Source organism: Amycolatopsis sp. CA-211722 (genome assembly GCF_056828465.1).
Genome location: NZ_CP184752.1, coordinates 8,448,584 through 8,501,290, shown reverse-complemented (window position 1 = coordinate 8,501,290; position 52,707 = coordinate 8,448,584). Strand labels below are relative to the sequence as shown.

General features: G+C 68.8%; 63 protein-coding genes, 1 tRNA gene and 1 pseudogene (2 of these 65 only partly in view). 29 read left to right on the top strand and 36 right to left on the bottom strand.

Annotation, left to right across the window (positions count from 1 at the left end):
• Both ACOCEP_RS38975 and ACOCEP_RS38970 read left to right on the top strand, forming a co-directional pair.
• Positions 1–86, top strand: partial view of an AAA family ATPase gene (locus ACOCEP_RS38975; protein WP_005155088.1) — the 3' portion only. The gene continues 796 nt to the left of window position 1, outside the view; only the last 86 of its 882 coding nucleotides appear in the window; its start codon lies beyond the left edge, outside the window; its stop codon occupies positions 84–86.
• A complete protein-coding gene (locus ACOCEP_RS38970; RefSeq protein WP_482334954.1) occupies positions 83–1,432 on the top strand; it encodes a vWA domain-containing protein in 1,350 nt (449 codons plus the stop codon). The genes ACOCEP_RS38975 and ACOCEP_RS38970 overlap by 4 nt, the downstream gene beginning before the upstream one ends.
• Here ACOCEP_RS38970 and ACOCEP_RS38965 read toward each other — a convergent pair.
• Complete coding sequence (locus tag ACOCEP_RS38965) at positions 1,429–2,250, bottom strand: lytic transglycosylase domain-containing protein (protein ID WP_482334953.1); 822 nt, start codon at positions 2,248–2,250, stop codon at positions 1,429–1,431. The two genes, ACOCEP_RS38970 and ACOCEP_RS38965, sit on opposite strands and share 4 nt — an antisense overlap.
• 273 nt (positions 2,251–2,523) lie before the next feature.
• Here ACOCEP_RS38965 and ACOCEP_RS38960 point away from each other — a divergent pair, with 273 nt between their 5' ends.
• Positions 2,524–3,948, top strand: a complete 1,425-nt coding sequence (locus tag ACOCEP_RS38960) for a cellulase family glycosylhydrolase (protein ID WP_482334952.1) — start codon at positions 2,524–2,526, stop codon at positions 3,946–3,948.
• 70 nt (positions 3,949–4,018) lie between these two features.
• Here the strand turns inward: ACOCEP_RS38960 and add are convergent, their stop codons facing one another.
• Positions 4,019–4,993, bottom strand: a complete 975-nt coding sequence (gene add, locus ACOCEP_RS38955; protein ID WP_482334951.1) for an adenosine deaminase — start codon at positions 4,991–4,993, stop codon at positions 4,019–4,021.
• Positions 4,994–5,145: 152 nt separating this feature from the next.
• Between add and ACOCEP_RS38950 the strand changes: the two genes are divergently transcribed.
• Positions 5,146–5,361 (top strand): antitoxin, encoded by a 216-nt coding sequence (locus ACOCEP_RS38950; protein ID WP_340687748.1) that lies wholly within the window; start codon positions 5,146–5,148, stop codon positions 5,359–5,361.
• On the opposite strand, the gene recQ is transcribed toward ACOCEP_RS38950, so the two are convergent.
• The 3 genes from recQ to ACOCEP_RS38935 are packed head-to-tail and all read right to left on the bottom strand — an operon-like array spanning position 5,358 to position 8,414.
• On the bottom strand, positions 5,358–7,190 hold the full coding sequence (gene recQ / locus ACOCEP_RS38945) for a DNA helicase RecQ (RefSeq protein WP_482334950.1): 1,833 nt from the start codon (positions 7,188–7,190) through the stop codon (positions 5,358–5,360). The genes ACOCEP_RS38950 and recQ overlap by 4 nt on opposite strands.
• A gap of 48 nt (positions 7,191–7,238) precedes the next feature.
• Positions 7,239–8,063, bottom strand: coding sequence for an SMI1/KNR4 family protein (locus ACOCEP_RS38940; RefSeq protein ID WP_482334949.1), 825 nt, complete (start codon positions 8,061–8,063; stop codon positions 7,239–7,241).
• 9 nt (positions 8,064–8,072) lie between these two features.
• Positions 8,073–8,414 (bottom strand): ArsR/SmtB family transcription factor, encoded by a 342-nt coding sequence (locus ACOCEP_RS38935; protein WP_034324421.1) that lies wholly within the window; start codon positions 8,412–8,414, stop codon positions 8,073–8,075.
• A gap of 100 nt (positions 8,415–8,514) precedes the next feature.
• On the opposite strand from ACOCEP_RS38935, the gene ACOCEP_RS38930 reads away from it, so the two are divergent.
• A complete protein-coding gene (locus ACOCEP_RS38930; RefSeq protein WP_482334948.1) occupies positions 8,515–9,027 on the top strand; it encodes a mycothiol transferase in 513 nt (170 codons plus the stop codon).
• 57 nt (positions 9,028–9,084) lie between these two features.
• A complete protein-coding gene (locus ACOCEP_RS38925) occupies positions 9,085–9,648 on the top strand; it encodes a hypothetical protein (RefSeq protein WP_482334947.1) in 564 nt (187 codons plus the stop codon).
• Here ACOCEP_RS38925 and ACOCEP_RS38920 read toward each other — a convergent pair.
• Positions 9,645–10,532, bottom strand: coding sequence for a hypothetical protein (locus tag ACOCEP_RS38920; RefSeq protein ID WP_482339902.1), 888 nt, complete (start codon positions 10,530–10,532; stop codon positions 9,645–9,647). The two genes, ACOCEP_RS38925 and ACOCEP_RS38920, sit on opposite strands and share 4 nt — an antisense overlap.
• A gap of 282 nt (positions 10,533–10,814) precedes the next feature.
• Between ACOCEP_RS38920 and ACOCEP_RS38915 the strand changes: the two genes are divergently transcribed.
• Positions 10,815–11,765: a hypothetical protein gene (locus ACOCEP_RS38915; RefSeq protein ID WP_482334946.1), complete on the top strand. Its 951-nt coding sequence runs from the start codon at positions 10,815–10,817 to the stop codon at positions 11,763–11,765.
• Here the strand turns inward: ACOCEP_RS38915 and ACOCEP_RS38910 are convergent.
• The 5 genes from ACOCEP_RS38910 to ACOCEP_RS38890 all read right to left on the bottom strand — a co-directional run bounded on the left by ACOCEP_RS38910 (position 11,755) and on the right by ACOCEP_RS38890 (position 15,019).
• The gene (locus ACOCEP_RS38910) at positions 11,755–12,381 is read right to left on the bottom strand and encodes a TetR/AcrR family transcriptional regulator (protein WP_482339901.1); all 627 of its coding nucleotides are present in this window, start codon (positions 12,379–12,381) and stop codon (positions 11,755–11,757) included. The genes ACOCEP_RS38915 and ACOCEP_RS38910 overlap by 11 nt on opposite strands.
• A gap of 93 nt (positions 12,382–12,474) precedes the next feature.
• Complete coding sequence (locus ACOCEP_RS38905) at positions 12,475–12,783, bottom strand: cupin domain-containing protein (RefSeq protein WP_482334945.1); 309 nt, start codon at positions 12,781–12,783, stop codon at positions 12,475–12,477.
• A 36-nt stretch (positions 12,784–12,819) separates the two neighbouring features.
• Positions 12,820–13,848: a polyprenyl synthetase family protein gene (locus tag ACOCEP_RS38900; protein ID WP_482334944.1), complete on the bottom strand. Its 1,029-nt coding sequence runs from the start codon at positions 13,846–13,848 to the stop codon at positions 12,820–12,822.
• Positions 13,849–13,932: 84 nt separating this feature from the next.
• The gene (locus tag ACOCEP_RS38895) at positions 13,933–14,376 is read right to left on the bottom strand and encodes a single-stranded DNA-binding protein (RefSeq protein WP_482334943.1); all 444 of its coding nucleotides are present in this window, start codon (positions 14,374–14,376) and stop codon (positions 13,933–13,935) included.
• Positions 14,377–14,626: 250 nt separating this feature from the next.
• Positions 14,627–15,019, bottom strand: coding sequence for an NUDIX hydrolase (locus tag ACOCEP_RS38890; protein WP_482334942.1), 393 nt, complete (start codon positions 15,017–15,019; stop codon positions 14,627–14,629).
• A 79-nt stretch (positions 15,020–15,098) separates the two neighbouring features.
• Between ACOCEP_RS38890 and ACOCEP_RS38885 the strand changes: the two genes are divergently transcribed.
• Positions 15,099–16,256, top strand: a complete 1,158-nt coding sequence (locus tag ACOCEP_RS38885; protein WP_482334941.1) for an epoxide hydrolase family protein — start codon at positions 15,099–15,101, stop codon at positions 16,254–16,256.
• Here the strand turns inward: ACOCEP_RS38885 and ACOCEP_RS38880 are convergent.
• Positions 16,249–17,295, bottom strand: coding sequence for a winged helix DNA-binding domain-containing protein (locus ACOCEP_RS38880; protein ID WP_482334940.1), 1,047 nt, complete (start codon positions 17,293–17,295; stop codon positions 16,249–16,251). The two genes, ACOCEP_RS38885 and ACOCEP_RS38880, sit on opposite strands and share 8 nt — an antisense overlap.
• Complete coding sequence (locus ACOCEP_RS38875) at positions 17,292–18,278, bottom strand: cation diffusion facilitator family transporter (protein WP_482334939.1); 987 nt, start codon at positions 18,276–18,278, stop codon at positions 17,292–17,294. Before ACOCEP_RS38875 ends, ACOCEP_RS38880 begins: the two co-directional genes overlap by 4 nt.
• A 76-nt stretch (positions 18,279–18,354) precedes the next feature.
• On the opposite strand from ACOCEP_RS38875, the gene ACOCEP_RS38870 reads away from it, so the two are divergent.
• The 3 genes from ACOCEP_RS38870 to ACOCEP_RS38860 are packed head-to-tail and all read left to right on the top strand — an operon-like array spanning position 18,355 to position 19,753.
• On the top strand, positions 18,355–18,726 hold the full coding sequence (locus ACOCEP_RS38870; protein WP_192741235.1) for an ArsR/SmtB family transcription factor: 372 nt from the start codon (positions 18,355–18,357) through the stop codon (positions 18,724–18,726).
• A gap of 19 nt (positions 18,727–18,745) precedes the next feature.
• Entirely contained in the window at positions 18,746–19,117 is a 372-nt protein-coding gene (locus ACOCEP_RS38865) for a DUF6153 family protein (RefSeq protein WP_482334938.1), read from the top strand.
• A 48-nt stretch (positions 19,118–19,165) separates the two neighbouring features.
• A complete protein-coding gene (locus ACOCEP_RS38860) occupies positions 19,166–19,753 on the top strand; it encodes a DUF305 domain-containing protein (RefSeq protein WP_482334937.1) in 588 nt (195 codons plus the stop codon).
• On the opposite strand, the gene ACOCEP_RS38855 is transcribed toward ACOCEP_RS38860, so the two are convergent.
• Positions 19,725–20,150 (bottom strand): helix-turn-helix domain-containing protein, encoded by a 426-nt coding sequence (locus ACOCEP_RS38855; RefSeq protein ID WP_482334936.1) that lies wholly within the window; start codon positions 20,148–20,150, stop codon positions 19,725–19,727. The two genes, ACOCEP_RS38860 and ACOCEP_RS38855, sit on opposite strands and share 29 nt — an antisense overlap.
• A 28-nt stretch (positions 20,151–20,178) precedes the next feature.
• Here ACOCEP_RS38855 and ACOCEP_RS38850 point away from each other — a divergent pair, with 28 nt between their 5' ends.
• Both ACOCEP_RS38850 and ACOCEP_RS38845 read left to right on the top strand, forming a co-directional pair.
• Positions 20,179–20,874: a methyltransferase domain-containing protein gene (locus ACOCEP_RS38850; RefSeq protein WP_482334935.1), complete on the top strand. Its 696-nt coding sequence runs from the start codon at positions 20,179–20,181 to the stop codon at positions 20,872–20,874.
• A gap of 312 nt (positions 20,875–21,186) precedes the next feature.
• Positions 21,187–22,398: an HNH endonuclease signature motif containing protein gene (locus ACOCEP_RS38845; RefSeq protein ID WP_482334934.1), complete on the top strand. Its 1,212-nt coding sequence runs from the start codon at positions 21,187–21,189 to the stop codon at positions 22,396–22,398.
• A gap of 671 nt (positions 22,399–23,069) precedes the next feature.
• On the opposite strand, the gene ACOCEP_RS38840 is transcribed toward ACOCEP_RS38845, so the two are convergent.
• The 4 genes from ACOCEP_RS38840 to ACOCEP_RS38825 form a co-directional block, all read right to left on the bottom strand.
• The gene (locus ACOCEP_RS38840; protein WP_482334933.1) at positions 23,070–23,270 is read right to left on the bottom strand and encodes a hypothetical protein; all 201 of its coding nucleotides are present in this window, start codon (positions 23,268–23,270) and stop codon (positions 23,070–23,072) included.
• 97 nt (positions 23,271–23,367) lie between these two features.
• The gene (locus ACOCEP_RS38835) at positions 23,368–24,441 is read right to left on the bottom strand and encodes a SagB/ThcOx family dehydrogenase (protein WP_482334932.1); all 1,074 of its coding nucleotides are present in this window, start codon (positions 24,439–24,441) and stop codon (positions 23,368–23,370) included.
• A 53-nt stretch (positions 24,442–24,494) separates the two neighbouring features.
• Positions 24,495–24,617 (bottom strand): hypothetical protein, encoded by a 123-nt coding sequence (locus ACOCEP_RS38830; protein WP_482334931.1) that lies wholly within the window; start codon positions 24,615–24,617, stop codon positions 24,495–24,497.
• Between the two features lie 81 nt (positions 24,618–24,698).
• Positions 24,699–27,605, bottom strand: coding sequence for an AfsR/SARP family transcriptional regulator (locus ACOCEP_RS38825; protein WP_482334929.1), 2,907 nt, complete (start codon positions 27,603–27,605; stop codon positions 24,699–24,701).
• A 430-nt stretch (positions 27,606–28,035) separates the two neighbouring features.
• Between ACOCEP_RS38825 and ACOCEP_RS38820 the strand changes: the two genes are divergently transcribed.
• The gene (locus tag ACOCEP_RS38820) at positions 28,036–28,314 is read left to right on the top strand and encodes a YggT family protein (protein ID WP_482334927.1); all 279 of its coding nucleotides are present in this window, start codon (positions 28,036–28,038) and stop codon (positions 28,312–28,314) included.
• Positions 28,315–28,370: 56 nt separating this feature from the next.
• On the top strand, positions 28,371–29,300 hold the full coding sequence (gene ku / locus ACOCEP_RS38815; RefSeq protein WP_482334925.1) for a non-homologous end joining protein Ku: 930 nt from the start codon (positions 28,371–28,373) through the stop codon (positions 29,298–29,300).
• Here ku and ACOCEP_RS38810 read toward each other — a convergent pair.
• Positions 29,287–29,934, bottom strand: coding sequence for a B3/B4 domain-containing protein (locus tag ACOCEP_RS38810; protein WP_482334923.1), 648 nt, complete (start codon positions 29,932–29,934; stop codon positions 29,287–29,289). The genes ku and ACOCEP_RS38810 overlap by 14 nt on opposite strands.
• Before the next feature lie 11 nt (positions 29,935–29,945).
• Entirely contained in the window at positions 29,946–30,557 is a 612-nt protein-coding gene (locus ACOCEP_RS38805) for a LysE family translocator (protein WP_482334921.1), read from the bottom strand.
• Between the two features lie 139 nt (positions 30,558–30,696).
• Between ACOCEP_RS38805 and ACOCEP_RS38800 the strand changes: the two genes are divergently transcribed.
• The 3 genes from ACOCEP_RS38800 to ACOCEP_RS38790 all read left to right on the top strand — a co-directional run bounded on the left by ACOCEP_RS38800 (position 30,697) and on the right by ACOCEP_RS38790 (position 32,373).
• Complete coding sequence (locus ACOCEP_RS38800; RefSeq protein ID WP_482339900.1) at positions 30,697–31,197, top strand: ATP-binding protein; 501 nt, start codon at positions 30,697–30,699, stop codon at positions 31,195–31,197.
• Positions 31,197–32,081 carry an alpha/beta fold hydrolase gene (locus ACOCEP_RS38795; protein ID WP_482334919.1) on the top strand — a complete coding sequence of 295 codons (885 nt, stop codon included), beginning with the start codon at positions 31,197–31,199 and terminating at the stop codon, positions 32,079–32,081. The genes ACOCEP_RS38800 and ACOCEP_RS38795 overlap by 1 nt, the downstream gene beginning before the upstream one ends.
• Positions 32,082–32,166: 85 nt before the next feature.
• Positions 32,167–32,373, top strand: coding sequence for a CsbD family protein (locus ACOCEP_RS38790; protein WP_482334917.1), 207 nt, complete (start codon positions 32,167–32,169; stop codon positions 32,371–32,373).
• Positions 32,374–32,420: 47 nt separating this feature from the next.
• Here the strand turns inward: ACOCEP_RS38790 and ACOCEP_RS38785 are convergent, their stop codons facing one another.
• On the bottom strand, positions 32,421–33,527 hold the full coding sequence (locus ACOCEP_RS38785) for a cytochrome P450 (RefSeq protein WP_482334915.1): 1,107 nt from the start codon (positions 33,525–33,527) through the stop codon (positions 32,421–32,423).
• An 86-nt stretch (positions 33,528–33,613) separates the two neighbouring features.
• Here ACOCEP_RS38785 and ACOCEP_RS38780 point away from each other — a divergent pair, with 86 nt between their 5' ends.
• The 3 genes from ACOCEP_RS38780 to ACOCEP_RS38770 all read left to right on the top strand — a co-directional run bounded on the left by ACOCEP_RS38780 (position 33,614) and on the right by ACOCEP_RS38770 (position 35,481).
• On the top strand, positions 33,614–34,081 hold the full coding sequence (locus ACOCEP_RS38780) for a MarR family winged helix-turn-helix transcriptional regulator (RefSeq protein ID WP_482334913.1): 468 nt from the start codon (positions 33,614–33,616) through the stop codon (positions 34,079–34,081).
• Positions 34,082–34,174: 93 nt separating this feature from the next.
• Positions 34,175–34,771 carry an ECF RNA polymerase sigma factor SigK gene (gene sigK / locus ACOCEP_RS38775; protein ID WP_482334911.1) on the top strand — a complete coding sequence of 199 codons (597 nt, stop codon included), beginning with the start codon at positions 34,175–34,177 and terminating at the stop codon, positions 34,769–34,771.
• Entirely contained in the window at positions 34,768–35,481 is a 714-nt protein-coding gene (locus ACOCEP_RS38770; protein ID WP_482334909.1) for an anti-sigma factor, read from the top strand. The genes sigK and ACOCEP_RS38770 overlap by 4 nt, the downstream gene beginning before the upstream one ends.
• Here ACOCEP_RS38770 and ACOCEP_RS38765 read toward each other — a convergent pair.
• From ACOCEP_RS38765 to ACOCEP_RS38735, 7 genes are all read right to left on the bottom strand, one after another.
• Positions 35,478–36,410, bottom strand: a complete 933-nt coding sequence (locus ACOCEP_RS38765) for an SDR family NAD(P)-dependent oxidoreductase (RefSeq protein ID WP_482334907.1) — start codon at positions 36,408–36,410, stop codon at positions 35,478–35,480. The genes ACOCEP_RS38770 and ACOCEP_RS38765 overlap by 4 nt on opposite strands.
• A 13-nt stretch (positions 36,411–36,423) precedes the next feature.
• A complete protein-coding gene (locus ACOCEP_RS38760; protein WP_482334905.1) occupies positions 36,424–36,855 on the bottom strand; it encodes an ATP-binding protein in 432 nt (143 codons plus the stop codon).
• 68 nt (positions 36,856–36,923) lie between these two features.
• Positions 36,924–37,490 (bottom strand): alkaline shock response membrane anchor protein AmaP, encoded by a 567-nt coding sequence (locus ACOCEP_RS38755; RefSeq protein ID WP_482334903.1) that lies wholly within the window; start codon positions 37,488–37,490, stop codon positions 36,924–36,926.
• A complete protein-coding gene (locus tag ACOCEP_RS38750) occupies positions 37,487–38,014 on the bottom strand; it encodes a DUF6286 domain-containing protein (RefSeq protein ID WP_482334901.1) in 528 nt (175 codons plus the stop codon). Before ACOCEP_RS38750 ends, ACOCEP_RS38755 begins: the two co-directional genes overlap by 4 nt.
• Positions 38,011–38,397 carry an Asp23/Gls24 family envelope stress response protein gene (locus tag ACOCEP_RS38745; protein ID WP_482334899.1) on the bottom strand — a complete coding sequence of 129 codons (387 nt, stop codon included), beginning with the start codon at positions 38,395–38,397 and terminating at the stop codon, positions 38,011–38,013. The genes ACOCEP_RS38750 and ACOCEP_RS38745 overlap by 4 nt, the downstream gene beginning before the upstream one ends.
• Positions 38,398–38,402: 5 nt before the next feature.
• The gene (locus ACOCEP_RS38740; protein WP_005154991.1) at positions 38,403–38,579 is read right to left on the bottom strand and encodes a hypothetical protein; all 177 of its coding nucleotides are present in this window, start codon (positions 38,577–38,579) and stop codon (positions 38,403–38,405) included.
• Between the two features lie 41 nt (positions 38,580–38,620).
• Positions 38,621–39,085 (bottom strand): Asp23/Gls24 family envelope stress response protein, encoded by a 465-nt coding sequence (locus tag ACOCEP_RS38735; protein ID WP_482334896.1) that lies wholly within the window; start codon positions 39,083–39,085, stop codon positions 38,621–38,623.
• 444 nt (positions 39,086–39,529) lie between these two features.
• Between ACOCEP_RS38735 and ACOCEP_RS38730 the strand changes: the two genes are divergently transcribed.
• A complete protein-coding gene (locus tag ACOCEP_RS38730) occupies positions 39,530–40,735 on the top strand; it encodes an alkaline phosphatase (RefSeq protein WP_482334894.1) in 1,206 nt (401 codons plus the stop codon).
• Positions 40,736–40,786: 51 nt separating this feature from the next.
• Here the strand turns inward: ACOCEP_RS38730 and ACOCEP_RS38725 are convergent, their stop codons facing one another.
• The gene (locus ACOCEP_RS38725; protein ID WP_005157321.1) at positions 40,787–41,398 is read right to left on the bottom strand and encodes an ANTAR domain-containing response regulator; all 612 of its coding nucleotides are present in this window, start codon (positions 41,396–41,398) and stop codon (positions 40,787–40,789) included.
• Between the two features lie 172 nt (positions 41,399–41,570).
• Between ACOCEP_RS38725 and ACOCEP_RS38720 the strand changes: the two genes are divergently transcribed.
• Positions 41,571–41,644: transfer RNA gene (locus tag ACOCEP_RS38720), tRNA-Leu, on the top strand.
• Positions 41,645–41,920: 276 nt separating this feature from the next.
• Here ACOCEP_RS38720 and eccCb read toward each other — a convergent pair.
• Together eccCb and ACOCEP_RS38710 are read right to left on the bottom strand one after the other, a co-directional pair.
• Complete coding sequence (gene eccCb, locus ACOCEP_RS38715; protein ID WP_482339899.1) at positions 41,921–43,165, bottom strand: type VII secretion protein EccCb; 1,245 nt, start codon at positions 43,163–43,165, stop codon at positions 41,921–41,923.
• A gap of 93 nt (positions 43,166–43,258) precedes the next feature.
• On the bottom strand, positions 43,259–44,218 hold the full coding sequence (locus ACOCEP_RS38710; RefSeq protein WP_482334891.1) for a helix-turn-helix transcriptional regulator: 960 nt from the start codon (positions 44,216–44,218) through the stop codon (positions 43,259–43,261).
• A gap of 63 nt (positions 44,219–44,281) precedes the next feature.
• Between ACOCEP_RS38710 and ACOCEP_RS38705 the strand changes: the two genes are divergently transcribed.
• The 3 genes and pseudogenes from ACOCEP_RS38705 to ACOCEP_RS38695 all read left to right on the top strand — a co-directional run.
• Positions 44,282–45,442 (top strand): epoxide hydrolase family protein, encoded by a 1,161-nt coding sequence (locus tag ACOCEP_RS38705; RefSeq protein WP_482334889.1) that lies wholly within the window; start codon positions 44,282–44,284, stop codon positions 45,440–45,442.
• A gap of 1 nt (position 45,443) precedes the next feature.
• Positions 45,444–46,532, top strand: coding sequence for a winged helix DNA-binding domain-containing protein (locus ACOCEP_RS38700; RefSeq protein WP_482334887.1), 1,089 nt, complete (start codon positions 45,444–45,446; stop codon positions 46,530–46,532).
• A 51-nt stretch (positions 46,533–46,583) separates the two neighbouring features.
• A pseudogene (locus ACOCEP_RS38695) lies at positions 46,584–46,841 on the top strand (ferritin-like domain-containing protein); the annotation flags it as partial.
• A gap of 60 nt (positions 46,842–46,901) precedes the next feature.
• Here the strand turns inward: ACOCEP_RS38695 and ACOCEP_RS38690 are convergent.
• From ACOCEP_RS38690 to ACOCEP_RS38675, 4 genes are read right to left on the bottom strand one after another with little or no spacing between them, the layout of a single operon-like run.
• Positions 46,902–47,912, bottom strand: a complete 1,011-nt coding sequence (locus ACOCEP_RS38690; RefSeq protein ID WP_482334886.1) for an SPFH domain-containing protein — start codon at positions 47,910–47,912, stop codon at positions 46,902–46,904.
• Positions 47,891–48,346: an NfeD family protein gene (locus ACOCEP_RS38685; protein ID WP_482334884.1), complete on the bottom strand. Its 456-nt coding sequence runs from the start codon at positions 48,344–48,346 to the stop codon at positions 47,891–47,893. The genes ACOCEP_RS38690 and ACOCEP_RS38685 overlap by 22 nt, the downstream gene beginning before the upstream one ends.
• A 13-nt stretch (positions 48,347–48,359) precedes the next feature.
• Complete coding sequence (locus ACOCEP_RS38680; RefSeq protein WP_482334882.1) at positions 48,360–49,010, bottom strand: response regulator; 651 nt, start codon at positions 49,008–49,010, stop codon at positions 48,360–48,362.
• Positions 49,011–49,012: 2 nt separating this feature from the next.
• Positions 49,013–49,960, bottom strand: coding sequence for a HAMP domain-containing sensor histidine kinase (locus ACOCEP_RS38675; RefSeq protein WP_482334880.1), 948 nt, complete (start codon positions 49,958–49,960; stop codon positions 49,013–49,015).
• 194 nt (positions 49,961–50,154) lie between these two features.
• On the opposite strand from ACOCEP_RS38675, the gene ACOCEP_RS38670 reads away from it, so the two are divergent.
• Both ACOCEP_RS38670 and ACOCEP_RS38665 read left to right on the top strand, forming a co-directional pair.
• Positions 50,155–50,688, top strand: a complete 534-nt coding sequence (locus ACOCEP_RS38670; protein WP_482334878.1) for a CBS domain-containing protein — start codon at positions 50,155–50,157, stop codon at positions 50,686–50,688.
• Positions 50,689–50,799: 111 nt separating this feature from the next.
• Positions 50,800–52,086, top strand: coding sequence for an ArsB/NhaD family transporter (locus tag ACOCEP_RS38665; RefSeq protein WP_482334876.1), 1,287 nt, complete (start codon positions 50,800–50,802; stop codon positions 52,084–52,086).
• Positions 52,087–52,157: 71 nt separating this feature from the next.
• Here the strand turns inward: ACOCEP_RS38665 and ACOCEP_RS38660 are convergent, their stop codons facing one another.
• The gene (locus tag ACOCEP_RS38660) at positions 52,158–52,559 is read right to left on the bottom strand and encodes a Dabb family protein (protein ID WP_482334874.1); all 402 of its coding nucleotides are present in this window, start codon (positions 52,557–52,559) and stop codon (positions 52,158–52,160) included.
• Between the two features lie 54 nt (positions 52,560–52,613).
• On the opposite strand from ACOCEP_RS38660, the gene ACOCEP_RS38655 reads away from it, so the two are divergent.
• On the top strand, positions 52,614–52,707 hold the beginning of the coding sequence (locus ACOCEP_RS38655; RefSeq protein ID WP_482334872.1) for a TetR/AcrR family transcriptional regulator. 512 nt of this gene lie beyond the right edge of the window; only the first 94 of its 606 coding nucleotides appear in the window; its start codon is at positions 52,614–52,616; the stop codon falls past the right edge of the window.

Below are 52,707 nucleotides of genomic sequence, written 5' to 3'. Positions count from 1 at the left end.
CGAGTCTCGGCGTCATCCTCAAACACCAGGACGACGTCGTGAAGGCGGACGCGCGGCTGGAACTCGGCAAGGTCCTCGACTCGTGAGCGGCGTGCCGGGCAGGCTCGTCGAATTCGTGGAAGCGTTGCGGGAACACGGAATCCCGGCGGGTCCCAGTGAGACGGTCGACGCCGCCGCGGCACTCGAAGTGCTGGGTCTCGACTCCCGCGAGCAGATGCGGGAAGGGCTCGCGGCGGCGCTCGTCCGGCGCGGCGGCCAGCGCTCGGTGTTCGACGCGACCTTCGACATCTACTTCCCGCTCGGCGTCGGCGCGCCGTCGCAGGACCCCGTCGACGATCTGGCCGCGCTGCGGGACCGGCTCGCCTCCGCGCTCGCCGCCAACGACCAGACGGAACTGACGCAACTGGCCGGGCTCGCGGTCGACATGCTGGGGGAGTACGGCGCCACGGCGGGCAGTGGCGGCTGGTCGGCACACCAGACGTTGGAACGGCTTCAGCCGCAGACCCTCGTGGTCCGCGTGCTCGAAGCGATCCGCGCGGGCGGCCAGGAGGATTTCACCGACCGGCTGGACCGCGACGACGTCCGGCGCCGCGTCGAGGGCTTTCGCGGTCTCGTGCGGACCGAGGCACGGCGGCGCGTAGCGGAAGTCCGTGGCAGGGAACGGGTTTCGCGGCACGCCGTGCCACCCGCCGCCGACCGCGTCGACTTCCTGCTCGCCAGCCGGGCGCAACTCGCCGAACTCCGCCGGGTCGTGCAGCCGTTGTCACGCAAACTCGCCACCCGGCTGGCCGCGCGGCGACGGCGGCACGCGCGCGGACAGATCGACCTGCGCCGGACGCTGCGGCGCTCGCTGTCCACCGGTGGCGTCCCGATGCGGCCGTCGTACCGGCGGCACCGGCCGGGAAGGCCGGAAATCGTGCTGCTGTGCGACATGTCGGGCTCGGTGGCCGGTTTCGCGAACTTCACCATGCTGCTGGTGCAGGCTCTGCGTGACCAGTTCAGCAAGGTGCGGGTGTTCGCGTTCATCGACGCGTGCGACGAGATCACCCACCTCGTCGACACCGGCGCCGCCGATCCGGAGGACCTCGGCGCGCGCATCCTCGCCGACGCGGAACTCACCCGCTGGGACGGGCACAGCGACTACGGGCACGCGCTCGGCGAGTTCGCCGAGCGGTACCCGGATGCCGTGGGGCCCAAGACATCCCTGCTCATCCTCGGGGACGCCAGGACCAACGGCGGCGACCCGAACCTGGAGGCGGTACGCGGGATCGCCGCCGCCGCGAGGCATACGTACTGGCTCAACCCCGAGCGGACCGCGCTGTGGTCCACCGGAGACTCCGAGGCGCACGCGTACGCCCAGGTCGTCGAGATGCACGAATGCCGGAACGTGCACCAGCTGACCAAGCTGGTCACGCGGCTGTTGCCCGCCTAGGGCTTCAGCGCTGCTTTTCCGTACGCGTCGGCGTTGCTGAACACTTCCTGCCCGTACGCGGTGGAGTTGTTGTAGGTCAGCACCGCGGTCCACCAGCCGGAGGGATCGCCGAGGTCGCCGCCCCGCGCGCACATGTACCGCGCGGTCGTCAGCGCCGCGTCGTCGATGTTCTGCGGGTCCGGCGCGGCGCCGTCACCGCTCGCGCGGACGCCGTACCGCTTCCAGGTGGCGGGCAGGAACTGCATCGGCCCGACCGCACGGTCCCATTTCGGGTCGCCGTCGAGCGCGCCCTTGTCGGTGTCGACGACCGCCAGCACACCGGGGGAGCCGTCGAGCGGGATGCCGATGATCGGCGGCGTCACGATGCCGTCCTCACCGGCGCGGGAGCCGTCGTGCCGGGCGTGCTGGGACTCGGTGCGCCCGATTCCGGCGATGGTCGCCCAGGTGATCTCGCAACGCGGAGTGGTCTTCGCGGTCTTCTCGGCCGCGTTCACGTACGCCCGCAGTGCGCGTGAGGGGATGTCCGTGTTCTCCGACACCTTCGCGATCCAGGCGTCCTTAGCGGCCTCCGCGGGCAGCGGTCCGGCGTCGCCGGGGATCGCCGAACGCGGGGCGGGTTTGAGCGCGGGGACCTCGAATTCCGGTTTGACCGGCACCGGCTCGCGGTCGTTGAGGCTGACCACGACCCAGACGACACCGGCGACCAAAGCGCCCACGACCAGGAGCGCGAGCATCACGCAGCCACGCGGGCCGCGTTTCCTGGGCGGCTGTTCCCACTGGTCCATGAGGTCCAGTGTCGAAGGGGACGAAGCGGTCACCGGTTCCACGGTACGTGACGAATGTGGAGAACCTGTGTGGCCCGCCGTCCGGGTGACCCGGCCCACCCCCGCGTTTCGTCCTCTACTTGCGGTCCTTGCGCGTGCAACTACCGCAAGTAGAGGACTGAACGCGGGGTGCGATCGCCCCCTTTGCCCGGTTGACAGTGCTTCGGCCGGATGGTGAGACTGGTCCGCGTTAGGAAGGTTTCTTAACGAGGGCTCGCCGCGCCCCTGCTTCACGGAACGCAACGACGCTTCTGAAGGAGGCACAAAGTGGTACGCCCAAGATGGCGGGTGGCACTGGTCACGGTGCTCACGGCCGCCTCAGTCCCGATCTCCGCCCAGGCCGCTTCCGCGGCTCCCGTCCGCTACGAATCCGAGAACGCGACGATCTCGCGCGGCGTGGTCGAAGCCAATCACACCGGCTTCACCGGATCCGGCTTCGTCAACTACGACAACGTCACCGGTGGCTACGTCGAGTACACCGTCAACGCGGCGCAAGCGGGGCCGCACACGCTGACCTTCCGCTACGCCAACGGCACCACCGCCAACCGCCCGCTCGACATCACCGTCAACGGCTCCATCGCCGTCGACGATCTCGGGTTCGCCGGCACGGGCGCGTGGACGAACTGGAGTACCGTCACCACCACGGTGAACCTCGCCGCGGGCAGCAACAAGATCCGCACCACCGCCGTCACGTCGAACGGCGGTCCCAACGCGGACTCGCTGTCGGTCGAAGGCGGCGGCGGTTCGGGCACCGGGACACCGGTGTCCATCAACGGAAAGCTCCACGTCTGCGGCGTCAAACTGTGCAACCAGTACGGCAAGCCCATCCAGCTTCGGGGGATGAGCACGCACGGGATCCAGTGGTACAGCCAATGCGTGAAGACCGCTTCGCTGGACGCGCTGGCCAACGACTGGAAGGCCGACATCCTGCGCGTCGCCATGTACATCCAGGACGACGGCTACGAGAGCAACCCGCGCAAGTTCACCGACATGATGCACAACTACATCGAAGAGGCGACGAAACGCGGGATGTACGTCCTCGTCGACTGGCACCAGCTCGACCCGGGCGATCCGAACGCGAACACCCACCTCGCGAAGACCTTCTTCACCGAGATCGCCCAGCGGCACAAGGACAAGGTCAACATCATCTACGACGTCGCGAACGAGCCGAACGGCGTCAGCTGGGCGGACGTGAAGCGATACGCCGAAGAGGTCATCCCGGTGATCCGTGCCCAGGACCCGGACAGCGTCGTCTTCCTCGGCACGCACGGCTGGTCGACCTTCGGCGTCTCCGACCAGCGCGACGAGACCGACATCCTGAACGACCCGGTCAACGCCACCAACATCATGTACACGTTCCACTTCTACGCGGCGTCGCACCAGGACGAGCACTACGACGCACTGGCGCGGACGGCCGACAAGCTCCCGGTGTTCGTCACGGAATTCGGCACCCAGACCTACACGGGTGACGGCGGGAACGACTTCGCCTATTCGCAGAAGTACCTGGATCTGCTGGCCGCCAAGAAGATCGGCTGGACGAACTGGAACTTCTCCGACGACTTCCGCACCGGGGCCGTATTCAAGACCGGGACCTGCGCCGGGAACTCCTTCACCGGCACTTCGATGCTGAAGCCCTCCGGTGTCTGGGTGCGGGACCGCATCCGCACTCCGGACGACTTCCCGACCGGCTGATTCGCCCGCGTTTCGTCCTCTGGATGCGGTACTTGCACGCGCAAGGACCGCATCCAGAGGACTAATTGCGTCACGCGAGCCAGGCGTCGATCTCTTGGTGGATCGAGCGCTTGAGTTCGGCGGGGGCGAACGACGCGTCGACGGACGCCCGGGCGAGGCCCGCGAGCGCCAGGTCGTCGTAGGCGAACGCCTCACGAGTGCGCAGGAACTCGTCGGTCAGCGTCGTCCCGGTGACCGACGGGACGTCCGTGCTGAGCGTGACGACGAGCCCGGCGTCGACCAGCCGGGGGAGCGGGTGCTCCTCGAACGAGGGCACGAGCCCGAGCGTCACGTTCGACGACGGGCAGACCTCCAGCGCGATACCCCGTTCGCGCACCTCGGCGACCAGCGCGACGTCCTCCAGGATCCGGATGCCGTGGCCGATCCGTTCGCTGTGCCCGACCTCGAGCGCCTCGCGGATGCTGGCCGGGCCGGCGTCCTCACCCGCGTGGTGGATCAGGTGCAGCCCGGCCTCCTCGGCCTCGTCGCAGATCCCGGCGAACGGCGCGAGCGGGTACTTCTCCTCGCCCGCTAGCCCGATCGCGAACACCCCGTCCGGGGCGTACCGGCGGGCGAGATCGAGGGTGAGCCGGGCACGTTCGACCGGACGGCGGCGCGAATGGTCCAGGATCACCCGCCAGTGGAGCCCGTGTTCGGCCGCCCCCACCGAGAGTCCTTTGAGGACGGACGCCAGCGGCATGTCCGGCTCGCCCAGCCGTTCGCCGTGCGAAGCCGCCGTGAAGGTGACTTCGGCGTAGCGGACGCCGTCCGCGACCTGGTCTTCGCAGAACTCGCGCGCCACCCGTTCGAAGTCCTCCGGCCTCCGCAGGCAGGACCGCAGCAGCCCGTTGTAGTCACCGAACGCGCGGAAGCCGTCGAACACGGGCTGTTCCGCGGGTACGGCGATACCGTTCGCCTCCCCGATGTCACGGAGCGTGTCCGGCCGGACGGTGCTTTCGAGGTGGACGTGCAGATGGGCCTTGGGCAGCAGAGCAAGATCCCGCATGAACCCGAATTTAGTGGCCCCCGCCCGCCTCGCGCGCCCGGTTTTCCGGCGGCCGGTATCCGAAATGAGTGATTCGCCTCGCCGCGGGGAACCCTGGGGGCGTCACCGGTCGTTGAGCAGGACACCAGACGACCCCGAGGAAAGGGACCACAGTGCCTCTACTGCGGAAGTTGACCGCCCTGGCCGGCACCGCCGGGGCCGTGCGCGCCTACGTGCGGAAGAACCCCGAAAAGGTCTCCAAGGTCGTGAACAAGGCCGCGACCTTCGTCGACCACAAGACCAAGGGCAAGTACCACAGCCAGATCGACGGCGCGGTGCGCAAGGTCGACGGGATGACCGGGCGGCCGCGACGCCCCTACCAGCCCTAAGCCTCCGCGAGCGTCTCGAGGATCTGCTCGCCGTACTTCGCGAGCTTGTTCTCGCCGACGCCGCTGACGGTACCCAGCTCCTGCAGCGTGGTGGGCCGTTTGGTGGCGATCTGGCGCAGGGTCGCGTCGTGGAAGATCACGTACGCGGGCACCCCCTGCTCCTTCGCCGCCGCGGCCCGCCACGAGCGCAGCAGCTCGAACACCGGCGCCGCCTCGGCGGGCATGTCGGCTGCCGCGGCCTTCTTCGCGCTGGAGCGGGCCGCGGCCTTCGCCGCCCGCTCCGGCTCGCGCCGCAGCTGGACCTTCCGCTCCCCGTTCAGCACCTCGGCACTGCCTTCGGTCAGCACCAGCGAGCCGTAATCGCCCTCGACCGCCGCGAGCCCCTGCGCCAGCAACTGCCGCACCACGGCCCGCCACTCGGGCTCCTTCAGTTCCGTGCCGATCCCGAAGACCTTCAGTGAGTCGTGCCGATGCTGGGTCACCTTGGGCGTCGACTTGCCGAGCAGGATGTCGATGATCTGCCCCGCGCCGAACTTCTGGCGTCGCTCGTTCTGCAGCCGGACGATGGTCGAGAGGATCTTCTGCGCCGGGATCGTGCCGTCCCAGGTCTCCGGCGGCGCCAGGCAGGTGTCGCAGTTGCCGCAGGGCTCGCTCCGCTGCCCGAAGTAGTTCAGCACCTGCACACGACGGCATTCGACCGTCTCGCACAGCGCCAGCATCGCGTTGAGGTGGGCGCTCAGCTGCCGCTTGTGCGCCTCGGACCCCTCCGACATGTCGATCATCTTGCGCTGCTGCACGACGTCCTGGAGCCCGTACGCCAGCCACGCCGTCGACGGCAGCCCGTCCCGGCCCGCGCGACCGGTCTCCTGGTAGTAACCCTCGACGGACTTCGGCAGGTCCAGGTGCGCGACGAACCGTACGTCGGGCTTGTCGATACCCATGCCGAACGCGATCGTCGCGACGACGATCAGCCCGTCCTCGCGCAGGAACCGCGACTGGTGCTTCGCGCGGGTCCGCGCGTCCAGCCCGGCGTGATACGGCACCGCCGGAATCCCGTTCTCCACCAGGAAATCCGCGGTCTTTTCGACCGAGTTCCGCGACAGGCAGTAGACGATTCCCGCGTCGCCCTTGTGCTCGGTGCGCAGCAGCTCCAAAAGCTGCCGCTGCGGCGAGTTCTTGCCGACGATCCGGTACTGGATGTTCGGCCGGTCGAAGCTCGCGACGAAATGCCGCGCGTCCTCGAGGTTGAGCCGGGAGGCGATCTCGGCGTGCGTCGCCTTGGTGGCGGTGGCCGTGAGCGCGATCCTCGGCACGTCCGGCCAGCGCTCGTGCACCGCGGACAGCATCAGGTAGTCGGGCCGGAAGTCGTGGCCCCATTGGGAGACACAGTGCGCCTCGTCGATCGCGAACAGCGAGATCTTGCCGCGGTCGAGCAGCCGCACAGTCGACTCCACCGAGAGCCGCTCGGGGGCCAGGTACAGCAGGTCCAGCTCGCCGGCGACGAACGCGGCCTCGACCCTGTTCCGCTCGGCGTAATCCTGTGTCGAGTTCAGGAAACCCGCGCGGACGCCGAGGTTGCGTAGCGCGTCGACCTGGTCCTGCATGAGCGCGATCAGCGGGGAGATCACCACGCCGACGCCGGGCCGTACCAGCGCCGGGATCTGGTAACACAGCGACTTGCCGCCGCCGGTGGGCATGAGGACGAGCGCGTCACCGCCTGCGATGACGTGTTCGACGATGGCGTGCTGGTCGCCGCGGAAGTCGTCGTAGCCGAAGACGCGATTCAGCGTTTCGAGAGCTTCCGAGGTACCGATGTCGGGGGCTGCCACCCGGACGATTCTAGGGGCGGGGTCCGACAGTCGACGCGCCCGCGCGCCTCAGCGCGGGAACTCCCAGTCCAGCGCCCGGTTTCCGGTGACGACCGGCCGGTAGCCGCCGTCGGCCGGCCCGCCGGTCTCGAGCGCGGACGCGGTCCGCTCCAGCAGCTCGGTCAGGGTCGCGGGCCGGTGATCGAAGCTCACCGAACCCTCGTGGTTCCAGTCGCCGAGCCGTCCGGTGCCGGTGCGCTGGTCGAGGAAGAGGCCGTCGCCACCGCCGTCGACGGCGACGGGTACGAACCGCCCGTGCCACCACGAGCCGACGCTGTCGTCCCACCCGCCCGAAATCAGCACGTCGCACATGACCTTCGCCTGGCTCGCGATGGTTTCGGTGGAGGCGAGGTGGTGGAACGGGGGCAGGGCGAAGCTGTCGCCGATGCCCGAAACACCGTCGTGCCGCAGCAGGAAGGCGATGAGTTCGGCGGGGAAGACGACGCCCGTCTCGCGTTGCGCCTGAGCGATCTTCGCGAGCGTCGCGGGCGGACGGAGGCTCCCCGCCGTCGTCGGCGCGTTGGCCTTGAGCCAGCGCTCGACGCGATCCCAGGCGGCGTTCACCCGGCGGCTGGTCGCCGCCGGGACGGGATCGAGCGCGGCCGGGCCCTGTCCCAGACGGCAGCCGCTGTCGACCGTGAGTGTCGGCCGGGTCGTGGGCGCGGGTGCCGCGGTCGAGTAGACCGGCGTGCGTGGGGTCGGCGGGGCCGCCGCGGAGTGCCACTGCGCTCCCTCGCCCCGCCCGCCACGCACCGTGACCGCGAAGACGAGACCCAGCACGATGACGACACTCGCGACGGCGATCACCACTGCGCGCCCCCAGCCTTTGCGCATGGGGGGAGACTAGTCCTCGGCCGCCTTCCGGCGTTCACGGCGGCCGCGGGCGATCTCGGTGGCGAGCGCGTCGAGCGGGCCGGTCCAGAACCGCCGGTACTGGTCCAGCCAGCCGTCGATCTCCTTGAGCGGGCCAGGGTCGACCGAGTACAGCCGTCGCGCGCCCTCGGCACGGACGGTGGTGAAGCCGTTTTCGCGCAGGACGCGCAGGTGCTGGGAGACCGCGGGCTGCGAGATCCCGAATTCGGCGCGGACGACCGCGGTCACGTCGCCGGAACTCTGTTCCCCGCCCGCCAGCAGTTCCAGGATCCGGCGGCGCACCGGATCACCGAGGACGTCGAACGCGTGCATCCGGCAACTATCAAGGCCTGGGCTTATATAAGTCAAGCATGTAAGGCCGGGGTCACCTCGCGGTGGCATCGTGGGCGGGGAGACGCCGGAAGGGGAATCGATGAACTTGGCCGAAGTGGTGGCCGACGGGTTCGGCCGCGTCCAAGAGGTCGTGCACGACGCCGTCGAGGGGTTGAGCGCCGACCAGCTGACCGCGAGCCCGGCGCCGGGCGCGAACACGATCGCCTGGCTGGTCTGGCATCTGGCCCGGGTGCAGGACGATCACGTCGCCGACCTGATGGGCACCGAGCAGATCTGGACCGCGCGGGACTGGGTGGGCCGCTTTTCGCTGCCCTTCCCGGCGTCGGACATCGGATACGGGCATCGCCCCGAGGACGTCGAGGCGGTCCGCGTCGACTCCGCCGACCTGCTGACCGGGTACTACGACGCGGTGCACGAGGCGACGGCGGCGTGGGCGGCCGGACTGGCCGAAGCCGACCTCGACCGTATCGTCGACGAGGGCTGGGATCCGCCCGTCACCCTCGGGGTTCGCCTGGTCAGCGTGCTTTCCGACGATCTTCAGCACGCGGGGCAGGCGGCGTACGTCCGGGGGCTCGTACTCCGGGATACGTAGGCGAGGTGCCGCTCCACGACGGACGACGGGCACGCTGCCCGCGGAAACACTGGTCGCATGAGTACTTCCACAGTGCGGCGACCGCCGATGACGCTCACCCCGCGGTGGCGGAAACTCGTCCTCGTCGTCCATGTCGTCTCCTCACTCGGCTGGCTCGGGATCACCATGGTGAACGCGGTCCTGACCTTCACCTCCGTGTTCACCGACGATCCGCGCCGCCAGCACGCGGCCATCCTGATGATGGACCAGATCGGCGGCTATCTGTTGCTGCCGGTCAGCATGACCGCGCTGGTCAGCGGGATCGTGCTCAGCCTCGGCACGAAATGGGGCCTGGTCCGGTACAAGTGGGTCGCGATCAAACTGGTCCTGACCCTGATCGCCGCCGGGCTGACGCTGTTCTCGCTGCTGCCGGGCATCCGGGAGCTGGCCGTCGCGGCCGAGTCCACTATGGACGGTCTCTTCGTGGAGGCGGGGCGTCGCGTGGACGGGTTCTATCCGATCATCGTGTCCACGACGATGTACGTGACCATGACCGTGCTGTCGGTGTACAAACCGGGCGGCAAGACGCCGTACGGGCGCCGGGTGACCACCACCCGGGTTCGTGACCGGCAACCGGCCTAGAACTGTTCGAGGGCTTCGTCGATTCGCTGGGCTTCGGCGCGCAGATCGTCCAAGACGGTCTGCGCGGCCGTGGTCTCACCGTTCGCCGCCTCTTCCTCGAGTTCGGCGTCGGCGAGCCGCCGCCGGAGCTCGTTCGCCTTCTCCGTGGCCTTCTCGGCCCGGCGTTCGGCGCGGGCCACGTCGATCTCGGCCTGTTTGCGGGCCTTCGCGAGCTCGGCGGCCTCACGCCGGAGCCGGTTGAACTCCGCCACCCGCTTCTGCTCGCGTTCGGCCTCTTCGCGGGCCTTGTCGATCCGCTCCTGTTCGGCCTTCTCGGCTGCTTTCCGCTTCGCTTCACGCCGGTCGTCCAAATGCGACACGGTGGCGGGCTTTTCGCGCTCCGGCGCGGGTTTCCGCTCAGGTGCGGGTTTCCGCTTCGGTAGCGGGGTGAACCCGCTGGTCAGCCATTGGCCGCCGGTGCTGTCCGCCCGGCTGCTCAGCCGCCCGGCCAGGGCGAGCGCCGCGACCTCGGGGTCGGCCACGACGGCTTCGAGGGTCGCTTCGACTTCGCGGGCGACCGGCTCGCTCATCGAAGGTTCGTCCCGCAGGATCCGGTTCACCAGCTCCTGCCGCCGCCGGGCGAGGTCGCGCAGGTCGGCACCGGCCAGCGCCGTATGCGCCTTGCGCAGATCGTCACCGAGCCGGGCCAGCTCCGCCAGCTCGGGGGAGCCGGCCCGGTGGTTGACGATGGAGGCCGCGAGCGTGGGTTTGCGCAGGGCGCGGATACGCTCGGCCAAGGCGGGGTCCCCCGCGGCCTTGGCCTCTTTCGCCCGCTGGTTGCGCACCGAGACGAACTCGGCCGGATCGCCGGCGTAGAGCTCGTCCGCGACCTCGTCGAAGTCCATCGCCCTCCGCAGGGTCAGGGGCCGGTCAAGGCCTGCTCGGGTGGCCATGCTGCCGTATGCGTCCGCCCGATGATCCCACGTGAGTCCGGAGCTTTCACCTTTTCGTGGTTATCCAGCCGGCTAGCTGAAGGGGCCCTTCGGTGAAACCCGCCAGATCGGTGAATCCGGACCGCCCGGAGCCGGACGGACCAACGACAGATCGGCACTTTGGAGGTGGCTTCCTCCCGGTGGCGGAACAACGATGGTGATCAGGGGGAAGCCATCAGCCGCTGGAGGCACCGAATGTCCGTGACCGAACGCGTTCCCGTTTCACCACAGGCGAGTTTTCTCGGTTCCGGACCGTATCCGGAACACCGATGGCGGGTGGTCCTCTGGTCCGTCCTCGCGGGCTTCGCGCTGACCGTGATCTGGTCGGCGCCCTTTGTGGACAGTGTCATCGGAGACAGCGTCGCCAACACCCTGCTGGGCCACGACGCCAAGGCGACCCCGATCGGCGGTGTCCTGGCCGGAACGTTCTTCGCGTTCGTCTCCGGGCTGGCCGGGACGTTCACCGCGTGCAACATCGCCGCTTTCGGTGCCGTCGCCCCGCTTGTCGGCGGAGGCGCCACCGGGCGGCCGAAGTTCACGGACACGCTGAAGCCGCTGGGCTGGATCGCCGCGGGAATGCTGACGGTTTCCGTGGTGTACGGCGTCATCGTCGCGCTCGTCGGCACCAGGATGCCGCAGTTCTCGACGGCCTCGTCGGCCGGTGGGCTCAGCCCGCGGAACATCCAGTCGATGATCGTCTACGGCGTGATCGGGATCGTGTTCATCGTGCTGGGCCTGGCTTCCCTCGGCATCGTCCGGAACCCGATCGCCGGGCTCACCCGCCGCTTCCCGCCCGCGCCGCTCGTGCTGATGGGCGCGCTCATCGGCGGCTTCCTGATCGGCAGGCCGTTCCCGCTGTTCCGGATGATGTTCCGCAGCGCGGCCGAAAGCCACAACGTGTTCTACGGCGCCGCCGCGTTCGCCCTCCAATCGGTCGGCAACATCCTGGTGATGGCGCTGTTGTTCCTGCTGCTCACGCACGGCACCGGCGGGCGGCTGCAGCGGTGGATGCTCGCGAAGCCCACCAGGATCGCCGTGGTGACCGGTGCCGCGTTGCTGCTCGCCGGCACGTTCACGCTCTTGTACTGGGACCTGCGCGTGCTGGGCCGGACCGGCGTCATCTGGTACCCGACGATCAAGTGGTGAAGAGCCGGGCCAGTACCTGTTCCACCGAATCCTGAAGGCACCTCGCCGCGTCTTCCCGGCCGGCGAGGTGCTTCAGCAAGCCTTGCTGGAACAAGCCGTCGAAGAGCGCATACGTCGTCGACGGGGAGAAGTCCGTCGGCTTGCCCAGCAGTTCCGCGTACCGGGAGACGACCCGCCAGATCATCAGTTCGAGTGTCTCGTCGATGGCGAGCACGTCGGCCTGGAACAGCTTCTCGAACAGGCTCTGGTTGCGCAGGTCGTACCAAAGCCGGTGCAGACGCGCGTTTTCCCGCAGCGTGGCCGCCGTCGCGGCACCGAAGGCCGTTTTCAGTTGTTCGGCCGTTTCCGCGGTCTCGGCTATCCGGTCGTACCGGGTGACGCATTCGGCCTTGTACTGCTTGACGCAGTAGGTGATCAGCTCGGCCTTGTCCCGGAAGTAATAGTGCAGGACCCCGTGCGAGAACTCGGAGTTCTGCGCGATCTCCCGCAGGCTCGTGCGCGCGTAACCCAGCTCGGACAAGGTGACCAGCGCCGACATCGCCAGCTGCGCGCGCCGTTGGCCGAACCTGTCCACCTGGCGGGTCTCGTCACCGCTGCGATCCGCCACGTCGGTCACAGTTCCCGGTTCCCGTCGCCTCGGGTGCCCGCCCTCCACGAGCACGTCGTCGGATTCTAGCCCGGGAAAGGGTTTTCTTGCGCCCGACAGAATTTACTCGAGCCACTCGGTGATGAAACGGTCGCTTTCGTGGATGTGGACGGCCTCGTAGACTTCCGGCCCGATCACGGCGAATTTGTGCGGGGTCTCCGCGGGCACGACCAGGATGTCGCCCGCCCCTCCTTCCCGTTCGGTGTCTCCGATGGTGAACATCGCCCGCCCGCGGATGACGACGAACGTCTCGCTGTACGGATGCTGGTGCAGCCTCGGCCCGGAACCGTCGACGTCGGTCCGCTCGCGGATGATGGAGACTCCGGAACCGATGTCACGGCCTTCGACGTTTCCCAGGGTTTCGGTGGTCATACCGCCACTGTAACCCTGGTGGCGGGGGCGGTGGGCTCACTCGCCGCGGTCGACCACGAACGCCGAAAGACCGATGAGCAGCGCTCTGGCTGGCCGGTCGGGGAGGCTGAGCGCGAGGTCTCTCGCCTTGGCGGCGTATCCGTGGGCTTCGGCGAGCGCGCGCACGACACCGGCGGATTCACGCAGGAGCCCGAGGGCCTCCTGGCGGACCACCGGATCGGAAACCGGTCCGTGGCCGATGATCTCGCGTAGCCGGACGGCGCCGGGCCCCTCGTCGTCGAGCGCGTGGAGCATCGGCAAGGTGACGATGCCTTCACGGAGATCGGTGCCCGCGGACTTGCCGAGGTCGGTGGTGGACGCGGAGATGTCGAGGACGTCGTCGGAGATCTGGAACGCCACCCCGATGAGTTCGCCGTACTGGCCCAACGTTTCGACGGTCCGCTCATCCGCGCCCGACACCTGCGCGCCGAGCCTGCCCGCCATCGCGATCAGCGACGCGGATTTGTCGGCCATCACCTGGATGTGGTGCTCGTACGGCGCATGACGGCCACAGTCCTCGAACGGTCCGGTCGTCTCGAGGAACTGGCCGCGCACGAGCCTGCCGAACGTCTTCGCCTGCGATCGCAACGCGTACTCGCCGAGCCCGGCGCCGACCCGTGCCGCGCAGGCGAGCACGTAGTCTCCGATCAGGACGGCTTTCTTGTTGCCCCACAAGGAGTTCGCACTGGTGACCCCGTGCCGCATCGGCGCCTCGTCCATGACGTCGTCGTGATACAGCGTCGCGACGTGAACGAGCTCGACGAGGGCGGCCGCCGAGATCGCGTCGCCTCGTCCGTCGCCGAACGCCGCCGCGGCCAGCGCCATCAGCGGACGGAGCCGCTTCCCGCCCGCGCGGACGAGATGGGTGGCGGCTTCGGTGAGTTCCGGATTGCCGGGGCTGCGCAACACCTCCTGAAGTCTCTCTTCGACCCGGGCGAGCCCGGTGCGGAGTTCGGCGGCGAACTCCACGTGCCGTTCGACGGCCGGGTCCAGGCCGAGTTCCGTGACGATCGTGGTCGTGTTCACGACCTCCAGCATCCGAGCCGGAGACTCGCGACCGCATGGTGCCCGGGAGGGAGATCGCTCCCTCCCGAGAGGGAAACCGCCCGGTCAGAAGGGCGGATCCGGGTTTCCGGCGGGCACCGGCGTTCGCTCCCAGGCCCCGTCCGACGGCGTGCCGCCCGAACTCCTGCCCGCCTTGTTCACCTTCGCCGTGGCATACCGCAGCGACGGACCGATCTCGTCGACGTCGAGCTCCACCACCGTGCGCTTCTCGCCTTCCTTGGTTTCGAAAGATCGCTGTTTCAGCCTGCCCTGCACGATGACCCTCGTGCCTCTGGTGAGGGATTCGGCCAGGTTCTCCGCGGCCTGCTTCCACAGCGCGCAGCGCAGGAACAGCGGGTCTCCGTCGCGCCATTCCCCGCTCGCCCGGTCCAGGACGCGTGGTGTCGACGCGACCGTGAAGTTCGCGACCGCCGCTCCGGACGGGGTGAACTTCAGCTCCGGATCGGTCGTCAGGTTGCCGATCACCGTGAGCACCGTTTCTCCGGCCATGGGACTTTCCTCCTCGGTTCGGCGCGCCGGCCCGGCCGGGCCGGCTGTCGCCTGGGAAGAGGAGACCACCGGGGTACGACAGTTTCCGGCGTCCGCGGTCGGCCGGATGTCATGAAAGGGTCGTTCAAGACGAAAAGTGTCCTGAACGACCCTTTCATGACATCCGGGCGAGCTGGACGCGCACCGTCCACAGTGACAGTCGCATGTGGACCGGACTCGAGGGAGAGGCCGTTGTGGGTGCGCTGGGAGATCAGCCTTCGAGCGCCCGCCGGAAGTGATCGGCGAGATCGAGAGCCGTGGCTTCTTCGCGCGTGTACCAGGTGAACGCGTCGTGTTCCCCGGGATCGAGCACGACTTTGCCCGCGGCCTCTTCGGAGAGCGCGTACACCGTGGCGTGGATCCGCATCGGCCTGCCCGCGACGTCGTCCCAGCTGTGGGTGCCGCGCTCGCCGGTCACCCGGACGGTCAGCCCGGTCTCCTCGGCGAACTCGCGGACCACGGTCTCGTCGGGCCGCTCGCCCGGCTCGACGGTGCCACCCGGCAACTCCCAGCGTCCGCCCAGGAAGGACCCCGGCCGCCGCCGGATGAACAGGATCTTCCCGTCGCGGATGAGCCTGCCGTAGGCCAAGTACTTGTCCGTCACGAGCGCATCTTCCCGTACCCGAAAAGCGCTCTCGAATCGAGGACCGAAACTGTCCGCAATGCCTCGTAACGTGGGCTTCATGGAAAACACCGAGATCCGCCCCTTCCGCCTCGACGTCCCGCAGGAGCAGTTGGACGAGCTGCACGCGAAGCTCGACGGCGCGCGCTGGCCCGCTCCGCTCCCCGGCGACGGCTGGGACACCGGAGTGCCGGTGGCGTGGCTGCGCGGGCTCGCCGAATACTGGCGCGACGGCTACGACTGGCGTGCCGCCGAACGCGAGATCAACCGCCATCCGCAGTTCACCACGGTCATCGACGGTCAGCGGATCCACTTCCTGCACGTCCGCTCGCCCGAAGCCGGCGCGACGCCGCTGATCCTCACCCACGGCTGGCCCGGTTCGGTGGTGGAGTTCCTCGACGTGATCGGTCCGCTCACGGACCCGAAAGCGTACGGCGGCGACCCGGCGGACGCGTTCCACCTCGTGATCCCGTCGCTGCCCGGCTTCGGTTTCTCCGGCCCTGTCTCGGATTCCGGCTGGACCATGCCGCGGATCGGCCGGGCATGGGCGGAGCTGATGCGACGGCTCGGCTACGAACGCTACGGCGTGCAGGGAGGCGACCTCGGTGCTTCCGTGTCGCCGGAGGTGGCCAGGTGCGCGCCGGACAAGGTGATCGGCGTGCACGTCAACGGCGGGCTGACCCCGATGCCCCCGATGTCCATGCCGGAGGAGGAATTCGCCTCGCTCACCGACATCGAACGCGATCGTGTCAAGCGGATCGAGGCCTTCATGCGGGAGGAGTTCGGCTACATCGCGATCCAGTCGACACGGCCGCAGACCCTCGGCTACGGGCTCGTGGACTCCCCGGTCGCGCAGCTGGCCTGGATCATGGACAAGTTCCGTGAGTGGACGCACCCGCGCCCGACGTTGCCCGAGGAGATCATCGGCAAGGACCGGCTGCTGACCAACGTGATGTTCACCTGGCTCACCGGCACGGCGGCTTCGTCCGCGTACGTCGGCTACGCGCAGGCGGAAACCTGGGGAGCCGTCGAGGAGAACTCCGGCGTGCCGACGGCGGCGCTGGTCTTCGCGCACGACGTCGGCATCCGGCGGTATTCGGAGGACGCCCACACGATCGTGCGGTGGACCGACGTCGATCGCGGCGGGCACTTCGCGGCCATGGAGGAGCCCGAGACCCTGGTCGCGGACGTGCGGGAGTTCTTCCGGTCCCTCACATGACGAGTGTGGCCGTTTCCCGGAGGAAGCGGCCGTAATCGTCCACTTCGGACTCCAGCCCGGAGATGGCGGACCGCGGAAGCGGGGCGAAGGGCTCCACGACGACCTTCGTCAGCTTCGCGGTCCGCTTGGTGTGCCACGTTCCGGCGATCCGGCCGCCGACCAGCACGGTCGGCGCGATCATCCCGCCACCGGAGTTGACGCGCCTCGCCTCGGCCGGGTCCAGGAGCAGATCGCGGTCACGGTAGCCCAGCAGGTACGTGTCGAAGGCGCCGAGAAGGCGCGGGGGACACGGGGGAGCGGAGAGATCGGTTCCCGAAAGGGCGAAGGCCCTGCCGACGGGAACGGGGTCCAGCGCGCTGAAAGCCTTGCGGCAGAGGCCGATCGGGAGCCCGGACCAGGCGCTGAAGTCGTCGGCGGTCGCGACGCCATAGGCGGTCAGGTACCGGTGGGCGAGTTCCGTGTGCGGTTCGTCCGGCGTGCGGCTCTCGGTGACCCATTCGTCGAGGAGCACGTACGTCGGTTCCGTGCCGGCGTCCTGGCCTCGGCACAGCAGTCCGCGGTTGGCCGCGTACGCCAGAAGATGGGCCGGTGCCTGAGACTTCGCGTCGAGCACGATGCCCTCGGTGGCCAGGCCGTCCAGGATCTCCTGCCGGGTGAGTGCCTTGCCGGGCAAGAGATCCTGGAGTTTCCCGAGAGCGTGTTCGCAGAGTTCGTCGGAGAGGCCCAGCTGCCTGCGCCGTCCCTGCCCCGCCTGGGCGTTGCGCGGGCCGAACAGCCGGTTCAGCCAGCGGAGATCCGCCGTCGGCACCAAGTGGAGCGTCTTGCGCATCAGCCAGGTGCGTGTCACGTCGCGGGACACGTCGACGTCCCGGGCTGTCAGAACCCGGCTACGGGCCCGGATCGCGAGCCGGGCGGCGGGCGTGGACTGTGCCTGGACCGCGGCGACGGAGCCGACCACGGCGAGCACTTCCGTGGCCGGAACGGTCAGCAGTTGCGCGCGGGCGCGGACGGCGCGGATGTCGTCGTCGGACGGTGTCACCCGCTGACGATCTCATGGGCGTGCGCCGGTTCGGTGTGCACGACCGCTTCCGCGAGCCGCGGGAGGACTTCGCGCAGCCGGGCCTCGACACGGTGCGCCAGGTGGTGTGCCTCGGTGACGCTCAGCCCGGCCTCGACCGACACCGCCAGTTCCGCGCGCAGGCTGTGCCCGATCCAGCGCATCCGCAGGTCCCGCGTGCCGAGCACGCCGGGGACCTCGGCGGCCGCGCGTTCGGCGCGATCGACGTCGGCCGGGTCGACGGCGTCCATCAAGCGGCGGAAGACCTCCTTGGCCGCGTCGCGCAGGACGAACAGGATCGCCACGGTGATGGCGAGGCCGATGATCGGGTCGGCCATCGGGAAACCGAGTGCGACCCCGGCCGCGCCGAGCACGACCGCGAGCGACGTGAAGCCGTCCGTGCGGGCGTGCAGCCCGTCGGCGACCAGCGCGGCCGACCCGATCTCGCGGCCGACGGTGATCCGGTACCTGGCCACGAGTTCGTTGCCCGCGAAACCGATGACCCCGGCCGCCGCGACCACCCACAGATGCTGGACCGGGCGTGGATCGAGCAGCCGCTGGACGGATTCGTATCCGGCGAGGAAGGCCGAGGCGGCGATGAGCAGGACGACGAGCACACCGGCCAGGTCTTCGGCGCGGCCGAGCCCGTAGGTGTAGCGGCGGGTGGCGGCCCGGCGGCCGAGCAGGAAGGCGATGCCGAGCGGGACCGCGGTCAGCGCGTCGGCGAAGTTGTGGATCGTGTCGCCGAGCAGGGCCACCGAACCGGTGATCAGCACGAGCGCGAGCTGCGCGACGGCGGTGACGAACAGGGCGGCGAACGACCAGATCAGCGTCCGGACACCGCGTTTGCTGGTCTCCAGCGCGGTGTCGACGCGGTCGGCGCTGTCGTGGCTGTGCGGGGTCAGGAGGTGCCGGAGACGGCTTCCCGCGGACTGGTGGCCGTGACTGTGCCCGTGCCCGGTCATTCCTCACCCTCACTGGTCTGTTACCTGCGCAGTCATGCAGGTACGCAGATGGAAGGATAGCGGGTATCCTCCCGGCATGCACGAGTCGGTCCCGGATTTCGAGATGCCCACCGAGGAGCAGGTCCACCTGGCCGCGGAAACGTTCCGGCTGCTCGCCGATCCGACGCGCGTCAAGGTCCTCTGGGCGCTGCTCCAGGGCGAGTCTTCGGTCGCCTGCCTCGCGGAACTCGCGGGAGCGGCGCCGACGGCGGTCAGCCAGCATCTCGCGAAACTGCGGCTCGCCGGGCTGGTCAAGGGGCGTCGCGAAGGCACGTTCGTCTACTACTCGGCGGCCAACGACCACGTCCGCGGTCTGCTCGCGCAGGCACTGTTCCACGCCGACCACATCGATCGCGACATCCCGGCGCTGCATTCGGCGGGGAAACCCCACCGTCCGGCGGCGCGCTGAATCCGGCTACGGTGGAGCCGTGACCCAGCCCTCGTACCCGGCCGCCCTGCGGTGGCTGTTGCTGTGCGTGGTGGCGCTGGGTCTCGTCGGAATGCACCACGTCGTCGCCGAATCCGGGCACGACGCGGGACATTCCGCCGTCGCGATGGCGGATCCGTGTTGCGCGGACACGTCTTCGCACGACGACGCCGGACACAGTGGACTGCACCTGTGTCTCGCGGTGCTCGCCGCGGCCGTGCTCCTGATCGTCTCCTGGCTGCTCGTCCGGAATGGACGGACGGAGGCGACCTGGAAATCGCGTCCGCGAGGCGGCTCGGCGTCGGGCCGTGATCCTCCGCGCTGGAGACCGGTGCCCGAAAGGTTGTCGCTTCTCTGCGTGTCGCGGGTGTGACAGGCGGGTTCGTCCCGTCCTGACCACAACCGATTTCGAGGAAGAATCATGACCACCAGGAAACTGGCCGGGGCCGCGCTCGCCGCCCTGGCCTCCTTCGCCGTGCTCGCCGGATGTGCCGGCTCGGACACCGCGTCCACCGGGCGTTCCATGTCCACGGTGAAGGCGCCGGATCCTCAGCGGGCCGGCCACAACCAGGCCGACGTCACGTTCGTGCAAGGGATGATCCCGCACCACGAACAGGCGCTCGCGATGGCGAAACTCGTCGACGGCCGCACCCGTAACGCGAAGGTCGTCGACCTCGCCGCCCGGATCCAGAAGGCGCAGGATCCGGAGATCCAGCAGCTGAACGGATTGTTGAAGGCTTGGGGAGTGGCGCCGTCGGGCGGGCACTCCGGACACGGCTCCGCGTCCGGCATGATGACCGAGGACGACCTCGCGAAACTCGGCAAAGCCAAGGACGCCGCGTTCGACAAGCAGTGGCTCGAAATGATGGTCAAACATCACGAAGGCGCGCTTTCGATGGCGAAGACCGCCCTGCAGCAAGGCAGCAACGCCGAGGTCAAGGCGTTGGCACAGAAGGTGATCGACGGTCAGCAGGCCGAGATCACCGAGATGCGCGCACTGCTCGGCTGAGCCGGGACGGTGGCGCGGGCCGAGCTCGCGCCACCGCCTCCCGGAAGTGCGCGCACCGGGTGACGTCGTCGTGCTCGCACCCGAGCGCGCAGTCGACGATCGCGAGCGACGCCCGCGCGGCCGCGATACGTCGTTCGAGTTCTTCCTTGTGGCGCTTGAGGATCGATTCGCGCTCGCTGGGCTTGCCGAACATCTCGCGGATGCCGTCGAGGCTCAGGCCTGCCTCCTTCGACCGCAGGATGATCGCGATCCGGTGGAGGTCGTGGTCGTCGTACCGCCTCCGGTCGCCCGCTCGCGCCGGCTTGAGGAGACCGACGGATTCCCAATGCCGCAAGACGTGCGTCGCCAGGCCGAAGCGCTCCGCGACCTCGCCGACGCTCAAGGTGCTTGACTTCATGTCGTCATTAAGTCGGACGATCGCCGGTATGTCCATGTTGCAGCGGCTCGACGCCGCCGACGCCCTGCCGGGAGCCGCCGAACTGCGGGCCCGGACCTACGAACTGCTCCGGCTCGAACCCGGCTCCGCCGTCATCGACGTCGGCTGCGGTGCCGGGCTCGCCGTGTGCGAGTTGTCGTCGCTGGGGTTCCGCGCCGTCGGTGTCGACCTCGCGGCCGAGATGGTGGAAGAGGCCCGGCGGCGTTCACCCGATCGGGATTTCCTGATCGGGGACGCTTACGCGCTGCCGGTCGACGGTGGATTCGCGGGCTATCGGGCGGACAAGGTGTTCCATGAACTCGCCGAGCCCGAAGCCGCCCTCGCGGAGGCGCGGCGGGTTCTGGTGCCTGGCGGACGGATCGTGTTGTCCGGGCCCGATTGGGAGGCGTTGGTGATCGATTCCTCCTATCCGGCGCTGACCCGGGAGATCGTGCGTGCGCGGGCTTCGGTGATCGCCGCTCCGCGCATCGCGCGTGGGTTCCGGCGGCTGCTCGTCGGGTGCGGGTTTCGTGAGGTGTCGGTCGAGGGAGTGGTCGGGTTCCTCGGCGGGGCGTCGTTCTTGCGTGGGTTGGTGGATGTGGCTGTCCGGGTGGGGGCGATTTCCTTGGCGGAGGGGGAGATCTGGCTGGCGGACCAGGTCGGTGATGTGGCTGTGCCGCAGTTCTTGGCTTCCGGTGTGGTGTGAGTTGCCGAAATTCGGCGACCGTGTCGGGTGGTCGTTGTGCTCTGGGCGTGCCGTGGGCTGGGCGTCGCCGAAATTCGGCGACGGGCAGGGGGTACTGGAATCGTTGTGGTGCAACGGGAAGGCTCGTGGTTTGAAGGGTTTCCGGTTCTACGGCGGGGTGTGCTCGGGAGTTGCCGAGGGCCGGCTGTCGTCGAAATTCGACGACAGGGCACCTGGGGTGTGAAACCGTTGTGGTGCAAAGAAAAGCTCGTGGCTGCGAAAACTGTCGGTGGTCGGTTGTAGTTTCGGTGTGTGGATACACGGAACGCGCTTGTGGCGCTGCTCGAGGAAGTCACGTCGGCTGATCGGCTTCGGGAGGTCAATGCTTCACTGGGTTCGTTGGGGGATGAGGATGTTGTGGCGGCTGCTGTGGCGGCGTCGGAGGGGATCGCGCGGTTGGAGGCGGTGCGGTTTCGTGCGTTGGCGCAGCTGAGCCGGCATCGTGACGGCGCGTCGAGTGTGGTGCAGGAGGTCGCGCTCGCGTTGTCTGTTGTGGATGGTCACGCGGCTGGGCTGGTGTCGACGGCGGAGGCGTTGACCACCCGTCTCCCGCGCACCCTCGGTCTGCTGGATGAGGGCAAGGTGGGTGGTTACGGGGCGATGAAGGTCGCTGCCGCGACCGCGTGGTTGTCGGATGAGGACGCGCGTGCGGTGGACGAGGTGCTGGAAGACCGGTTACCGGGCCGGAATTCCGAGCAGGTCCGGAAAGCGGCCAGTCACGCGGCGATGATGGCCGACCGTGACGGCGCCGACCGGCGTGCGGAACGACAGCGCGCGGGGCGCCGGTTGTCGATCCGCCAAGGCGAGACCGGGGTGGCGTCGATCGAGGTCGAAGACGGCCCCGTGGAGAAAGTCACCGCCGCCTACACGAGGATCGACCGCGAGGCACGCGCCTTGAAAACCGGCGACGAACCCCGCACCCTGGATCAACTGCGCGCCGACGTCGCTCTTGATCTGTTGCTGGGCGGGCAGGGTGGACGTGAACGGTCCGAGGTGTTCCTCTACATGGACCTCGACACTTATCTCGGGGTGAACGACGCTCCGGCCGAGCTGGCCGGACACGGGCATGTTCCCGCCTCCTTGGCGCGGCACATCGCCACTGGTCCGGACACGGTGTTGCGGCGGATCATCACCGACCCGCTCTCCGGGCAGGTGCTGGATCTGGGGCGGGACCGCTATCGGCCGACTGCGGGGTTGGGTGAGTTCGTGCGGGTGCGGGACCGGGAATGCCGAAGACCCGGCTGCCACCGGGCCGCCCAGGCCTGCGATCTCGACCACGCGGTGCCCTGGCAACACGGCGGCCACACCGCCGACACCGAACTGATCGACTTCTGCCGCCGCGACCACCGATTGAAAGACGAACCAGGCTGGGTCTACCAGCTCGCCTCCGACGGCACCCTGACAATCACCACACCCACCGGGCAAAGCTACGACAGTGCCCCACCGCCCCTGCACGAACCCCGCACCAACGAACCACCATTCTGACCCGACCACGATTAGGGTCGTTGCCGAAATTCGGCGAGCGCTTGAGAGCCGGGACCCGGCTGGGATATCTACCGGCTTGCGGCGGACGGCGCCCGCACCATCGCCACGTACCGGCAGCATTCCCCGCCCCTGCGTGAACCTCGCGTCGCGGAGTCACCGTTCCGAGCCCGTCGCCGGATAACGACCACGCGTCCGAGGTTGGGGTCGTTGCCGAAATATGGCGACGACCGAATGCGGCCACGGCTTGGTGCGCTGTCGTGCTGCGTGCTGTCTTGGGTGACTCTGTTTGCGGCGCGAAAGTGTCTCGGTGAAGTGGCGTTGCCGGAAATCGGCCACGCGTCCGAGGTTGGGGTCGTTGCCGAAATATGGCGACGACCGAATGCGGCCACGGCTTGGTGCGCCGCCGTGCTGAGCGCTGCCTTGGGCGAGCCTGCTCGTGGCGGCGAAAGTTGCCTCGGTGAAGCACCGTCGCCGGAAAAGCGACCGTGGCGGCCAGGGTTTAGGGGGCGTTGCCGAGTTTCGGTAACGGCTGGGTGCGCCGTCGTGCTACATGCGGTCGTGGGCGACTCTGCTTGCGGCGCGAAAGTGTCTCGGTGAAGTGTCGTTGCCGGATAACGGCCACGCGTCCGAAGTTGGGGTCGTTGCCGATATATGGCGGCGACCGAGTGCGGTCACGGCTTGGTGCGCTGTCGTGCTGCGTGCTGTCTCGGGCGATCCTGCTTGCGGCGCGAAAGTGTCTCGGTGAAGCGCCGTTGCCGGAAATCGGCCACGCGTCCGAGGTTGGGGTCGTTGCCGAAATACGGCGACGACCGAGCGCGGTCACGGCTTGGTGCGCCATCGCGCTGCATGCGGTCGTGGGCGACCCTGCTCATGCCCGCATCGCTTGGAGCGAACCCAGGTGTTGCCGAAAGATGGCAAGGCCGCCATCCGTCGAGACGGAAGGCCCCGGCGCACTACAGCTTCAGGCCTTCACGAGCGAGCGCCCACCACGGACATACCCAGCACCAGCTCGTTGGCCGGATCGCAGCCGAGAAGGTCCTCGACCAGTTCGTCGCGAAGCGCGGCGGTGAACGTGACGTTCAGGCCCAGCGCGGTCGCCATCAGGTACACGGTCTGGCTCAGATGGCCGACGTCCATCAGCAGTACCCGATAGGTGCGGCTCACCGGGTACTTCCATTGGTTCCGCTCGATGACGCTGGTGTAGATCAGCAGCGCGCCGGCGTTCCCGGTCCACTGCTGGTCGCCGGCGAGCGCGGTCAGCTGGTCGTCGTCGATCTTGGCGTCGAGCGGCGTGAGGCGATGCTGGAAACCGTCGTAGTGGTAGGCACCTTGATCCAGCCCCTCGACGTTCCTCGCGTAGACGTACACCTCGGTCGGATGCCGGGCCCCGCCCGATGGGCTCGTCTTGAAGACGTTCCCGGTGGCGGCGATGGCGGAATGCGTGTCCGGCCTCGTCGGCCTGGCCGCGGTGAGAAGGGCGCTCAAATCGCGCAGCCGCAAGGGTTCTTCGCCGAACTCGCGGACACTTCTGCGCTGGTTCAGCGCGTCGCCCAGCGAGATCGCGTCCAAGGGTTCCGGTGACGGCTCGGGCAGCGCTATCGCGTCGTGCTCGCCGGACGGCCTCACCGGAGAAGGCGGAGGGCTGGCCTTCGCCTTCTCCAGCAAGGTTTTCGCCGTCATTTCGCTGGTCGTGAACTCGGTCCCGCGCAAGGAACGGGTGCCGAAGTGAAACGCCCGCGCGGACATTCCCCAAGGGCCCCAATCCCGAAGGATCTCTTCTTCCCGTCGGTGCCGGGAAGAACCTTTGACCACCAGCACGTCGTACCGGATCATCGCTCGCGCGATACGGACGAGCCTTTCCCTGATCTCGGGATTCTCGTCCGCGGTGCGGATCGATTCCGGTTCTCGCCAAGAACCGAACCAACGCAGGACGCGTTCGGTTCCTTCGGCGAGTTTCAGCTGGCGATGGCCGAGGTGGTCGTCCCAGACGACGTCACCATCGGACCAATAAAGCGTTCCGCACGAGGAAACCCTGACCAGCATCGAATGTCTTGTGCCCCAGTCCCCAGTAATACTTTCCGAATACGTCAGGTCATTCAGCGTCGCGAGCGGAAAGGAGGCCCGCCGTGCGGCGGCGGCTCGAACCCGCCCCAGGTGCTCTGCGCCTTGTACTCCGCTTCGAGCTCGTACAAGAACTCGTCGTCCTCGTCGTCGTGCATGCCGTCGATCCTCTCCGTGAGCGGTTACTCCGGTCAAGCGAATATACCTACGCCAACAGAGTACCGGAGCAGAATGGACAATTACGCGGAGTAATCACTCAGGCGCTGTTTGAGTTCGCGAACCTCGGGCGACTCCGAAATGCCGAGATCGGCGTAGAGGCGCAATGCGAACCGGCGATGACGGTCCGCATTCAGTTGCTCACCGAGAATGTCGAAAGCGAACGCCATCTCCTTGTGGGCGATGGGCAGCATGCTGCGATTCCCGGTCGATTCGAGCACTTCCACCGCGGTCGTCAACTGACTGACCGCGAGCGTGCCGTCACCGAGTCCGCGCGAATTGATACCGAGGGCGAGAAAACATTCCGCCTCGAGATCCGGTGATTCGTTCTCCTGAGCCAGCCTCAGCGCCTGGTCGAGTTCCGCGGCGGCTTCCGGGTAACGCCTGTTCTCGGTGTGGATCAGCCCGATCCGGTGCCTGGCGCGGGCTTCGATGAGCACGCTGCCGTGGGCATGGGCGGTCTCGCGGACCCAGCCGAGGTGTTCGATCGCCTCGTCCGACTCGCCCTTGAGCCAGTGGGTGACCCCCGAGTTGCCCCTGGCCCGGCACTGCATCCGGATGTCGCCGGTGGTCGCGGCCAGTTCGAACACCTCGTTGAACAGCCGGTTCGCCTCGGTGAACTCGTCGAGCCGCCACAGGGTCAGCGCGTACATGTGCAGGGCCTGGTACTCGAGGACCACGTTCCCGGTGACCCGCGCCGCGGACAGGGCGAGGGTCTCCAGCTCCCTTGCCTGCCGGTAGTAGCCGCGATTGTCGAAGTAGCGCCACACCGCCGAACAGAAGGGCACGAGGTCGGAGTACTGCTGGTGGTTGTTCATCGCGACGGCCACCGGCAGCACGTTCTGCCATTGCGCGTCCATCCAGTGCGCCGCCTGGTCGTAGTCCGCGAAGGACTGTCCGAACTCGCTCTTCGGGACCTCGAGGCCACCCGGCTCGTCTTCGGACTCCGGGTCGATGAACTCCATCGCGGCCGCGACGGTGCTGCGGTAGTAGTCGAACAGCCGCCGCATCATCGCCTCGCGCTGGTGCTCGGGTTCCTCGGCGAGCAGGAGTTCGCGACCATAACTACGGAGCAGGTCGTGCATCTCGTAGCGATCCATCGACGGCTGCCGCAGGAGGTTCACGTCGACGAGGCGTTCGGCGAGACGGCGGGCCTCGCCGAGGTTCACTTCCGCCAGTGCCGCCGTCGAGTGGAGATCGAAAGCGGCACCGGGATGATGACTCAGCCGGCGGAACACCCGGCGTTCGGTCTCGGTCAGGTTCAGATAGGACACCCGGAACGCGCCCGCGACGTCGCGTTCCCCGGCGGTGAGCTCGCCGAACCGGTTCCGTTCGTCGCGCAGCTGCCTGGCGACGAAGTCGAGTGTCCACGACGCCCGCGCGCGCAGCCTGCTCGCCGTGACGGCCAGCGCGAGCGGGAGATCACCGCACAGGCTCGCGACCTGGTCGGCCGCGTCCGGGGATTCCCGTCGCAACCGCGAGGGCCCGACGATCCGGCCGAGCAGTTCCACGGCGTCGGCCCGGCTGAACGGTTCCAGCGAGAGCAGTTCGGCGCCGTCGAGGTCCACGAGCCGGGTGCGGCTGGTGATCAGCACGCAGCAACTCGCCGAACCGGGCAGCAGCGGGTTCACCTGCGCCGCCCCGATGGCGTTGTCCAGCACCAGAAGCACGCGTTTGCCGGCGAGGCAGCTCCGGAAGAGCGCCGCGCGCTGGTCGGTCCCGGGCGGGATGTCCGAACCCTGGATGCCGAGCGACCGCAGCAGCGCCTCGAGCGCGGCCCCCGGGTCGACCGGGTCGCCCGCCGGCGAGAACCCTTCGAGGTTCACGAAGAGCTGCCCGTCGGGGAACAGCGGAGCCAGCCGGTGCGCGGCGTGGACGGCCAGCGCGGTCTTGCCGACACCGGGCATCCCGTCGATCGCGATCAGCCTCGGCCCCGCCGAGGAACCCGCCTGGCCGATCTCGAGGACGGACCGCAGCTCCGTGACCCGGCCGCCGAACGCGGGGAGGTCCGCGGGAAGCTGCGCGGGGCGGGGGAACAGCGCCTTCTGCGCGTCCGCGTCCTCACGCCGTCCGCTGGTGTCCAGCCCGGCCCGGAGCCCGCCGACGCCATAGCGGACGAGCGCGCCGTCCGTCATCAGCTCGGCGTCGGCGCGCAGGATCTGCTGGTGGAGCGCGCTCAGTTCGGCGCTCGGGTCGACGCCGAGCTCCTCGGCGAGCGCGATCCTGGTCCGGTCGAACGTCCGGAGCGCGTCGGCGCCGCGGCCCGCCCGGTAGAGCGCCAGCATGGTGAGGCACTGCAGGGTCTCGCGCGTGGGATGCCAGGCGGCGAGGTCCAAGGCCTCCCGGGCCGCGGCTTCGGTTTCGCCGAGCCGCAGCCTGGCACCGATCAGGAGCTCGCAGGCGGCCAGGCGTTCTTCGTCGAGCCGTCGCGCGGTCTGCTCGATGGCGTCGCCTTCGAGACCGTCGAACGCCGGGCCGCGCCAGCGCGAGAGCGCGTCCGCCAGTTTGGCGGCGGCCTGCGAGATCAGCCCGGCGGACAGGAGTTCGGCGCCCTGGTTGTAGTCCGCTTCGAAGCGGACCGAGTCGAGCGAGGCGCTGCTGATGACGACGCGGTACGCCGAGCCGGTGGTGACGACGGCGGACCGGGCCACGCCGAGGTCGTGCCGCAGCCGCGCGATCGCGTTGCTGACCTGGCGGACCGCGGTCTTCGGCGGGTTCTCCGGCCACATCGTGCCGATCAGGTACGACACCGGGACCAGCCTGCCCGCGTTGATCAGCAGGGCGGCGAGGAGCCGCTGCTCACGGCGTCCGCCCAGCCGGACGGGGACACCGTCGACCTCGGCTTCGAGCGGGCCGAGAACGGAGAAGCTGAGCTGGGATGGGCTGCCGGTGGGCGATCCCGCCGAATCGGGTAAACGATCAGCGGTCATATGCGACTATGTCGTCCGAGACCGTGAGCGTGCTCACGCACTACCTCCAGTCCGTTCGGCGGCTGACCGGCACCCTAGCCCACCGCTTCGGCCTCCAGCCAGATCGGCGCGGGGGCGCCTTACGGCATTCGGCCTAACGGGCGGGCACTGGGCTGCCCTGGAACCGGCTCGATTCTACGCCCGGCCACTCCTGAACTGCGCGGATGCCATGCGGTGGAGAGCCGATGTAATTCCGATGCAGGGCCTTGGAAAGCTGAAGGCACAGCTGGCGGGTCGGCGCGACGGGGCAGCGTGCCGAACCGTGGGTAGGGGCTCCGCGGCGGTTGGCCTTCGAACTGGGGGTGGCCAACCGCCCTGGTAGCCCTTTCTTTCTGTCACAGGTTGCTCCCAGCTAAGCGCGGCACACTGGACCAAAGAGGAGTGTGCCGCCATGAGTGCTCTAGGTGATCTGCTGGGCTACCTGCTCACCCTGTTCCTGATCGTGCTCATCGCCCGGATGGTGCTCGACTGGGTCGTGAACCTCGCCACCCGTCCGCCCGGCTGGGCCTTCCGTGCCCGGGGGATCACCCACCGCCTGACCGAGCCCGTGCTGGCGCCGGTCCGCCGCGTGGTGCGCCCGGTGCGGGCCGGCGGGGTCGCGTTCGACCTCGCCTTCACCCTCGTCTTCCTCGGGGTCGTCCTTCTGCAGTCCCTCGCGTTCAGCCTCTGACCAGGTGTGATCCGCCGCGATTCCGGGTATCAGCGGGCAAGAGGAGAGGAGTGCCCATGCGTCCGGTCTGGAGCGGTTCGCTTTCGCTCGGTCTGGTGACGGTGCCGGTTCGGCTGTACAGCGCGGTCGAGGACCACACGGTGCACTTCCGCCAGTTCCAGCGTGGAACCGAGGACCGCATCCGGTACCGGCGCGTGAACGAGCGCACCGGCAAGGAAGTCGGCTACGAAGACATCGTCAAGGGCTACGAGCTCGACAACGGCGAGTACGTGGTCGTCGAACCCGAGGAACTCGAGGAGATCGCCCCCGGCCGGTCGAAGTCGCTCGACATCGAGAGCTTCGTCGCGCTGGACGAGATCGACCCGATGTTCTTCGACAAGACGTACTGGCTCGCGCCCGCGAAGGACGAGTTCGAGCGTCCGTACGCGTTGCTGCTCGAAGCGATGGACTCCTCGGGCAAGGCCGGGATCGCCAAATTCGTCATGCGCGGCCGCGAGTACCTGGCGCTGGTCCGCTCGGGGGACGGCGTGATGGTGCTCAACACCCTGCATTTCGCCGCCGACCTGCGGGATCCCGCCGAGCAGCTGCCGGATCTGCCGGGCAAGGCGAAGGCGCGCGGCAAGGAACTCGACATGGCCGTCAGCCTGATAGACGCGATGAGCGACGATTGGCGGCCCGAGGACTACCGCGACACCTACACCGACCGTGTGCGGGAGCTGATCAAGGCCAAGAAGAAGGGCGACACCATCACGCCCGCGGCCGAACCCGGCGAGCCGACGAAGGTCGTCGACCTGTTCGAGGCGCTTTCGAAGAGTGTGGAGAGCGGGAAGGCCAAGAAGAAGTCCGGGGCCAAGAAGCCGGCAGCGAAGAAGGACCTCTCTTCGCTGTCGAAAGCCGACCTGGACAAGCTGGCACGGGAGCGGAACATCAAGGGGCGGTCGAAGATGACCCGCGCCGGCCTGGAGAAGGCGCTCAAAGCCTCGTGACGACACCCGCCGTCGTCAGTTCGCCGGCGATGGCCTCGATCAGCAGCCGGACGTCCTCGGTGGCTGTCGCGTGCAGCCCTTCGGAAACGATCAGCACGTCGGACGTCGCGGCGGAGACCGCGGAGTGCCCGCTCTGCCGGTTCGTCCAGCGGCGCGCGTGGGCTTGGCCGTCCTCGTCGGCGAAGATCACCTCGCCGGGGTTCGGCTGCTCGACGGTGCCGGCGAAGGTCACGTACTTCTCGTCGCCCCGCGCGTGACGGACTTCCAGCGAGCCGCTGATCTTCGCGACGTCAAGCACCGCGACCGGGATGGCGTAGGCGACCGAAACCGCGTTGCAGAGATCGATCACCGGGTGGATCCGGGGGAGCGTGCCTTCCTTCCGCAGCCTGCGCAGCAGTGACTCCGACGCGCAGCGGTACTGCGTCGGTTTCAGGCCCATCTTGGCGAACGCCCGCCGCCAGGCCTGGATCTCGGGGAAGTCCGATTCTGGCCCGTCCGCCAGCCGTCGTGTCGCCCGCGCGAGGAACTTCTCGACGTCGGCCGGCATTTCCGCGGTGACACCGGTGGCCCGCAGCGTGCCGACGGCGAGGCCGGGGTGGGCGGCGCGGATTTCCGGGTGGTGCTGGAGTCGCATGCTGAACCTGTCTACTGGGTGGTGAACGCGAGTTTGACGCCGAGCGCGGCGAAGGAACCGGCGAAGACCCGCCGGAGCCAGGCGAGCACGCGCGGCCGGGAAAGGACGTGGTGCCGCACGCCGGCGGCGAGGACGCCGTACACGCTGAACACCACGAAGGTCGCCAGCATGAACACCCCGCTCAGCAGCAGCATCCGAGGGATCGAACCGGGCTCGCCCGCCGGGACGAACTGCGGCAGGAACGCGAAGAAGAACAGGGTCAGCTTCGGGTTCAGGACGTTGATCAGCACGCCGGAGGTGATCGTCCGCAGGGCCGACGCGGGTTCGGGAGCACCGTCCACGACGATCGCGTCGCGGTCCTTCAGCGTCGCCCACGCCATGTAGAGCAGGTAGGCGACGCCCAGGTACTTGATGATCTCGAACGCCACCGCGCTCGCGTGCAGCAGCGCCGCGAGGCCGGTGATCGCGGCGACCATGTGCGGGATGATCCCGAGGGTGCACGCCAGCGCGGCGATGACGCTCGCGCGTCTGCCCCGGGCCAGCCCGGCGGAAAGGGTGTAGACCACGCCGGTGCCGGGCGTGGCGACCACGACCAGTGTGGTGATCAGGAAGGCGATGCTCACGAGAGCAACTGTGCGCGCTCATTGGTCCGATGGACAGAGCCAAACTCGAAGAAGTCCGCAGGACCAAAGCCCGGCGTGCGGGGTTCACCGGATGGAGTGGCATGATGCACGCTCGCACGTCGACGAGGAAGGCCTTGGTTTGAGCGCGCGCACCTCCCAGGTGGACGACCTCCGGCTGGTGGCACAACCGAATGCCGTGTTGTGCTCCGAGCTCTTCGTCCGTCTCATCTTGTCGGATTGGTCCTTGCGGCCGTTGCTCGATCAGGCGAAGACCGCCGCCGCCAGATTGGTGGGCACGCTGGTCGACGCGGCCGATCCGAAGGAGCCGCCGTTCCTGACGCTGAGACTGCGCCTGCGGTCGGACGTGCTGGCCGTCGAGGTCGACCACGAGCTGGACGGCCTCCCCGTGCCGACGCCCGCGCCGGGGGAGCGGACCGGGGTGGCGCCGAGCGAGACCGGCGGCGTGACCTTTTGGTGCGAGCTGCCGCTGCCCGGAGGGCTGTCGGCGGGGCAGGTCCGGCTGCCGAGGCGGGGTGACCGCCGCACCCTGGTGGACGAACCCGTCTCCGGTGAGCCCGTCGGCGCCGATCCCGAAGTCCTGGAACGGCTTTTGACCCGGTTGAGCGGCTGGTCCGGCTGATGGCCACCAAGCGCGTCACCACCCCGGTCCTGGAGATCGAGTACGAACACGCCGGTGAAGCGGGTGGTCCGCCGGTGGTCCTGCTCCACGGTTTCCCTTACGACGTGCGTGCCTACGACGAGGTCGCCACGCTCCTCGCCGCGGGCGGAGCTTCCGTGTACGTGCCGTATCTACGCGGGTTCGGCGGGACGCGTTTCCTGGACGAGGCGACGCCCCGCTCCGGTCAGCAGGCCGCCCTCGCGCAGGACTTGCTCGAATTCCTGGACGCGCTGGGGCTGGAGAAGGCCGTCGTCGCGGGATACGACTGGGGCGGCCGCGCGGCGTGCATCGCGGCCGCGCTCCGTCCCGAGCGTGTGCGCGGGCTGGTCTCGGTGGACGGCTACAACGTCCAGAATCTCGCCTACGCGGGGGAACCCGCGCCGCCGGAGTGGGAACGCACGTACTGGTACCAGTTCTATTTCCGCACCGAGCGCGGACGGCGCGGGCTGGCGGAAAATCGCGAAGAGCTGTGCGCCCTGTTGTGGCGCACCTGGTCACCGACCTGGGCCGGCGCCGGCGAGGCGTTCCCGGCCAGCGCCCCCAGCCTCCACAATCCGGACTTCGTCGACGTCGTCATCCACTCGTACCGGCACCGGTTCGGCCTGGTGGAAGGTGATCCGCGGTATCAGCCGCTCGAAGACCTGATCGCGGAGGAGCCGGCGATCACGGTGCCGACGGTGGTGCTGGAAAGCGGGGACGACGGCATCGGCGGTCCGAGCGCCGAAGGTGACCGCGAGTACTTCACCGGACCGTACGAGCATCGGGTGCTGCCGGGGGTGGGGCACAACGTTCCCCAGGAAGCCCCTGAAGCGTTCGCGGCCGCGGTGGCGTCACTGCTCGGGTGAGGCCGATCACCCGTCCGTGCGCGTGACGAATCCCGATCTTCGCTTGTCCTTCGGAGGTAAGGCGCACGATCCGGAGGAGGACACGATGTCGTTGGGTGACAAGATCGGCAACAAGGCGGAGGAGCTCGGCGGTAAGGCCAAGGAGGCCGCCGGCGGCGCCACCGGCAACGAGGAGCTGCGCGCGGAAGGTCAGGCGGACCAGGCGAAGGCCGGTCTCAAGGGCGCGGTCGAAAACGTCAAGGACGCCGTCGGCGACGTGGCGGACAAGGTCCGCGACACCTTCAAGAAGTAGCGTTCCTGCCGGGCCGGGGCGGCGGAGTTTCCGCGCCCCGGCCCGCTTCAGTCGCGCAGGACCACCGGCAGGCTCGTGAGCCGCGTCCCCTGGATGCCGCCGAGGAACGTCTGCCGGAGTCCGGTGTAGGGCACGGCGAGCCGGGCCCTGGGGAAGTCCGTGCGCAGAACCGTCGCCACCGCCCGCAGTTCGAGCTGCGCGAGCTGGGCGCCGACGCAGAAATGCGGCCCCGCGCCGAAGGTCAGGTCCGGACCCGGTTTCCTGGCGGGGTCGGTGTTGATGCCCTGGATGTCGACGAGCACGGGAGCCCCCGCCGGGAGCCGGACCCCGGCCAATTCGAGCTCCACGGTGGTGAACCGCCAGAGCGTGAACGGCGCCGGCGGATGCTCCCGGAGCGTTTCGCGGACGAGATCGTTCACGGAGGCGTCGTCCCCGTTCAGAAGTCGCGAGATCAGGAACCCGATCGAGGCGTCGGTGGTCAGCTGCCCGGCGAAGATCAACGCGAACAGGTGATATCTCAGGTCCTTTTCGGACGTTCCGGGCGGGAGGCTGTCGCGGAGTTCCGTCGCGAGCCCTGCCCGGTCCGGGGCCAGCCCCGCCGCGGCGAGGTCCGCGATCGCGGCGATGGCCTTCCCCTGGGCGCCTGGCTCAGGATCGGACATGCGCCGGCAGGCGTCGACGGCGGCGTCGAGCAGGTGCAGCGGGATGCCGAGCAGATCGAGCAGGACGGTGAGCGGGAAACGGGTGGAGAACCCGGCCATGAGGTCGACGGTTCCGCCGCCGAGGTCCGTCAGCAGTGCGCGCGCGATCCGGTGGATCCGGTCGGATTGGGCCTGGATCCGTTTGGCGCTCAGCAAAGGGGCGTGCGCGCGCCGCAAGAGCGCGTGGTCGGGGCCGTCCAGAGTGGTGAGGGACGGCTGTTCGGCGGCGGTTTGTTCGAGCGCGGTCCATCCCTGGGGGGCGCGTGCGGGGTCCTTCGCGAAGCGCGGGTCCGCCAGGACCTCGCGGGCAGGCTTCTCCTCGGTCACGATCCACGCGCTTCCGCCCTCGGGGGCGGCCACCTCGACGAGCGGGCCGGCGGCTCGCAGCGCGGGGCGGACGGGGTCGGGTTCGGTGATGCCGCGGGTCGTCGCGGCGAACGGATCGGGGAGCACAATAACTCCTTCATAGTGAAGTGGCTTCACGATGAAGGTATATTTGCGGCCGGTAGGTTGTCAAAGCACGGATCCGAGGAGGGGTGATGGCGGACGACGTCGCGGCGCGGAGTGCGTCGCTGCTGGACGGCCTCCGGAGTTTCGGGGCGAACTACACCGAGTTCACCCGGCGTTTCGCGGACTGGCTCGGCTTGCACGCCACCGACGCCGCCGCCCTGGTGGAGATCCTCTACGCCGAAGACACCGGCTCCCCGTTGTCCCCGGCCCGCCTCGGTGAACGCATCGCGCTGACCTCCGGTGCGACCACGAATCTGCTGAACCGGCTGGAAAACCTCGGCTACGTGGTGCGGACCAGGGAGGACACCGACCGGCGGAGGGTGACGCTGCGCAGCGGCCCGGACATCCAGGGGCCCGCGCGTGAATTCTTCGGTCCGTTCAGCGCCGGGCTCGCGGCGCTGGTGGCGGAGTATCCGGCGGAGGAGATCGAACGGTTCGAGGCCTTCCTGCGGCATCTGAAGTCCACAATGGACAACGTGCTCGAAGAACAGGGTTGACCCCGGACCAGTCCGATCCGCCTTCGGCACCGAATCCCTCCTGGACGTCACGGCACCGCGTAGCCGTGCGTCGGGTGAGGTGGAGGCGGCTTGATGGTCGAGGGTGTGCGGACCAGTCCGCGCGGAAGCGGCGGCACCGGAGCGGAGCCGGCCGAGGCGAGTTTGCTGCAACGGGTCGCGGCGGGTGACGAACAGGCGTTCGCCGACCTGTACGACGTCGTGGCGGGACCGGTGTGGGGAGTGGTGAACAGGGTCGTCCGCAACGGCACGTTCGCCGAGGAGGTCACCCAAGAGGTCCTGGTGGAGGTCTGGCGGACGGCCGCGCGGTTCAAGCCGGGCAAGGGGAGCACGCTTTCCTGGGTGCTCACCATCGCGCACCGGCGGGCCGTGGACAGGGTGCGTTCGCATCAGGCGGCGCTCGACCGGGACGATCGCGCGGGACGGCTCGACTTCCGCCGCCCGTACGACGAGGTCGCCGAGTCGACGATCGGCAACCTGGAGCAGCAGCGGGTGCGCCAGTGCCTGTCCGCGTTGACCGACCTGCAACGGGAATCGGTGGTGCTGGCCTACTACAACGGTTACACGTATCCAGAAGTCGCGGAAGTGCTCAAGACCGCGCCCGGCACCGTGAAGACCCGCATTCGCGACGGCCTGATCCGGTTGCGTGACTGCTTGGGGGTCGGGCAATGACGGCGGAGCTGCACACGCTGACCGGCGCCTACGCCGTGGACGCCGTCACGGAGGAAGAGGCCACGGCCTTCGAACGACACCTGCGAGGTTGCCCCGCGTGCCGGCAGGAGGTCCGGGAGCTGCGGGAGGCCGCCGCGCGGCTGGGGGCGGCGCTCGCCACCCTGCCACCGCCGAGGCTGCGGGAAGCGACGCTCACGGAGGTCACCCGCACCCGTCAGTGGCCTCCGCTGGTCGCTGTCGCGCGTCAGGGTGGGCAGGTGAAGAAGCGGATCGCTCTCTGGGGAGCCGCGGCGGCCGCTGCCGGAGCGCTGGTGTTCAGCCTGGTCACCACGACCACCGAGCCGGGGGCCGACCCCGCCCAGCAGCAGCTGGCCTCGGTGAACGCCGTGCTCACCGCGCCCGACGCCTCGACGGCCAAGGGCCCCGGGCCCAGGACGACCACGGTCGTGACCTCGCGGAGCCGCGGCAAGGTCGTCGTCCTGGCCGGTGACCTCCCGCCGTTGGCACCCGGCAAGACCTATCAGGTCTGGCTCCTCGGGGCGGGCGGCGTGCATTCGGCCGGGCTGCTGGCGCCGGACGGTCCACATCGGACTCGGCCGCTCCTCGCGGATCTGCCGGGCGGGATCGACCGGGTCGGCATCACCGCCGAACCCGCCGGCGGCTCGCCGTCCCCGACCGTCCCGGCGGTGGTCATGGTGGGTCTGGTCTAGTGGGTCGACCGCTCGCAGGCCTGCCAGAGTTCCCGGCGCTGCGCGGCGGTTTCCCGGGTCTTGCCGAGATAGTGCGTCGGCCGCTGGACGCGGTCGTGCCAGAACATGCCGTTGTACCGGCCCGGTTCCTCGGCGGCGGCGAGCCAGACGAACGTGTCCGCGCCCTGCCCGGGGTCGCGCAGGATCCGCCGCGTGAGCTTGCGGAACGTCGGCAGCGAGTTCGCGACTCCGGGAGTGTCGGCCCAGCCGGGGTGCGCGCTGTGCACGGTGACCCCGGAGCCGTCCAGCCGGTCCGCCCAGAGCTCGGCGAGCACCACCTGCATCCGCTTGGTGCGCGCGTAGCCGGCGGTGGGCTTGTATTCGTCCTGGCGGTAGTGCAGGTCGTCGGTGCGCAACGGCTGACCGTACATGCCACCGGAGCTGACCCAGATCACCCGCGCCCCGTCGCCGAATTTCGGGCGGAGCGACGCGGTCAGCAGATGAGGGCCGAGCACGTGCGTGGCGAGCATGAGTTCGTTGCCCTCGGCCGTCTCCGTGCGTTCCGCGGGCATGACCCCGGCGTTGTGCACCAGGATGTCGACCTCGCCGTCGAGATCCTTCGCGTAGTCGCGTACCGACGACATCAGGCTGACGTCGCACCGGTCGACGACGATCCGTGAGCCGGGCACGGCGCGCTCGATCTCGGCGCGGGCGGCGTCACCGTCGCCGCGGATCGCGATCCGCACTGTCGCGCCCAGCTTCGCCAGCCCGATGGCCGTCGCCTTCCCCAAGCCTGCTTTCGCGCCGGTCACCACGGCGACCTTGCCCGCGAGCGCGTCCGGCGCGGGATCCGCGGGCCACCACTGCCGCCGCAGGAAGTGCCCGATGCTGCTGTACCCGAGCAGAGTCCGGTCGAGCACGGTGTCGGCGGCCCGGGTCACGGTGGACATGGTGGGGTTCTCCTCAACGATCGTGGGGGACCAGTGCCCATACCGATTTCCCGGTTCGCCCGGGCCGGAAACCCCAGTCGACGGCGAGCCTGCCGATCAGGCGGAGCCCGTAACGCGCCGAATCGGGGGAGGTCGGCAACCCGCCCAGATCCCGGCCGTCGTCGGAAACCTCGACCATGAAGCCACGGAGTTGCCGGACGACGCGTAGTTCCCCAGGCTCGTCCGCGTGCCGGTACGCGTTGCTCACCAGCTCGTCGACCACGAGCAGCAGGGCGCCGAGCGGCTCGTCCGTGCCGCGCCCGAAGCCGACGCGGTCGGCGACCACGGACCGGACACGGCGCAACGCGGGACGGTTCCGCAGGTCGACCGTCACTTCCGCGGCGTCGGCCACCCGGCGGCACAGTCGTTCGAGTTCCACTTCCAGCTCCGCCTGATCACCGCTCATCGCACCCAGCTCCCGTCGCCGAACACCTGTCGCGAGGTGTTCGGCGCGGACGGGGCCGCGGATGGGCGTCACTGGATGCGGGAGCCGGCCTTCGCGGTGAAGCGGAACTCGATGGTCATCGGAAGCTCGGCGAGATCCAGCGCCTGACGCAAACGCGGCAGGCCCTCGGCGGCGATCCGCTCGCGGATGGCGGCCAGATCGCCGTCCTGCTCGGCACTCAGCACCACGGCCAGCACCGGCGCGTCCTGCGATCCGCCGAGTGTCGCGTGCGCGGCGTGGACGCCGGGATAGGTCGCGACCTCCGCGGTGAACGGTTCCACGGCGGTGCTCGCGGCCAGCGCGGTGGAACCGGTCTCCTGGTCGAAGCGCCAGGTGTGGGACTTCGGTTTGCGGACGGGCTGCGCGATCAGCCAGCGCAGCGCCAGCAGCCCGACGACCACCGCCGCCCCGGCCACGGCGTACCAGACCCATCCGGGCGGCATGGCGGTGCCGGGGACGAGGGTGGCTCCCGGATCGAGCAGCGGGATCCTGCCGAAATGGGTGCCGACGGCGAATCCGCCGGCGGCGAGCAGGACGACCCCGGCCAGCACCAGCAGAGTGCGGTTCAGCCGGGCGGGTCGGTTGAGGTCGGTCATGACGCGCTCCTGGTGGCCTTGACGCGGACCCGCACGGCCGGGACGGTCGCGGGGCCGATCTGGGAGAGGCGGTGCTCGATGGCCGCGCGGACGGCGTCGGCGAGCCCCGCGGTGTTCGTCCGCCCGGTGGTGACCACCGAGACGATCTTGCTCCGCTTGACCTTCAGCTTCGCCGCCGAGACACCGTCCACAGCGGACGCCGCGGTGCGCAGCGTCGACCGGTAGCTTCGCCGGGAGGCGCCGGAATCGGTGCCGCCGCCGAGCGGCAGCACGGTGGGCCGCCCCGGGACGATCGCGGCCACGAGGAGCAGCAGGCCGAGCAGCGCGACCACGCCGCCCGCGATCGCCGGAAGCGGATCACTCCACTGGGTGCCGTGCAGGGCGGACGCGACGGTTTCGTAGCTGATCCACGGTTTCTCGCCGATGATCGTCTGGACCGCGACGGTGGCGGCCAGCGCGGATCCGGCGAGCACCACGAGGGCGACCAGCACGGCCGGGACGGTGCGGCGGGGGCGCCGTTTCATCGGACCCTCCTCGTTTCGGTCTCCGTGGAATGCAGCGCCGTGACGGTGACGTCGACCCGCGTGACGGCAAGGCCGGAGAGTTCGCCCACGCGGCGGATCAGATGCTCACGCGCGCTTTCGGCGGTGGCACGCACGGAAAGCGGGTACTTCACCGAAAGCCGGACGTCCAAAGTGGCCGTCGAGCCGGTGACATGCGCGCTCACCTTGGCGGCCTGGTCGAGGTCCTCGCCGCCGACCGCGATGCCGAGCACCCGGGAGGCCGCGCCGCCGACGCCGTCGAGTTCGGTGATCGCCCGTGCGGCGATCCGCTCGACGGCGCCGTCGGCCACGGTCAGGGTGCCGCGCCCGTCCGATCCGGGCGCGGCGGCGGTCATGGTGGTCATGCCGATCAGCCCCTGTCGCGGCCCGCCAGGGCCGAAAGGTCGAGCTTGCCGTCGAGGAACCGGCCGACCAGCAAGCCGAGGACCGCGAGCACGAGCACGACGAGGAAGGCGCCGAAGCCGCCGAACGCGCCGGCCACGCCGAGCACGAGACCGGTCAACAGGCCGAGATGGGTGGCGTTCATGAACGTTCTCCTTGTGGTCGGGCGCGAACCGGCGCCGGTGGTCACTGGACGCGGGTGGATTCGGTGTTGTCGTCGGTGTCGTCGTCGCCCGGGATGTACACGTCGGAGACGTTGATGTTGACCTCGACGACCTCGAGCCCGGTCATCTGCTCGACGGCGCCGATCACGTTGCGGCGCACCGATTTGGCGAGATCCGCGATCGCGACGCCGTATTCGACGACGATCTGCAGGTCGACCGCGGCCTGACGCTCGCCGACCTCGACGGAGACGCCCTGCCCGGCGGACGCGGTGGCGCCGGGGATGCGCTCGCGCAGCGCGTTGAACGCCCGGACGGCGCCGCCGCCCAGCGCGTGGACACCGGTGATCTCGCGGGTCGCGAGGCCCGCGACCTTCTGCACGACGGTGTCGGCGATCGTGGTCACGCCCTGGGTGGAGACGAGCGCGCTGTTCTCGGCCGGGGCGGCGGAGTTCGAGTTCGGCTTGGCGGTGGTGGCGGTGTTCGTCATCGCGATCTCCTCGATTCGGATTTCGTTGCCTGCGGTGGAAGTTCTTCGCTCCCACACTCAATAGACCCAGTCGCGCGAAGATCGTCACGACCCGATCGTGTGGTCTGGATCTCACCGATCGCGGGTATGTCTTTCGGTCGCCGGTGACCACAGTGGACGGGCCGAATGCATCCTTCCGGTGATCAAGGCCGTGGCGAACACACCCGTCTGCGTGGTCGGGGACGTCGCTCCCGGAGGTCCCGAGCAACCGGCAGTACACCGACGCGTGCCCGCAAGCGCGCCCGGCGCCCGAAGAAGGTCCGCGCATGGTGCTCGACGGCGTCGACACCACCTGTCTCGATCGGCCGGTGAAGATCCACGTCGGCCGGATCCTCGCCAAGCCGGGCCCCCTGGTCTTCGGGTCACTTCTCTGTTAGGAAAGATTCCTAACTAATGGAGGCGACAATGCGCGGACGTGGTCTGGCGGCGGCGACGGTTCTGGTGGTCCTGTGCGGTGGTTCGGCCGCCGTCGCGGACACGACGACGGCGCGCTCGGCGCGCAACATCATCTACATCCAGGGCGACGGCCTCGGCCTCGGCCAGCGCGACCTGCTCCGCCTGGCGCTCAAGGGCAAGAACGGCGAGCTGGCGATGGACGGGCTCGCCGTCACCGGTCTCGTGCGGACGTCCTCGGCCGACCCCGGCGAGATCGTCACCGACTCGGCCGCCGCGGCCACCGCCCTCGCGACCGGGCACAAGACGCGCAACGGCGCGGTCGGCGTGGACGCGCACGGTCGCCCGCTGGAGACGATCCTCGAACGGGCGAAACGGGCGGGGAAGTCGACCGGCCTGGTGACGACCGCGCAGGTGACCGGCGCGTCTCCCGCGGCCTTCGCGGCGCACGTGCCCAGCCGGGACTCGCAGAGCGACATCGCGAAGCAGTACATCGAGGACAGCCGCCCGGACGTCCTGCTCGGCGGGGGCGAGGACTGGTGGTATCCGAAGGGGAACCCCGGGCTCTGGCCGGACAAGCCGGGCGAGGAGAGCCGCAGCCCGTACGGCGACCTGGTCGAACGCGCGCGGCGAACGGGCTACACCTACGTGCGTGACGGCGACGAGCTGCGGAAGACGCGCGCGAACCGGATCCTCGGCCTGTTCGCGAACGAGGACATGGTCGACTACGGCCCGGACGGCGTCGGGAAGTACGCGCCGCGGGTGCCGCTCCAGCAGATGGCGCGCAAGGCGCTGGACATCCTCTCCGAGAACCCGCGCGGTTTCTTCCTGTTCCTGGAGGAAGAGGGGACCGATGGGATGTCGCACGAGAACAACGCGCACGGCGTGATCGACGCGGGTCGCGCGCTCGACGCCACCGTCGCCGAGGTCATGCGGTTCGTCCGCACGCATCCCGACACGCTGGTGATCATCGGCGGCGACCACGAGACCGGTGGGCTGGCGATCGAGAACCACGACGCCGCCGATACCGACCCCGACCAGGACGGACCGTTCGACGTCCCGGGTTCGAAGCTCCGGTTCACCGTCGACTGGACGACCCACGACCACACCGGCTCCGACACCCCGGTCACGGCCGAAGGCCCCGGCGCCACCCGACTGGGTGGCACGGTCGAGAACACCGACGTCCACTGGGTGATGCGGGCGGCGAGCGGCCTCTGAACCGGAAAAGGCCACCTCCGGCGACGGAGGTGGCCTTCACGGGTGTTTCGGTCAGCCGATGCTTTCGACGACCGCCTCGGCGACCGCCTTCATCGTGGTCCGGCGGTCCATCGCGGTGCGCTGGATCCAGCGGAAGGCGTCCGGTTCGGTGAGTCCCTGACGGCTCATCAGCAGGCCCTTGGCGCGGTCGATGACCTTGCGCGTCTCGAGCCGGTCCGTGAGGCCCGCGACCTCGGACTCGAGTGCCTGGAGCTCGGCGAACCGGCTCACGGCGAGCTCGATGGCGGGCACCAGGTCACGCTTGGCGAACGGCTTGACCAGGTAGGCCATCGTGCCGGCGTCCCTGGCCCGCTCGACGAGGTCGCGCTGGCTGAACGCGGTCAGGATGACGACCGGCGCGATCCGGTCGCCGGTGATCTTGGAGGCGGCCTCGATACCGTCGAGCTTGGGCATCTTGACGTCGAGGATCACCAGGTCGGGCTTCAGTTCGGTGGCCAGGTTGATGGCCTGCTCGCCATCTCCGGCCTCACCGACCACCTCGTAACCCTCTTCGCGGAGCATCTCGACGAGATCCAGCCGGATGAGGGCCTCGTCTTCGGCCACGAGCACCCGCCGCTGGGGTGCGGCGACGGCACCATTGGCCTCGGCAGCCTGCTCGGTCACCGGGGTCCTCCTGAAGGTCGTCGGGCAGTTCGGCTCGCGGTCTGTCCGCGAACCTGAAGCCTACCGGGAACGATCCAGACGGCTAGATGGCGTTCACCACGTCAGACGGGCATCACACTCCAGGCCCGGCGGAAGGCGCGCACCCGTGATCCCGTAAAGTTCACCGGGCACCGCCCCCGTAGCCCAACTGGCAGAGGCAACGGATTCAAAACCCGTCCAGTGTGAGTTCGAATCTCACCGGGGGCACAGACAACATCCCCACAAGCTCAGGCGCGGCTTCGTTTCGCTCGAGTTCGCGCTCGACCGACAGGCCTTCGAAGGCTCGTCGGGCGACGCGTGCGATCGAATCGTTCGTAGTTCTCGCCGCGTCCGCGGGATGCGAGGTCCATGCGTCCAGACTCGACGTCGTGGAAGTGCGCGACGATCACCCAGGATTCGGGGATGGCGGCCTTGGAGTTGCCGAGCTGGCGCAGGATGGATTGGCGGGGATCCTGAGTGCGCAGGTGGTGTCCGTGTCTTGCCCTAGGCCCGTATTGAATCGAGCTCCCGTCGCTTACTCGGTAGCTGACCTGGGTTTCCTGGCTTCTCAGGAACCTTGGTGTTCGGATCGGTCCATGCAATCCGGACGGCTCGCGTACCGTGCCGGAGGTTGAACAAGGTTCCGCCGCCAGGTGGCAGTTCGGTGGGTTCGAGGACTTCGATCAGTGCGCCCTCGTTCGGGGATCCGTTCATCACCATGCCGGGTACACGGAGTTCTCCCAGCCTGCTGATGACCTCGTCGGCGAGTGATCTTGCGCCGCCGCCGGTCCGCCGTGCGACAACCAGATGGAGCCCGACGTCTTTGGACTGCGCAAGGAATTCGACGAGTGGCTTCAGCGGGTTGCTCGTCTGCGTGGCGACCAGGTCGTAGTCGTCGACGATGACGAACAGCTCGGGACCGGTCCACCAGGACCGCGTCTTGAGCTGTTCCTGCGTGACGTCCGGACCGGGGAGGCGCCGGGTCATCGACCCGTGCACGTCCTTGACCATGCTCTCCGGCTGCGCGGCGGACACCGCGTAGCCGAGCAGCTGGTCCCCGCCGACGAAGCCGAGCATCGTGCGCCGGTAGCCGACGAGGATGATGACTGCCTCCTGCGTCGTGTACCGCTCGGTGATGCCCCTGGTGATCTGGCGCAGCAGGTTCGTCTTGCCCGACTCGCCGTCCGCGAACGCGTAGAAGTGCGAATCGGCGGCGAAGTCGAGGTAGACGGGCAGCCGATCTTCCTCGTTGACACCGATCGGCACCAACTTGGAGTCGCGTTTCGAGTCCGACTTGAGAACCTCTTCGTAGGTGACCACTTCCGATACGTTGCCGAGTAAGACCGTTTCGAGTTTGTCGATGACGCTCTGGAGATCATCGTCAGCTTCGGCCACTTGTGGTAACGCAGTGAGAAACCGCATCCCGTCATACAGTCCCCAGCCTGCGCGATCCGGAAGGGTGGCAGCGAGGTCTGGGGCGATCTTCGATTCCGTCGGATCGGGGAGCACCAGTTCTACGCGGGCTTGGAGCAATCGGTCGATTTCCGGTGGTACTTCCGACCAGTGCCTGGCGGTGATCGCGACATGTACCCCCATGTCCAGCCCGGCGCTGGCGATCTTTCTGACGACCTGAGGGAGGGCCTGGAACTCCTGACTGAACTGGTCCCAGCCGTCGATGATCAGGAAAATGTCAGCGTTGTTGCCTGGAGGGAGCTTGCCCATCTCCCGGAGCCGTCGAAACTGGGCGATATTAGGGTCTCACGATTCGTGCTGTTATCTCGCCGGCCATGTCGTGTGGATGTCGTCGACGACATTCTGGTGAGCCTCTGCGGCGCTGCCAGGTCAAGCCTCGATCGCGCGCAGACATCGTTCCGCCTGTTGCCGGAGCGCGTCTTCGAGTTCCGGTGGTCCGCTGACCAGGGTGAAGTCGGTCTGTACCGAGGTGATCATCCACACCAGGTCGGACGTCGTCGGAGCGCCGAGGTGCAGGAGGCAGCGGTGCTCGTCGACGGCCTCGACGGCGCCCATCCCCGGCCATACCCGGTCGGCCACCGCGTCGGCCGATTCGTGCAGCTCGACCGTCGCCTGGTACGGCCAGGCGCGCGCGGAGAGCTGCTGCGCCAGATAGGCCGCGACGTCGTCGAACGGCGGCTCGCGGGGCGTGAACCGGGCGCCGGTGGCCGGTCGCGGGGTGAGGCGATCGACGCGGAAGGTGCGCCAGTCGTCGCGGTCGACGTCGAAGGCGACGAGGTACCAGTGCCTGCCGAAGTGGACCAGGCGGTAGGGCTCGGCGTGCCGCCGGGAAGCACCGCCGCGTGGGCTGACGTAGTCGAAGCGCAGGCGTTCGTGGTGGCGGCACGCGTTCGCGATGGTCATCAGCGTGTCCGCCGAGATCTTCGGGCCGGGCGCCACCCCGGCGCGCACGGTCGCGGTCTGGAGGGTGTTCACCCGATGCCGAAGCCGCGACGGCAGCACCTGCTCCAGCTTGGTGAGCGCGCGCAACGCCGTCTCCTCGATACCGGTGACCGAGCTGCTCGTGGCGGTGCGCAGTCCGACGGCCACCGCGACGGCTTCGTCGTCGTCGAGCAGCAGCGGTGGCAGGGACGCGCCCGCGCCGAGCCGGTAGCCGGGTGTGCCTTGGAGCGCGTGCACCGGGTAGCCGAGTTCCCGCAGGCGCTCGACGTCCCGTCGCACGGTCCGCGTGGTGACGCCGAGGCGTTCGGCCAGGTCGGTACCCGGCCAGTCGCGGTGGGTCTGCAGCAGCGACAGAAGCTTCAGCAGTCGTGCGGAGGTTTCCAGCATGGTTTTCATTCTGCCGTCCGGTTAGGACCGAAGTTGTCCTAACCGGGTTCTAGCGTGGTCCTCATGACACAGGACATCCACCCTTTCTCGATCGACATCCCGCAGGCCGACCTCGACGACCTCGCCACGCGCCTGGCCGCCACCCGCTGGCCGAGCGAACTGCCGGACGTCGGCTGGAGCCGGGGTGTGCCCGCCGGTTACCTCGCCGGACTCGCCGAGTACTGGCGCACCGGTTTCGACTGGCGGGCGCAGGAGGCCGCGCTCAACGCCCACCCGCAGTTCGTCACCACCATCGACGGCCAGCGCCTGCACTTCCTCCACGTGCGCTCGCCGGAACAGGACGCCACGCCGCTGGTCCTGCTGCACGGGTGGCCGGGCGGGGTGACCGACTTCCTCGACGTGATCGGGCCGCTTTCGGACCCGCGGGCGCACGGGGGAGACCCGGCCGACGCCTTCCACCTGGTGATCCCGTCCTTGCCGGGGTTCGGGTTCTCCACGCCGCTGGCCGGACCTGGGATGAGCGCCGCGAAGATGGCGGGCCTGTTCGCCCGGCTGATGGCCGCGCTCGGCTACGAGCGGTACGGCGTGCACGGCTACGACACGGGTTCGTGGGTCGCGCCGGAGATCGGCAAGCAGGATCCGGGGCACGTGCTCGGCGTGCACCTCACCGCGATGATCACGTTCCCGATCGGCGTCGAGGGCGAACTGGACGATCTCCCCGAGGCCGACCAGCGCCGCTGGGAGTCGATGCAGGACTTCAACGACGGCTACCTGCAGTGCAACTCCAAGCGTCCGCAGACGGTGGCCTACGGCCTGCACGATTCGCCCGCCGGTCAGCTCGCGTGGATCGTGGAGAAGTTCAAGGAACTGACGATGCCCGAAGACGCGCTGCCCGAGGAATGCGTGGATCGCGACCGCATGCTCGCCACGATCTCGCTGTACTGGTTCACCGGCACCGCCGGTTCGGCCGCTCAGATCTACTACGAGGAGATCTCGGCGAACGACTGGAGCGGCGGCGACTCCGGTGACTGGGGTGCTGCGGCGCCGACCGTGCCCACCGGTGTGCTCGTGTCCGCGCACGACGTGACCGTTCGTCGCTGGGCCGAGCGCGATCACCACATCGTGCACTGGACCGAACTCGGCCACGGCGGGCACTTCCTCGCCATGGAGGCGCCCGCCGCACTCGTCGACGACGTCCGCGTGTTCTTCCGGAAGGTGCGCTGAGATGGGCGCCCGCGGGACCGCGGTGCTGAGCCCGCGGGCGCTCAACCGCGCCCTTCTCAGCAGGCAACTTCTCCTCGGCCGTGTCGATCTCGGGGTGTCCGAGGCGACCGAGCATCTCTTCGGGCTGAACGCGCAGGACCCGGACCTCGCGTATTTCGCGCTCTGGAACCGGCTCGAACGATTCGCGATCCAGGACCTCACCGTCGCCATCGAGCGAGGCGTCCTGGTGCGGTCCACGATGATGCGGGCCACCCAGCACCTGATGTCGGCGGCCGACTTCCGGCTGGTCCGCCCGGTGCTGGCGCCGCTGCTGCGGCGGGTGCAACGCAACGCCTTCGGCGGCCGCACCACCGGCGTGGACCTCGGCGAACTGGTCGCCGACGCGGCCGAGCTGCTCGGCGGAGGCGTTCTCACCCGGCCCGAGCTGGGGCGGGCGCTCGCGCGAACCCGGCCGGGCGCCGACGCGCAGGCGCTCGGCTGGACCGTGCAGTATCTGCTCGCGCTGGTGCACCCCGCCCCGAGCGGGACGTGGGGCAAACGCGGCGCGACCCCGTTCGCCGTCTTTCCCGGTGTACCCGAAGCCGCCACCGCCGACGACGTGCGCGAGCTGATCCGGCGCTACCTCGCCGCGTTCGGGCCGGCCACCGTCGCCGACGCCCGGACCTGGTCCGGGGTGAGCGGACTGCGTGAGGTCTTCGAACAGCTGCGGCCGGAACTGCGGACATACACCGACGAAGCGGGGCGCGAACTGTTCGACCTGCCGGACCACGAGATCCCTTCGCCGGATCTGCCCGCGCCCGTCCGGCTCCTCGCGGAGTTCGACGCGACCCTGCTCGCCCACGCCGACCGCACGCGCGTGATGACCGAACCGATCCGGCGTCAGGTCTGCCAGGGCGCGGCGGTCGCGGCCACCGTGCTCGTCGACGGCACGGTGGCCGCGACCTGGACGAAGGACCACACAGGGGCGCTCACCGTCGTACCGCTGCGCTCGATCTCCGCTACCGACCGAGAAGCCATCGAAGCCGAAGCCCTGCGGCTACTGGAGTTCGCCGCTCCCGGCGCCGTTCACGGCGTCCAGTTCAGCGAATAGCCCACAGACGAGGAAATGCCGAGAGTTCGAGACTGATCATGGTGACGCCACAGTGCGACGATCCTCGCGGTCGAGGCCTACCACGCGGCCAACGTCCGCACGGCGCTCTACCAGCACTCCGGCGGCATTCTCGGACTCGGGCTGCTCGGCCGCGACCTCCGCGAAGCCAGTGTCAAACTTTCCAACGCACGCGACAGCCTCGACGGCACGACCGACCTCGACCAGGGTGTCGTCGACAAGAACGGCCGCGCGAACATCGTGCCCACCGACGGCAACGGAGACGTCAACACCAGCGCCGCCAACGGCTGATCCGCTGACTTTCCCGGAGGGCCGGTGCGACCGCGCGCCGGCCCTCCGCTCACGAGGCGGTCAGGTCTGACGCGACGTCTCGGTCGCCACCGCGACGGCCACGGCATCCGCGACGGCTTCGGCGGCTTTGGCGGTGTCTTCCCGTGCCGCGGCGGCCGGGCCGTCATCCTCGTTCCGGATGGCAGGCGACCGCGGCAGATTCTCGGCGAAGGCGCGAGAAACGTTCTTCAGCGCGGAAGTGACCTCGCTGGGAATGACGAAGAACGTGTTTCCCTCGCCCTGGGCCAATTGCGGCAGGGTCTGCAGGTATTGGTACGCGAGCAGTTTCGGGTCGGCGTCGTTGCGGTGCACGGCCTGGAAGACCTGATCGATGGCGCGCGCTTCGCCTTCGGCCTTGAGGATCTCGGCCGTCCGGTTTCCTTCTGCGCGCAGCACGGCGGCCTGTTTGTCGCCTTCGGCGGTGAGGATCTGGGATTGACGCTGTCCCTCGGCCGCCAGGATCGCGGCGCGTTTCGCCCGTTCCGCGCGCATTTGCTTCTCCATGGCGTCCTTGATGGTCGCCGGCGGGTCGATCGCCTTGATCTCGACCCGGTTGACCCGCAGGCCCCATTTGCCGGTCGCGTCGTCGAGGACGCCGCGCAGCTGGCTGTTGATGGTGTCGCGAGATGTCAGTGTGCGTTCGAGGTCCATGGAGCCGACGACGTTGCGCAGGGTCGTCACGGTGAGTTGTTCCACGGCCTGCAGGAAACTGGCGATTTCGTAGGCGGCCGCGCGCGGGTCGGTGACCTGGAAGTAGAGCACCGTGTCGATCTCGACGACGAGGTTGTCCTCGGTGATCACCGGCCGCGGTTCGAAGGACACGACCTGTTCGCGGAGGTCGATTTTCGGGTACACCCGATCGATGTACGGGATGACGAAGTTGAGCCCGGGGGACAGCGTCCGGTGGTAGCGGCCGAGCCGTTCCACGTTGCGGGCTCTGGCTTGCGGCACGATGCGTACGGCTCGCAGCACGGTGACGACGGCGAGCAGGGCGACCACCATGGTCGCGATCAGGGCGGCGGAGATTTCCATGGTCCCTCCCGTGGGTAGACGAGGACAGTGCTTCCTCGGACCTCCATGACGTCCACGACCGAACCCGCCGGGATCACCGGTGTCCCGTCGTAGGCGCGGGCGGTCCATTCCTCACCGGCCAGCCGGACTCGTCCGTCCACATCGGACACGTCTTCGAGGACGGTCGCCGGTTTCCCGACCAGGGCGTCGATTCCGAATCGCGCGAGTTGCGGGTGCTGCAGCTGTCTCAGGGCGATCGGCCGGATCAGCACGACACCCACGGTCGAGACCACGATGAACACCAGCAGCTGACCGGCCAGTGGTAGCCCGATGGCGGCCGCGCCCGCGGTGAGGAGTGCCGCGCCACCGAGAATGCCGAGCGCGGCGGTCACGCTGAAGGCTTCCGCGACCCCGAGGATCACGGCGAAGATCAGCCAGATGACCCAGTCGTCCATGAGCGACCTCCGTTCACGGCTCGATGAGCCCGGCGCGGATGGCGTAGCGGGTGAGTTCGAGCCGGTCCTTCAGCCCGAGTTTGTGCAGCAGGTTCGCCCGATGCCGCTCGACGGTCTTGACGCTGATGACGAGCAGGTCGGCGATCTCCCTGGAGGAGTGGCCTTCCGCGACGAGTTTGAGGATCTCCTCCTCCCGGTCGGTGATGGCCTTGGCCGGTAGTTCGGCGCCGTCGCGGGCGCGGTCGAGGTAGTTGCGGATCAGGGCGTTCACGGCTCCTGGATAGAGGAAGGGCTCGCCGCGCATGGCCGCGCGGCAGGCCTCCACCAGGTCGCGGTCGGCGACGGATTTGAGCACGTACCCCGACGCGCCGGCTTTGAGCGCCTCGAAGAAGTACTGCTCGTTGTCGTACATGGTGAGGATGAGGATCCGCAGATCGGGCTGGAGCCGGGAAAGTTCGCGCGCGGCCTGCAGCCCGGTCAGGCGCGGCATCGCGATGTCGAGGATGGCCAGATCGGGCCGGTCCGCGCGGGCGCGTTCGATCGCCTCGGCACCGTCGCCCGCTTCGGCGACCACGGTCAGATCCGGTTCGTTGTCGAGTATCAGGCGGACGCCGCGACGGACCAGGGAGTGGTCGTCGGCCAGGAGCACACGGGTGGACGGCATGGTCATCGGCTCCCGATCGGAACGTGCAGTCGGACTTCGGTGCCGCCGCGCGGGCCGGGACCGACGACGAGTTCGGCGCCGACGAGCAGGGCCCGTTCCCGCATCCCGCGGATCCCTGCCCCCTCGCCGGCGGTGCCAAGCCCGCGGCCGTCGTCGCGGATCCGCAGCCGGACACCGTCGTCGGCCCTGGTCAGGGCGACTTCGAGGGTCCGGGCGCCGGCGTGGCGGGCGGTGTTGGTGATGGCCTCCTGCGCGACCCGGTAGACGACCAGTTCGGCTTCTTCTCCCAGTTCCGGCAGGTCGGGGTCGAACCGGCGGCGCACGGCCAGGTCGCTGTGCCCGGAGATTTCGGTCGTCAGCGCCTTCAACGCGCTGATCAGGCCCAGTTGCTCCAGGTCGCCGGGCCGCAGCCGCCGTGCGATGCGGCGGATCTCGTCGAGGCTGCCGCGGGTGGTCTCCTGCACCTGTCGCAGTTCGTCGCGGACCGGGGCAGGTGCGTGGTCGGCCACCCGTTTCAGTTCCAGCAGGACCGCGGTGAGCGTCTGGCCGACCTCGTCGTGCAGTTCCTGGGCGACCCGGCGGCGTTCGTCCTCCTGCGCGGTCAACGCCCGCGCCGCGCTGTCACCCCGTTCGGCCTCCAGCCGGTCGAGCATGCTGTTGAACGTCTCGATCAGGTCGGCGATCCCGTCGTGCCCGGTGACCGCGGTGCGGGGACCGGGCCGCAGCAGATCCGTGGTGGTCATGGCGCGCGTGAGCCGTTTCAGCGGGGCGAGCCCGACCCGCAGCAGCACCGCGTTGGCGATGAGCATCGCGGCGAGCCCGCCGGTCACGATCATCGCTTCGGTGAACAGCACCGGGGTGGACACGGTGACCGGGCCGAGCAGGAGCAGCACCATCGCCACGAGCAGCACCGCCGCGTTGAGCAGGAAGATCCGCCAGAACAAGGACACGGTGCGCTCCTTTCCCGGGTCGCGATGATCCGTACCGCCAGGTTGCCGGGCGGACCCCGGCCGTGTCCATCCGGGCCGGCACCCATCCGCGTACATGGTGTCCCCCGCCGGAAATGGGTGCCGGCACCGATGGTTCCCGTTCGGCGGCGCGGAAAGACTGATTCCCGTCCCAGCATCGAGATCAGGGAACCGAGGTGAGCCCCGTGGTCACCGGCTCGAAGACCGGGGAAGGCGAACCCCTGACCAGCCACGCCGAACGGGTTGATGCCATGCGCGCCAGCGATATCGCGATCACCGTGCCGACCGTCACCGCGGACGACCCGGTGACGCAGGCGATCCGGGTGATGGCGGTCAGCAGGCTGCCGGGGCTGATCGTGGTCGACCACCTGTCGAGGCCGCGCATGGTCCTGCCGGGAACCCAGGTGCTGCGTCTCGCCGTCCCCGGGTCCTATCAGGACGATCCCGCGCTCGTCCGCGCCGTCGACGAGGAACATGCCGACGAGTTCTGGCGTGAACTGGGCAACCTCACCGTCCGCGATTGCGCGGCGCACCGCGCGGTGAAACCGGTGATCGTCCGCGCCGACGCCACCCTGCTGGAGATCGCGGCGCTCATGGCCCGCCAGCACAGTCCGCTCGTCGCGGTCGTCGACGACCACGGCGTCCTGATCGGCGCTGTCACCCTCGAACGCCTGATCACCGGCCTCGCCGTGTTCGGCATCGGCGACTAGCGCGTTCCTCCACGTTCGAAAGGTCGGTTCCGTGCGCTCGTCCTCGCCTGTCCGCCATCGCGGCTCCTGCCACCTCACGACCGGCCAGGCCGGACCGCCGGGATGCCGCCGGTGAGCGCCGTCCTCGCCCTCACGATCTTCCTCGTCGCCTTCTATTTCATCGCCACCGAGAAGGCCGACAAGGTCAAGGTCGTGCTCGTCGCCTCGGCGCTGATGGCCGTCCTGCAACTGATCCCCGGCGCGGAGGTGTTCTTCTCCGAACACGCGGGGATCGACTGGAACGTCATCTTCCTGCTGTTCGGCATGATGATCATCGTCGGCATCGTCAAACAGACCGGGATCTTCGACTACCTCGCGATCTGGTCGGCCAAGAAGGCCCGCGGCAAGCCGTATCGCCTGATGGTCATGCTGATGGGCATCACCGCGGTCGCGTCGCCGTTCCTGGACAACGTCACCACGATCATGCTCGTCGCGCCGGTGACGATCGTGCTGTGCAACCGCCTGCGGATCCCCGCGCAGCCGTACCTCATCGCCGAGGTGCTGGCGTCCAACATCGGCGGCGCCGCGACCCTGATCGGGGACCCGCCGAACATCATCATCGGCAGCCGGGCCGGACTCACCTTCACCGACTTCCTCGTGCACATGACGCCGATCGTGGTGATCATCTTCGCCGCGTTCGTGCTGCTGACACGAGTGCTCTTCCGCACATCGTTCCAGTACAACCCCGAACGCGTCGCCGCCGTGATGGCGTTGCAGGAACGGCGTGCGATCACCGACCCGGCCATGCTGCGGCGCTGCCTGGTCGTGTTCGCGATCGTGGTCGCCGGATTCAGCCTGCACGCCGTCGCCCATCTCGACCCGGCCGTCATCGCCATGGTCGGGGCGGGCCTGATGCTCCTGGTCACCAAGGCCGACGTCGGCGACGTGCTGCGCGAGGTCGAATGGCGCACCCTCGTGTTCTTCATGGGATTGTTCGTGATGGTCGCGGGCCTGGTGCACACCGGCGTCATCGAGACCATCGGCGGCTGGGTGATCCAGGGTTTCGGCGACAACCACTTCCTCGCCGCCACCGCGCTGCTGTTCGGCTCCGGTGTTCTCGGCGCCTTCTTCGACAACATCCCGTACGTGGCGACGATGAGCCCGATCGTCGAAGGAATGGTCGCCGACGTCCCCGATCCGCAGACCGGGCAGGCACTCTGGTGGTCCTTCGCCCTCGGAGCCGACTTCGGGGGCAACGGGACCGCGGTCGCGGCCAGCGCGAACGTCGTGGCGCTCGGTATCGCCGCCCGGTCCGGGCATCGGATCACGTTCTGGCAGTTCACGAAGTACGGCATCGTCGTCACGGTGCTGAGCACGGTGATGGCCTGGGGCTACGTCTGGCTTCGCTACTTCACCTGATGGCGGAAAGCGAGATTCTTCAGGTACTCGCCTGGATTACGCCCGCCATGGAGGAAGGCCGTGGTCCCCGGTCAGCCGAACCGGACTTCGGGGATCGCCGCCATCAGCCGTTCCCACTCGGGATACCTGGCGAGCTTGCCTTGGTAGACGGAGGTGATCTTCGCGGCCAGCTCCGGATCGGGATCGTCGGAAACGGCGAGACCGACGTGCAGCTTGGCGTAGTGCGGGAGGATCTCCGGGTCTCCGGCCAGATGGACGGGGTCGTACATGTAGCGCTCGAACGCGTCGAGGTCGGCGAGGCCGAAGGAATAGCCGTGGGTGAAGCCGTCGGCCGGATCGCCGAGAAGCCTGCCGACCGTGGAGAACGCCACCGGCTCCACCGCCGCGGTCCGGCGGATCAGTGCCAAGGCGCGGGTCTTCTGCTCGTCGGTGCTCTCCTCGCGGAACGCGAAGCGCATGAACTGGACGATCAAGACTTCCTCCTCTACTTTGAACCTGCAAGTTCAAAATAGTGAACGGATGGGTTCATGCGCAATGCCGGCAAACGCCAAGCGATCTTGGACGTGGCCTTCACGGTCTTCGCGCGCCATGGGTACGCCCGGGCGTCCGTCCAGCAGATCG

Coding starts and splice junctions, on each gene's coding strand:
- add (WP_482334951.1), bottom strand. CDS start 4,993: ATGCGGGATCTTGCTCTGCTGCCCAAGGCCCATCTGCACGTCCACCTC.
- ACOCEP_RS38940 (WP_482334949.1), bottom strand. CDS start 8,063: ATGCGCAAAGGCTGGGGGCGCGCAGTGGTGATCGCCGTCGCGAGTGTC.
- ACOCEP_RS38935 (WP_034324421.1), bottom strand. CDS start 8,414: ATGCACGCGTTCGACGTCCTCGGTGATCCGGTGCGCCGCCGGATCCTG.
- ACOCEP_RS38930 (WP_482334948.1), top strand. CDS start 8,515: ATGAACTTGGCCGAAGTGGTGGCCGACGGGTTCGGCCGCGTCCAAGAG.
- ACOCEP_RS38925 (WP_482334947.1), top strand. CDS start 9,085: ATGAGTACTTCCACAGTGCGGCGACCGCCGATGACGCTCACCCCGCGG.
- ACOCEP_RS38920 (WP_482339902.1), bottom strand. CDS start 10,532: ATGGACTTCGACGAGGTCGCGGACGAGCTCTACGCCGGCGATCCGGCC.
- ACOCEP_RS38915 (WP_482334946.1), top strand. CDS start 10,815: ATGTCCGTGACCGAACGCGTTCCCGTTTCACCACAGGCGAGTTTTCTC.
- ACOCEP_RS38905 (WP_482334945.1), bottom strand. CDS start 12,783: ATGACCACCGAAACCCTGGGAAACGTCGAAGGCCGTGACATCGGTTCC.
- ACOCEP_RS38895 (WP_482334943.1), bottom strand. CDS start 14,376: ATGGCCGGAGAAACGGTGCTCACGGTGATCGGCAACCTGACGACCGAT.
- ACOCEP_RS38885 (WP_482334941.1), top strand. CDS start 15,099: ATGGAAAACACCGAGATCCGCCCCTTCCGCCTCGACGTCCCGCAGGAG.
- ACOCEP_RS38875 (WP_482334939.1), bottom strand. CDS start 18,278: ATGACCGGGCACGGGCACAGTCACGGCCACCAGTCCGCGGGAAGCCGT.
- ACOCEP_RS38870 (WP_192741235.1), top strand. CDS start 18,355: ATGCACGAGTCGGTCCCGGATTTCGAGATGCCCACCGAGGAGCAGGTC.
- ACOCEP_RS38860 (WP_482334937.1), top strand. CDS start 19,166: ATGACCACCAGGAAACTGGCCGGGGCCGCGCTCGCCGCCCTGGCCTCC.
- ACOCEP_RS38855 (WP_482334936.1), bottom strand. CDS start 20,150: ATGAAGTCAAGCACCTTGAGCGTCGGCGAGGTCGCGGAGCGCTTCGGC.
- ACOCEP_RS38850 (WP_482334935.1), top strand. CDS start 20,179: ATGTCCATGTTGCAGCGGCTCGACGCCGCCGACGCCCTGCCGGGAGCC.
- ACOCEP_RS38840 (WP_482334933.1), bottom strand. CDS start 23,270: ATGAGCAGGGTCGCCCACGACCGCATGCAGCGCGATGGCGCACCAAGC.
- ACOCEP_RS38835 (WP_482334932.1), bottom strand. CDS start 24,441: ATGCTGGTCAGGGTTTCCTCGTGCGGAACGCTTTATTGGTCCGATGGT.
- ACOCEP_RS38830 (WP_482334931.1), bottom strand. CDS start 24,617: ATGCACGACGACGAGGACGACGAGTTCTTGTACGAGCTCGAAGCGGAG.
- ACOCEP_RS38825 (WP_482334929.1), bottom strand. CDS start 27,605: ATGACCGCTGATCGTTTACCCGATTCGGCGGGATCGCCCACCGGCAGC.
- ACOCEP_RS38820 (WP_482334927.1), top strand. CDS start 28,036: ATGAGTGCTCTAGGTGATCTGCTGGGCTACCTGCTCACCCTGTTCCTG.
- ku (WP_482334925.1), top strand. CDS start 28,371: ATGCGTCCGGTCTGGAGCGGTTCGCTTTCGCTCGGTCTGGTGACGGTG.
- ACOCEP_RS38810 (WP_482334923.1), bottom strand. CDS start 29,934: ATGCGACTCCAGCACCACCCGGAAATCCGCGCCGCCCACCCCGGCCTC.
- ACOCEP_RS38795 (WP_482334919.1), top strand. CDS start 31,197: ATGGCCACCAAGCGCGTCACCACCCCGGTCCTGGAGATCGAGTACGAA.
- ACOCEP_RS38790 (WP_482334917.1), top strand. CDS start 32,167: ATGTCGTTGGGTGACAAGATCGGCAACAAGGCGGAGGAGCTCGGCGGT.
- ACOCEP_RS38780 (WP_482334913.1), top strand. CDS start 33,614: ATGGCGGACGACGTCGCGGCGCGGAGTGCGTCGCTGCTGGACGGCCTC.
- sigK (WP_482334911.1), top strand. CDS start 34,175: ATGGTCGAGGGTGTGCGGACCAGTCCGCGCGGAAGCGGCGGCACCGGA.
- ACOCEP_RS38770 (WP_482334909.1), top strand. CDS start 34,768: ATGACGGCGGAGCTGCACACGCTGACCGGCGCCTACGCCGTGGACGCC.
- ACOCEP_RS38765 (WP_482334907.1), bottom strand. CDS start 36,410: ATGTCCACCGTGACCCGGGCCGCCGACACCGTGCTCGACCGGACTCTG.
- ACOCEP_RS38760 (WP_482334905.1), bottom strand. CDS start 36,855: ATGAGCGGTGATCAGGCGGAGCTGGAAGTGGAACTCGAACGACTGTGC.
- ACOCEP_RS38755 (WP_482334903.1), bottom strand. CDS start 37,490: ATGACCGACCTCAACCGACCCGCCCGGCTGAACCGCACTCTGCTGGTG.
- ACOCEP_RS38750 (WP_482334901.1), bottom strand. CDS start 38,014: ATGAAACGGCGCCCCCGCCGCACCGTCCCGGCCGTGCTGGTCGCCCTC.
- ACOCEP_RS38745 (WP_482334899.1), bottom strand. CDS start 38,397: ATGACCACCATGACCGCCGCCGCGCCCGGATCGGACGGGCGCGGCACC.
- ACOCEP_RS38740 (WP_005154991.1), bottom strand. CDS start 38,579: ATGAACGCCACCCATCTCGGCCTGTTGACCGGTCTCGTGCTCGGCGTG.
- ACOCEP_RS38735 (WP_482334896.1), bottom strand. CDS start 39,085: ATGACGAACACCGCCACCACCGCCAAGCCGAACTCGAACTCCGCCGCC.
- ACOCEP_RS38730 (WP_482334894.1), top strand. CDS start 39,530: ATGCGCGGACGTGGTCTGGCGGCGGCGACGGTTCTGGTGGTCCTGTGC.
- ACOCEP_RS38710 (WP_482334891.1), bottom strand. CDS start 44,218: ATGCTGGAAACCTCCGCACGACTGCTGAAGCTTCTGTCGCTGCTGCAG.
- ACOCEP_RS38705 (WP_482334889.1), top strand. CDS start 44,282: ATGACACAGGACATCCACCCTTTCTCGATCGACATCCCGCAGGCCGAC.
- ACOCEP_RS38700 (WP_482334887.1), top strand. CDS start 45,444: ATGGGCGCCCGCGGGACCGCGGTGCTGAGCCCGCGGGCGCTCAACCGC.
- ACOCEP_RS38690 (WP_482334886.1), bottom strand. CDS start 47,912: ATGGAAATCTCCGCCGCCCTGATCGCGACCATGGTGGTCGCCCTGCTC.
- ACOCEP_RS38685 (WP_482334884.1), bottom strand. CDS start 48,346: ATGGACGACTGGGTCATCTGGCTGATCTTCGCCGTGATCCTCGGGGTC.
- ACOCEP_RS38680 (WP_482334882.1), bottom strand. CDS start 49,010: ATGCCGTCCACCCGTGTGCTCCTGGCCGACGACCACTCCCTGGTCCGT.